General features: G+C 73.4%; 46 protein-coding genes and 2 pseudogenes. 31 read left to right on the forward strand and 17 right to left on the reverse strand.

The genetic code is table 11. The features are described 5' to 3' along the window. Positions 1 to 249 precede the first annotated feature (249 nt). From JQN83_RS16460 to JQN83_RS16485, 6 genes are all read left to right on the forward strand, one after another. A complete protein-coding gene (locus JQN83_RS16460) occupies positions 250 to 1,293 on the forward strand; it encodes an ABC transporter ATP-binding protein (RefSeq protein WP_208568137.1) in 1,044 nt (347 codons plus the stop codon). A 55-nt stretch (positions 1,294 to 1,348) separates the two neighbouring features. Beyond that, positions 1,349 to 2,440 carry an ABC transporter ATP-binding protein gene (locus JQN83_RS16465; RefSeq protein WP_208568035.1) on the forward strand — a complete coding sequence of 364 codons (1,092 nt, stop codon included), beginning with the start codon at positions 1,349 to 1,351 and terminating at the stop codon, positions 2,438 to 2,440. Beyond that, positions 2,437 to 3,441: an ABC transporter permease gene (locus JQN83_RS16470; protein WP_208568036.1), complete on the forward strand. Its 1,005-nt coding sequence runs from the start codon at positions 2,437 to 2,439 to the stop codon at positions 3,439 to 3,441. Before JQN83_RS16465 ends, JQN83_RS16470 begins: the two co-directional genes overlap by 4 nt. A gap of 12 nt (positions 3,442 to 3,453) precedes the next feature. Continuing rightward, positions 3,454 to 4,440: an ABC transporter permease gene (locus JQN83_RS16475; RefSeq protein ID WP_208568037.1), complete on the forward strand. Its 987-nt coding sequence runs from the start codon at positions 3,454 to 3,456 to the stop codon at positions 4,438 to 4,440. A 150-nt stretch (positions 4,441 to 4,590) separates the two neighbouring features. Then, positions 4,591 to 6,333, forward strand: coding sequence for an ABC transporter substrate-binding protein (locus tag JQN83_RS16480; RefSeq protein ID WP_208568038.1), 1,743 nt, complete (start codon positions 4,591 to 4,593; stop codon positions 6,331 to 6,333). Positions 6,334 to 7,045: 712 nt separating this feature from the next. Beyond that, positions 7,046 to 7,810 (forward strand): class I SAM-dependent methyltransferase, encoded by a 765-nt coding sequence (locus JQN83_RS16485; RefSeq protein WP_208568039.1) that lies wholly within the window; start codon positions 7,046 to 7,048, stop codon positions 7,808 to 7,810. 81 nt (positions 7,811 to 7,891) lie between these two features. Here the strand turns inward: JQN83_RS16485 and JQN83_RS16490 are convergent, their stop codons facing one another. After that, a complete protein-coding gene (locus JQN83_RS16490) occupies positions 7,892 to 10,036 on the reverse strand; it encodes a S9 family peptidase (protein WP_208568040.1) in 2,145 nt (714 codons plus the stop codon). Between the two features lie 86 nt (positions 10,037 to 10,122). On the opposite strand from JQN83_RS16490, the gene mshB reads away from it, so the two are divergent. The 3 genes from mshB to JQN83_RS16505 all read left to right on the forward strand — a co-directional run bounded on the left by mshB (position 10,123) and on the right by JQN83_RS16505 (position 12,137). Beyond that, positions 10,123 to 11,130 carry an N-acetyl-1-D-myo-inositol-2-amino-2-deoxy-alpha-D-glucopyranoside deacetylase gene (mshB, locus tag JQN83_RS16495; protein ID WP_208568041.1) on the forward strand — a complete coding sequence of 336 codons (1,008 nt, stop codon included), beginning with the start codon at positions 10,123 to 10,125 and terminating at the stop codon, positions 11,128 to 11,130. 17 nt (positions 11,131 to 11,147) lie between these two features. Beyond that, a complete protein-coding gene (locus tag JQN83_RS16500; protein ID WP_208568138.1) occupies positions 11,148 to 11,591 on the forward strand; it encodes a hypothetical protein in 444 nt (147 codons plus the stop codon). A gap of 81 nt (positions 11,592 to 11,672) precedes the next feature. Then, entirely contained in the window at positions 11,673 to 12,137 is a 465-nt protein-coding gene (locus JQN83_RS16505; RefSeq protein WP_208568042.1) for a hypothetical protein, read from the forward strand. Positions 12,138 to 12,156: 19 nt separating this feature from the next. Here the strand turns inward: JQN83_RS16505 and JQN83_RS16510 are convergent, their stop codons facing one another. After that, positions 12,157 to 13,140 carry a GNAT family N-acetyltransferase gene (locus tag JQN83_RS16510; protein ID WP_208568043.1) on the reverse strand — a complete coding sequence of 328 codons (984 nt, stop codon included), beginning with the start codon at positions 13,138 to 13,140 and terminating at the stop codon, positions 12,157 to 12,159. Positions 13,141 to 13,218: 78 nt separating this feature from the next. Between JQN83_RS16510 and fdxA the strand changes: the two genes are divergently transcribed. The 5 genes from fdxA to JQN83_RS16535 all read left to right on the forward strand — a co-directional run bounded on the left by fdxA (position 13,219) and on the right by JQN83_RS16535 (position 17,153). Beyond that, positions 13,219 to 13,545, forward strand: a complete 327-nt coding sequence (gene fdxA, locus JQN83_RS16515) for a ferredoxin (protein WP_007072862.1) — start codon at positions 13,219 to 13,221, stop codon at positions 13,543 to 13,545. A 158-nt stretch (positions 13,546 to 13,703) separates the two neighbouring features. Further along, positions 13,704 to 14,801 carry a succinyldiaminopimelate transaminase gene (dapC, locus tag JQN83_RS16520; RefSeq protein WP_372444054.1) on the forward strand — a complete coding sequence of 366 codons (1,098 nt, stop codon included), beginning with the start codon at positions 13,704 to 13,706 and terminating at the stop codon, positions 14,799 to 14,801. 11 nt (positions 14,802 to 14,812) lie between these two features. Beyond that, complete coding sequence (locus JQN83_RS16525) at positions 14,813 to 15,826, forward strand: prephenate dehydrogenase (protein WP_208568045.1); 1,014 nt, start codon at positions 14,813 to 14,815, stop codon at positions 15,824 to 15,826. A gap of 47 nt (positions 15,827 to 15,873) precedes the next feature. After that, positions 15,874 to 16,512 carry an SIMPL domain-containing protein gene (locus JQN83_RS16530; protein ID WP_208568046.1) on the forward strand — a complete coding sequence of 213 codons (639 nt, stop codon included), beginning with the start codon at positions 15,874 to 15,876 and terminating at the stop codon, positions 16,510 to 16,512. Continuing rightward, a complete protein-coding gene (locus JQN83_RS16535; protein ID WP_208568047.1) occupies positions 16,512 to 17,153 on the forward strand; it encodes a nucleoside/nucleotide kinase family protein in 642 nt (213 codons plus the stop codon). The genes JQN83_RS16530 and JQN83_RS16535 overlap by 1 nt, the downstream gene beginning before the upstream one ends. Here the strand turns inward: JQN83_RS16535 and JQN83_RS16540 are convergent. Together JQN83_RS16540 and JQN83_RS16545 are read right to left on the reverse strand one after the other, a co-directional pair. Then, entirely contained in the window at positions 17,136 to 19,703 is a 2,568-nt protein-coding gene (locus JQN83_RS16540) for a hypothetical protein (RefSeq protein WP_208568048.1), read from the reverse strand. The genes JQN83_RS16535 and JQN83_RS16540 overlap by 18 nt on opposite strands. 92 nt (positions 19,704 to 19,795) lie before the next feature. After that, a complete protein-coding gene (locus JQN83_RS16545) occupies positions 19,796 to 20,353 on the reverse strand; it encodes a sugar O-acetyltransferase (RefSeq protein ID WP_307799348.1) in 558 nt (185 codons plus the stop codon). Positions 20,354 to 20,554: 201 nt separating this feature from the next. Between JQN83_RS16545 and JQN83_RS16550 the strand changes: the two genes are divergently transcribed. Then, positions 20,555 to 23,854, forward strand: coding sequence for a S8 family serine peptidase (locus JQN83_RS16550; RefSeq protein WP_208568140.1), 3,300 nt, complete (start codon positions 20,555 to 20,557; stop codon positions 23,852 to 23,854). A gap of 179 nt (positions 23,855 to 24,033) precedes the next feature. On the opposite strand, the gene dapD is transcribed toward JQN83_RS16550, so the two are convergent. After that, complete coding sequence (gene dapD / locus JQN83_RS16555; RefSeq protein ID WP_208568049.1) at positions 24,034 to 24,990, reverse strand: 2,3,4,5-tetrahydropyridine-2,6-dicarboxylate N-succinyltransferase; 957 nt, start codon at positions 24,988 to 24,990, stop codon at positions 24,034 to 24,036. Positions 24,991 to 25,071: 81 nt separating this feature from the next. On the opposite strand from dapD, the gene dapE reads away from it, so the two are divergent. Then, on the forward strand, positions 25,072 to 26,145 hold the full coding sequence (gene dapE / locus JQN83_RS16560; protein WP_208568050.1) for a succinyl-diaminopimelate desuccinylase: 1,074 nt from the start codon (positions 25,072 to 25,074) through the stop codon (positions 26,143 to 26,145). A gap of 340 nt (positions 26,146 to 26,485) precedes the next feature. On the opposite strand, the gene JQN83_RS16565 is transcribed toward dapE, so the two are convergent. Beyond that, positions 26,486 to 26,653 carry a hypothetical protein gene (locus JQN83_RS16565; RefSeq protein ID WP_208568156.1) on the reverse strand — a complete coding sequence of 56 codons (168 nt, stop codon included), beginning with the start codon at positions 26,651 to 26,653 and terminating at the stop codon, positions 26,486 to 26,488. A 155-nt stretch (positions 26,654 to 26,808) separates the two neighbouring features. On the opposite strand from JQN83_RS16565, the pseudogene JQN83_RS16570 reads away from it, so the two are divergent. From JQN83_RS16570 to JQN83_RS16600, 7 genes and pseudogenes are all read left to right on the forward strand, one after another. Further along, positions 26,809 to 27,630, forward strand: a pseudogene (locus tag JQN83_RS16570) (LOG family protein); the annotation flags it as partial. 385 nt (positions 27,631 to 28,015) lie between these two features. After that, entirely contained in the window at positions 28,016 to 28,561 is a 546-nt protein-coding gene (locus JQN83_RS16575; RefSeq protein WP_208568051.1) for an LOG family protein, read from the forward strand. Between the two features lie 326 nt (positions 28,562 to 28,887). Beyond that, a complete protein-coding gene (locus JQN83_RS16580) occupies positions 28,888 to 32,541 on the forward strand; it encodes an ATP-dependent helicase (RefSeq protein WP_244252618.1) in 3,654 nt (1,217 codons plus the stop codon). A 64-nt stretch (positions 32,542 to 32,605) separates the two neighbouring features. Next, a complete protein-coding gene (locus JQN83_RS16585; RefSeq protein ID WP_208568052.1) occupies positions 32,606 to 36,205 on the forward strand; it encodes an ATP-dependent helicase in 3,600 nt (1,199 codons plus the stop codon). A gap of 200 nt (positions 36,206 to 36,405) precedes the next feature. Beyond that, entirely contained in the window at positions 36,406 to 36,609 is a 204-nt protein-coding gene (gene cspE / locus JQN83_RS16590) for a transcription antiterminator/RNA stability regulator CspE (protein ID WP_007464836.1), read from the forward strand. Positions 36,610 to 36,829: 220 nt separating this feature from the next. Further along, positions 36,830 to 38,152: a DEAD/DEAH box helicase gene (locus JQN83_RS16595; RefSeq protein WP_208568053.1), complete on the forward strand. Its 1,323-nt coding sequence runs from the start codon at positions 36,830 to 36,832 to the stop codon at positions 38,150 to 38,152. A gap of 363 nt (positions 38,153 to 38,515) precedes the next feature. Continuing rightward, complete coding sequence (locus JQN83_RS16600) at positions 38,516 to 38,716, forward strand: hypothetical protein (RefSeq protein ID WP_208568054.1); 201 nt, start codon at positions 38,516 to 38,518, stop codon at positions 38,714 to 38,716. A gap of 234 nt (positions 38,717 to 38,950) precedes the next feature. On the opposite strand, the pseudogene JQN83_RS34450 reads toward JQN83_RS16600, so the two are convergent. From JQN83_RS34450 to JQN83_RS16620, 4 genes and pseudogenes are all read right to left on the reverse strand, one after another. Beyond that, positions 38,951 to 39,331, reverse strand: a pseudogene (locus JQN83_RS34450) (RrF2 family transcriptional regulator); the annotation flags it as partial. Between the two features lie 271 nt (positions 39,332 to 39,602). Next, on the reverse strand, positions 39,603 to 40,487 hold the full coding sequence (locus tag JQN83_RS16610) for an ABC transporter permease (RefSeq protein ID WP_208568055.1): 885 nt from the start codon (positions 40,485 to 40,487) through the stop codon (positions 39,603 to 39,605). Next, positions 40,477 to 41,256 (reverse strand): ABC transporter ATP-binding protein, encoded by a 780-nt coding sequence (locus tag JQN83_RS16615; protein WP_208568056.1) that lies wholly within the window; start codon positions 41,254 to 41,256, stop codon positions 40,477 to 40,479. The genes JQN83_RS16610 and JQN83_RS16615 overlap by 11 nt, the downstream gene beginning before the upstream one ends. Beyond that, entirely contained in the window at positions 41,253 to 42,311 is a 1,059-nt protein-coding gene (locus JQN83_RS16620) for an ABC transporter substrate-binding protein (RefSeq protein ID WP_208568057.1), read from the reverse strand. The genes JQN83_RS16615 and JQN83_RS16620 overlap by 4 nt, the downstream gene beginning before the upstream one ends. Positions 42,312 to 42,499: 188 nt before the next feature. Between JQN83_RS16620 and JQN83_RS16625 the strand changes: the two genes are divergently transcribed. Genes JQN83_RS16625 through nudC form a run of 4 tightly spaced genes read left to right on the forward strand, consistent with a single transcriptional unit; the run spans position 42,500 to position 47,275 of the window. Next, a complete protein-coding gene (locus JQN83_RS16625) occupies positions 42,500 to 43,585 on the forward strand; it encodes an LLM class flavin-dependent oxidoreductase (protein ID WP_208568058.1) in 1,086 nt (361 codons plus the stop codon). Positions 43,586 to 43,639: 54 nt separating this feature from the next. Beyond that, a complete protein-coding gene (locus JQN83_RS16630; RefSeq protein WP_208568059.1) occupies positions 43,640 to 44,950 on the forward strand; it encodes a M16 family metallopeptidase in 1,311 nt (436 codons plus the stop codon). Between the two features lie 55 nt (positions 44,951 to 45,005). Next, the gene (locus tag JQN83_RS16635; RefSeq protein WP_208568060.1) at positions 45,006 to 46,331 is read left to right on the forward strand and encodes a M16 family metallopeptidase; all 1,326 of its coding nucleotides are present in this window, start codon (positions 45,006 to 45,008) and stop codon (positions 46,329 to 46,331) included. Beyond that, entirely contained in the window at positions 46,328 to 47,275 is a 948-nt protein-coding gene (gene nudC / locus JQN83_RS16640) for an NAD(+) diphosphatase (protein WP_208568061.1), read from the forward strand. Before JQN83_RS16635 ends, nudC begins: the two co-directional genes overlap by 4 nt. A 49-nt stretch (positions 47,276 to 47,324) precedes the next feature. On the opposite strand, the gene JQN83_RS16645 is transcribed toward nudC, so the two are convergent. The 3 genes from JQN83_RS16645 to JQN83_RS16655 form a co-directional block, all read right to left on the reverse strand. Continuing rightward, the gene (locus JQN83_RS16645; protein ID WP_208568062.1) at positions 47,325 to 47,594 is read right to left on the reverse strand and encodes a hypothetical protein; all 270 of its coding nucleotides are present in this window, start codon (positions 47,592 to 47,594) and stop codon (positions 47,325 to 47,327) included. A 240-nt stretch (positions 47,595 to 47,834) separates the two neighbouring features. Continuing rightward, the gene (locus JQN83_RS16650) at positions 47,835 to 48,053 is read right to left on the reverse strand and encodes a DUF397 domain-containing protein (protein WP_208568064.1); all 219 of its coding nucleotides are present in this window, start codon (positions 48,051 to 48,053) and stop codon (positions 47,835 to 47,837) included. Between the two features lie 75 nt (positions 48,054 to 48,128). Continuing rightward, the gene (locus tag JQN83_RS16655) at positions 48,129 to 49,103 is read right to left on the reverse strand and encodes a helix-turn-helix domain-containing protein (protein ID WP_208568065.1); all 975 of its coding nucleotides are present in this window, start codon (positions 49,101 to 49,103) and stop codon (positions 48,129 to 48,131) included. A gap of 234 nt (positions 49,104 to 49,337) precedes the next feature. On the opposite strand from JQN83_RS16655, the gene JQN83_RS16660 reads away from it, so the two are divergent. Then, positions 49,338 to 50,678, forward strand: coding sequence for an MFS transporter (locus tag JQN83_RS16660; protein WP_208568066.1), 1,341 nt, complete (start codon positions 49,338 to 49,340; stop codon positions 50,676 to 50,678). 65 nt (positions 50,679 to 50,743) lie between these two features. On the opposite strand, the gene JQN83_RS16665 is transcribed toward JQN83_RS16660, so the two are convergent. Then, positions 50,744 to 50,986, reverse strand: coding sequence for a mycoredoxin (locus tag JQN83_RS16665; RefSeq protein ID WP_208568067.1), 243 nt, complete (start codon positions 50,984 to 50,986; stop codon positions 50,744 to 50,746). Positions 50,987 to 51,076: 90 nt separating this feature from the next. Between JQN83_RS16665 and JQN83_RS16670 the strand changes: the two genes are divergently transcribed. The 3 genes from JQN83_RS16670 (at position 51,077) to JQN83_RS16680 (ending at position 54,133) form a co-directional block, all read left to right on the forward strand. Continuing rightward, positions 51,077 to 53,254 carry an ATP-dependent DNA helicase UvrD2 gene (locus JQN83_RS16670; protein WP_208568068.1) on the forward strand — a complete coding sequence of 726 codons (2,178 nt, stop codon included), beginning with the start codon at positions 51,077 to 51,079 and terminating at the stop codon, positions 53,252 to 53,254. 124 nt (positions 53,255 to 53,378) lie between these two features. Further along, entirely contained in the window at positions 53,379 to 53,636 is a 258-nt protein-coding gene (locus tag JQN83_RS16675; protein ID WP_208568069.1) for a hypothetical protein, read from the forward strand. A gap of 131 nt (positions 53,637 to 53,767) precedes the next feature. Next, the gene (locus JQN83_RS16680) at positions 53,768 to 54,133 is read left to right on the forward strand and encodes a WhiB family transcriptional regulator (protein WP_208568070.1); all 366 of its coding nucleotides are present in this window, start codon (positions 53,768 to 53,770) and stop codon (positions 54,131 to 54,133) included. Positions 54,134 to 54,461: 328 nt separating this feature from the next. On the opposite strand, the gene JQN83_RS16685 is transcribed toward JQN83_RS16680, so the two are convergent. The 3 genes from JQN83_RS16685 to JQN83_RS16695 all read right to left on the reverse strand — a co-directional run bounded on the left by JQN83_RS16685 (position 54,462) and on the right by JQN83_RS16695 (position 57,453). Further along, positions 54,462 to 55,793: an ABC1 kinase family protein gene (locus JQN83_RS16685; RefSeq protein WP_208568071.1), complete on the reverse strand. Its 1,332-nt coding sequence runs from the start codon at positions 55,791 to 55,793 to the stop codon at positions 54,462 to 54,464. 108 nt (positions 55,794 to 55,901) lie between these two features. Continuing rightward, complete coding sequence (locus JQN83_RS16690; RefSeq protein ID WP_208568072.1) at positions 55,902 to 56,981, reverse strand: ThiF family adenylyltransferase; 1,080 nt, start codon at positions 56,979 to 56,981, stop codon at positions 55,902 to 55,904. Between the two features lie 304 nt (positions 56,982 to 57,285). Next, complete coding sequence (locus JQN83_RS16695; protein ID WP_007464795.1) at positions 57,286 to 57,453, reverse strand: DUF5679 domain-containing protein; 168 nt, start codon at positions 57,451 to 57,453, stop codon at positions 57,286 to 57,288. Between the last annotated feature and the right edge of the window lie 218 nt (positions 57,454 to 57,671).

Consider the following 57,671-nt stretch of genomic DNA (forward strand, 5'->3'; position numbering starts at 1 on the left):
GCGACGATGACGGCCGCGCTACTCCGGGCGGGGCGGGGGCGGCCGAGGGTGCGCGGCGGGGTCATCGGGTCGTTACGCTGTGGTCCGCTGTCAGCTCACGGTCCGTAGCTTATTTTCAGCGTCGGCTCTTTGTTGTAGGTTCCCTACAACCCGAGGGAGGCGGTCGTGGACAGTCCGCAAGCAGCGCCGCCCGGCCCGCCGGACGCCCACCCGGACGCGCCGGGGACACCCGACGACCGCCGTCCGGCCGTGCCGCAGCCACGCGTCGACGACGAGCCGTACCTGCGGGTGGACGACCTACGGGTGCGGTTCGACACCGCCGACGGTGTGGTGCGCGCGGTCGACGGGGTGTCCTTCACCGTCCGGCGCGGCCGGACGCTCGGCATCGTCGGCGAGTCGGGCTCCGGCAAGAGCGTCACCTCGCTGGCCGTCCTCGGCCTGCACGACCCCCGGCGCAGCACCGTCACCGGCAGGATCACCGTCGGCGGCCGGCAGCTCGTCGGCCTCCCCGAGGACCGGATACGCCGGCTGCGCGGCCGGGACGTGGCGATGATCTTCCAGGACCCGCTCTCCGCGCTGCACCCCTACTACACCGTGGGGCGGCAGATCGCCGAGGCGTACCGGGTGCACCACCCCCGGGCGGGGCGGCGGGCGGCACGGACCCGTGCCGTGGACATGCTCGACCGGGTGGGCATCCCTCAGCCGGCCCGCCGCTACGACCAGTACCCGCACGAGTTCTCCGGCGGCATGCGGCAGCGGGCGATGATCGCGATGGCGCTGGTCAACGACCCGGCGCTGATCATCGCCGACGAGCCGACCACCGCCCTGGACGTGACGGTGCAGGCGCAGATCCTCGACCTGCTCGCCGACCTCCAGGCCGAGTTCCACACCGCGATCGTCCTGATCACCCACGACCTGGGAGTGGTCGCCCAGGTCACCGACGACGTGCTGGTCATGTACGCCGGTCGGGTGGTCGAGCAGGGCAGCGCGACACAGGTGCTCCGCCGGGCGCAGCACCCGTACACCTGGGGATTGCTCTCCAGCGTGCCGTCGCTGCACGGCGACCCGGACGCGGACCTGGTGCCCATCCCCGGCAACCCGCCCTCCCTGATCCACCTGCCCCCCGGCTGCGCGTTCCACCCGCGCTGCCGGTACGCCGGCGACCGCTCCCGCGCCGAGGTGCCGCGCCTCGTCCCGACCGGCGCGGACGGCCACCTGGTCGCCTGCCACCTGCCCCCCGACGAGCGCACCCGCCTGGCGGCCGGGGCGTTGAGCGAGAGGCGGCTGCCATGAGCGCGAGGAACGTGGCGCAGCGGAGTCCCGCAGTCGCGGGCGAGAGGCGGCTGCCATGAACGCGGCCGAGCCGTTGTTGCGGGTGCGGGGGCTGACCAAGCACTTCCCGGTACGCAGCGGCCTGCGGTCCCGGGGGCTGCTGCGGGCCGTCGACGGGCTCGACTTCGACGTGCGACCCGGCGAGACGTTGGGCCTGGTGGGGGAGTCCGGCTGCGGCAAGAGCACCACCGGCCGGCTGCTGGTCCGGCTGCTGGAGCCGACCGCCGGGACGATCGAGTTCGCCGGCCGGGACATCACCCACGCCCGTCGGCGTGAGCTGCGCCCGCTGCGGCAGGACCTCCAGATCATTTTCCAGGACCCGTACGCCTCGCTGAACCCCCGGCACACCGTCGGGCGGATCGTGGCGATGCCGTTGCAGGTCAACGGGATCGACCCACCCGGCGGGGTGAAGGCGCGGGTCCGGGAACTGCTGGAACTGGTCGGGCTCAATCCGGAGCACTACAACCGGTACCCGCACGAGTTCTCCGGTGGGCAGCGGCAACGGATCGGGATCGCCCGCGCGCTGGCCCTGCGACCCAGGCTGATCGTCGCCGACGAGCCGGTCTCCGCCCTCGACGTCTCGATCCAGGCACAGGTGGTGAACCTGCTGCGGGACCTGCAACGCGACCTCGGCCTGGCGTTCGTGTTCATCGCGCACGACCTGGCCGTGGTGCGGCACTTCTGCCAACGGGTCGCGGTGATGTACCTGGGCCGGATCGTGGAGATCGGCGACCGGGACGACATCTACCAGCGACCCCGGCACCCGTACACCCGGGCGTTGCTGTCGGCGATCCCGGACGTGGGCGCGCTCGGGCCGGCCGGGCGGATCAGGTTGACCGGGGAGGTGCCGACGCCGCTGGACCCGCCGTCGGGGTGCCGGTTCCGTACCCGGTGTCCCCGGGCGCAGGAGGTGTGCGCCCGTGAGGAGCCGACGCTGGTGACCCGCGACGACGCCCGGCAGGCGGCCGCCTGCCACTTCCCGGAGGCCGGACCGCCGACCCCCTCCCACCCGGACGCGGCCGGGCCGGGCGGTGCCGTCGTGGACGCGACGCCTGCGGGCGACGGTGCGGGCCGGCTGGACGGGAACGCCGGGGAGGTGGCGCGATGAGTGTGTCCCCGGTCGATCCGGCGGCGCTGGCCGAGACCGGGACGGGGCCGGGTGGCGACCGGTCCGGGGCCGGGTTCGTCGGACGCTCGCCCGGCCAGCTCGCCTGGGCCCGGCTGCGGCGCGACCGGACCGGGCTGGTCAGCGGTGCGATGCTGGTCTTCTTCGTGCTGGTGGCGCTCGCCGTCCCGCTGATCGAGTGGGCGTACGGGGTCGGCCCCCGGGAGCAGTTCCAGTCCCGGTTGGACGGGTTCGGGATGCCGCTCGGTTATGCCGGCGGGGTGACCGGGGAGCACTGGTTCGGGCTGGAGCCGGGGCTGGGCCGGGACATCTTCATCCGGCTGGTGCACGGGCTGCGTACCTCACTGTTCATCGCCGTGGCGGCGGCGGTGACCACGGCGGTGATCGGTGTCGTGCTGGGCACCGTCGCCGGCTACCTGGGCGGCTGGGTGGACGCGGTGGTCAACTGGGTCACCGACCTGACCCTGGCGATGCCGTTCCTGATCATCGCGTTGGCGTTGACGCCGACCCTCGCGCTGCGCTTCTACGGCCAGCGGGACGAGGTGCCGGCCGCGTTCCAGATCGGGGTGCTGATCGCCGTCTTCGCGTTGTTCGGCTGGACGAGCACCGCCCGGCTGGTGCGCGGGCAGGTGATCGCGCTGCGCGAGCGGGAGTTCGTGGAGGCGGCGCGGGCCAGCGGCGCGGGGCTGGGACACATGCTGTTCCGGCAACTGCTGCCCAACCTCTGGGCGCCGATCCTGGTGTCCTTCTCGCTGGCGGTGCCGGCGTACGTCACCGGCGAGGCGGCGTTGTCGTTCATCGGGGTCGGGCTGACCGACGCGACCCCGAGCTTCGGCCGGATGATCTACCGCAGCCTGGACTACCTCCAGACCGACCCGGCGTACGTCTTCTTCCCCGGCGTCACGATCTTCGCGCTCGTGTTCGCCTTCAACCTCTTCGGTGACGCGCTGCGCGACGCGCTCGACCCGAAGTCGTCCCGGTAGGAGTGTGCGGCGGTGGCGCGGTTCCTGGTCAAGCGGCTCTTCTCGGCGACGTTGACGCTCTTCGCGGTGAGCGTGCTCAGCTTCCTGATGTTCTTCGCCCTGCCCCGGGACCCGGTCACCGGCATGTGCCCGAAGAACTGCAACCCGGAACGGTTGGAACGGGTCCGTCAGGAGTTGGGCCTGCGCGACCCGCTGATCAGCCAGTACGCCGGCTACATGAAGGGCATCGTCACCGGCCGGGACCTCGGCAGCGCGCAGGGCGGCCGGTGCGACGCCCCCTGCCTGGGCTGGTCGTACGTGTCCAACGAGGCCGTCAGCGACACCATCGCCCGGGTGCTGCCGGTGACGTTGAGCATCGTCGTCCCGGCGGCGGTCCTGTGGCTGCTGCTCGGGGTGGGCCTGGGTGTGGTGTCGGCGCTACGCCGGGGCACCTGGCTGGACCGGGCGGCGATCGGCTTCTCACTGGCCGGGGCGTCGTTGCAGCTGTACTTCGTGGGGGCGGTGCTGCTGCTGGTCTTCGTCTACACGCTGCGGTGGCTGCCGGTGCCCAGCTACACGCCGCTGCTGGACGACCCGGTCAGGTGGGCCAGTGGCCTGGTGCTGGCCTGGCTGGCGCTGGCGTTCCTCTTCTCCGCCATCTACGCCCGGCTGTCCCGGGCGCAGATGCTGGAGACGCTGTCCGAGGACTTCGTCCGCACCGCGCGGGCCAAGGGCCTGTCCCAACCCACGGTGTACGGCCGGCACGCGCTGCGCGCGGCGATCACCCCGGTGGTGACCATCGCCGGCCTGGACGTCGGCGGCGCGCTCGGCGGCACGGTGATCACCGAGACCACCTTCGGCCTCAACGGCATGGGGCGCACGGCGGTCGACGCGGTGCGCGCCGGTGACCTGCCCACCATCATGGCGACCGTGCTGATCGCGGCGGTCTTCGTGGTGCTGGCGAACGTGCTGGTGGACCTGCTGTACGCGGCGATCGACCCCCGGGTACGGCTGCGCTGAGCCGGCGGGCGGCCTGTCGGGTGCAGCGCACCCGGCCCGCCGGGCGACAAGAGTTGTCGACATCTGTTAGACAGTCCGAAGTTTTTCTTCTTGACGATCCTCGGGACGTCGGCGTTCACGCCCGACGGTGACGGGGTGGAGGAGGTAGGAATGCGACCACGCGCAGCAGCCGCCGCAGGCGGCGCGATCGCCCTGGTGGTGGCGTTGGGGGCCTGCTCGGAGAACACGGGCGAAGGCACCACCGTGGACACCGACCGGCAGCAGACCGGGGTTATCGCCACCGACCCGAAGGACTCGCAGGGCCCCGCCGCCGAGGTGGCCGGCGCGGCGAAGGGCGGCACCTTCACCGTCATCCGGGAGACGCCCATCTCCCACCTGGACCCGCAGCGGACGTACTCCTTCGCCGGGCTGATGGCCAACCCGCTCTTCGCCCGCTACCTGACCACCTGGAAGGACGACGGCAAGGGTGGCCTGGTCCTGGTCGGTGACCTGGCGCAGACCCCCGGCAACAACGTCAACAGCGACTGCCGGGTCTGGGAGTTCACCGTCAAGGACGGGGTCAAGTTCGAGGACGGCAGCCCGATCACGTCCAAGGAGATCGCGTACGGCATCGCCCGCTCCTTCGACCCCGACCTGACGGGCGGCCCCACCTACCTGCAGGAGTGGCTGGCCGACAGCCCGCAGTACGACACGAAGTGGGACTTCGCGAAGAACAAGACGTCGCTGCCGCCGGGCCTGACCACCCCGGACGCCAAGACGGTGCGGTTCGAGTTCGCCAAGCCCCGCTGCGACCTGCCGTTCGCGGTCTCGCTGCCGACGACCGCGCCACTGCGGCCGGACCGGGACACCGGGGTCAACCTGGACCAGAAGCCGTTCTCCTCCGGACCGTACAAGATCGCCAAGAACCAGGCCGGGGTGCAACTCACCCTGGACCGCAACCCGCACTGGGACGCCGCCACCGACCCGGTCCGCCACCAGTACCCGGACCAGTTCGTCTGGACCTTCGGGCCGACCCCCGACGCGGCCGTCAACCGGGTGTTCGCCGACAACGGCACCGACCAGAGCGCGCTGGCCTGGAACTACGTGCCCGCCTCGCTGGTCGCCCGGGTCGCCCAGGACCAGGCCCTCAAGGCGCGGAGCATCCTGTCCCCGACGCCGAGCGCCAACCAGTTGGTGATCAACAACCAGCGGGTGACCGACCTCGCGGTCCGGCGGGCGCTCAACTACGCCATCGACCGGGACGGCCTGGTCAAGGCCCTCGGTGGGCAGACCGTCGCCCAGCCGATGACTACCCTGATGCCGCCGTCCACCATCGGCTACCAGGCGTACGACGCCTACCCGGCCGGCGCCAACGGCGACGTCGACAAGGCCAAGGAGTTGCTCGGCGGGAAAACCCCGGAGCTGGTCCTCGGTGTCGCCGACAGCGCCACCGAACAGCAGATCGGCACCCAGCTCAAGGGCAACCTGGAACGCGCCGGCTTCAAGATCACTGTGCGGAACATCCCGGACGACGCGAAGCTCGACGAGATCAAGAAGAAGAACAACCCGTGGGACCTCTACATCGGCAACTGGGCCGCCGACTGGCCCAGCGGCGCGTCGATCCTGCCGGTGCTCTACGACGGCCGCACCATCAAGGCCGAGGGCAACAGCAACCAGGCGTACTTCAACGACCCGGCGGTCAACGCCGAGATCGACCGCATCCAGGCGATGCCCCCGGCCGACCAGGGCCCCGAGTGGGGCAAGCTCGACCAGCGGATCATGACGGAGTACGCCCCGGTGGTGCCGCTCTTCGTCGACGTGGCCTACACGGTCCACGGGTCCAAGGCGGGTGGGGTCTTCATCTCCAGCGTCTTCGGCTACCCCTCCTTCGTCAACGCCCACGTCAAGCAGTGACGTCACACTGAGCCGGGCGGGCGCCCTCCCGACCCTGGTCGGGGGTCGCCTCGCCCGGCTCAAGATCGTGCTGGAACCAGGATGTAGTGGCCTCGGAATCGCACGATCCCCCTACATCCTGGTTCCAGCACGATCTTGCGGGTTCCCCGGTTCCCCGGGGCGCCTTCGCTGACGTCGGCATGGTCGCCCGTACCGGCGCATCCACCGTGGCCGTCGGTGACGTAGGATGCCCTGTCGCCGAGCAGCACCGTGCCGGAGGCCACGAACGTCTCCCTCGGTAGTCGGCCCGCGCCGACAGCAGTACGAGCCCTGGTGCTGTTACCCACGATCACCCCCCAACCCCACCCCCACCCACCCGACCCCGGTGATCAAGAGGTATGCGTCAGATTTCGGCCGTGGGATGACGCAAACCTCTTGATCAACGGGGTCGGGGGCCGCCGACGAGGCGGACAGCATCGCCGCCGGCACGGGGCGCTGATCCGGCAAGCGGTGCGGGGGAATTCGTGTCGGCTTTACCTCTCCGTGTTGAGGCGGTCGCCCTTGATGCGGTCGCCGGCCGGACTGGCCGGGCGATTTCAGGGAGGGCTGAGAAGAACGTCGGGAAAGCCGTCACCGTCACCGTCGACGGGGTCGGCGCCGCCACCCGTGCCGACCGTCGGGCAGAGGCGCAAATCGATTGACCGTCGGTTGGTCGGTCGGGAGAGTGCAGGGCATGGACCCGACGTCGCGTGCCAACCGGACCGCCTGGGAACTGGCCCATCAGGAGCGGGTCTGGGCCAACGACCAGATGGCGGCCGAGGCGGCGGCCGGCGTCACGCTCATCGCCAGTGAACGCGCGCTGCTCCGGGACATCCTGGCGACCCGGCCCCTGGTGGCGCACCCGCAGAGCGGCAACGGTCAGGACGACATCGCTCTGGTCGACGCGGGCGCCCGGATGGTGGTCGGTGTCGACTACAGCGAAAGCGCGATCCAGGGAGCGCGGGGGCGTGCCGACGCCCTCGGTGCCGCCTGTCGCTACCTGCTCGGGACGGTCCCCGGCGTGCCGCTGCGTGACGGCAGCGTCGACCTCGTCTATACCGGCAAGGGCGCGTTGATCTGGATGCCCGACATCGACGCCTGGGCCGCGGAGATGGCCCGGCTGCTGCGCCCCGGCGGCCACCTGTTCGTCCACGACGGTCACCCGGCCACCGACCTGTGGACCTGGGACCTGGACGAGCCGCGTATCCGATCCGACCGCAGCTACTTCGGCCGCTCGTTCGTGTGCGCCGACGACAGTTTCCCGGCCCACGGGGCGGTGATGTGGCAGTGGACGCTCGGCCGGATCGTCACCGCCGTCGTCACCGCCGGCCTGGAGGTCCGGCAGCTCGACGAGTACGCGGAGCCGTTCTGGCGGATGGGCGACGTCGACGCGGCGGCCTTCCGGGGCCGCCTGCCGAACGCGTTCGCCCTACTGGCCCGCCGCCCCGCCGCCGGCTGACCCGTCCCGCCGCCCGCTGACCCGCCCGGCCGGCGGCCCAGGCGACCCCGGCGCGATCCGGCGGGACGGTCCGGCGCCGGCTCAGCCCAGGTGGGTACGGAGGAAGTCGAGTTCCAGGCGGAGCAGGCGTTCGGACAGCCCACCGGCCGCCATGTGGGTGGCCCCGGTCAGCGGCAGCACCGCGTGCGGCCGGCCGGTCGACAGCAGTGCCGCCGACAGCCGCAGGGTGTGCGCGGCGACCACGTTGTCGTCGACCATCCCGTGCACCAGCAGCAGCGGGCGGGCCGGCTCGCCGGGATGCAGCGGCTCCGCCGCCAGCTCCACCAGCGAGTGGTGCCCGTACACGTCGATGCCGTCGTCGGGCAGGCCGAGGTAACGCTCGCTGTACGCGGTGTCGTACAGCGTCCAGTCGGTGACCGGGGCGCCGGCGATGCCGCACCGGAACAGCTCCGGGTGGCGTAGCACGGCCAACCCGGCCAGCCAGCCGCCGAACGACCAGCCCCGGATCGCCACCCGGTCGAGGTCCAGGTCGGGGTGCTTGCCGGCGAGCGCGGTCAACGCGTCCACCTGGTCGGTCAGGATCACGTCGGCCACCCGCCGGTGGATGGCCTTCTCGAACGACGGTGCCACGCCCGGCGTACCCCGGTTGTCGATGGTGACCACGGCGAACCCGCAGTCCGCCCACCACTGCCGTTCCAGCCACGCCGACCGGGCGGCCACCACCTCCTGGTGGCCGGGGCCGCCGTAGATGTCCAGCAGCACCGGCAGCCGGGTGCCCTTGACGTGCTCGGTCGGGTAGAGCACCGCCGACGGTAACCGGCGGTCGGTCACCCGGACCAGCATCGGCCGGGGCGCCGACGACGGGGTCGCCGCCAGCGACCGTAGCCGGGTCACCTCCCGGTCGCCGCGCCACACCGACCAGCTCGTCCCGGCCTCGTCCAGCGAGGCGGTGCCGACCACCAGGGTGTCCCCGCCGACCGCCGCCGTGTGCCAGCCGGGGGTGCTGCTCATCCGGCGGGCGTCCACCCCACCACCGATCACGGTACGCACCCGGTAGAGGTGCCGTTGGCTCGGTTCGCCCTCGCTCGCCTCCACCAGCAGGTCGGCCGGCCCGGGACCGGTGGGCAGCCGGCCCACCACCCGTCGCACGTACAGCGAGGGCGGGGTGAGCAGGGTGCCGTCGGCGAACAGGCAGCGGGCGTCGTACCCGTCGTGGGCCAGCTCGCCGCCGACCAGCACCCGGCCGTCCGGCAGGTGCGCCGGGGTGCCCGGGATCGGCTCCACCCAGCGCGGGTCGGCCAGCTCCGCGTGCACCTGCGTCTCGCCGGTACGCGGGTCCACCGCCAGTACCAGGCCGTGCTGCTGCGACCGGCGCAGCACCGTGATCAGCGGGTTGCCGTCGGCCCAGTCGACCGACGCCAGGTACGGGTAGGTCTCCCGGTCCCAGTGCACGTCGACCCAGCCGTCGTCCAGGTCGAGCAGGTGCAGGCTGACCTCCGCGTTCGGCCCACCCGCCCGGGGGTACGCGACGGTGGTCGGCGGGGTCGCCGGGTCCGCCGGGTCGTGCAGGTGCCAGCGCGGCAGCCGGGACTCGTCGACCCGGGCGGCGAGCACCATCCGCCCGTCCGGGGCCCACCAGTAACCCCGGAACCGGCCGAACTCCTCCGCCGCGACATGCTCGGCGAGCCCCCAGCTCACCCCACCGTCCTCGCCGGCCAGCAGGGAGTCGGTGCCGTCCGGGGCGACCACCCGCAGCTCGCCCCGGCGTACCCCGTCGGCGGTGTCGGTCACGTAGGCCACCCGCTGACCGGTCGGGTCGGGACGCGGGTCGATCACCGGGCCGACGGTGCTCACCTCGATCACGTCGCCGTGCACCAGATCGGCCCGGAACAGCCGGCCGGCCAGCGCGAACACCGCCACCCGGCCCGCCCCGTCCAGGGCGTACGAGCCGATGCCGGCGGTGCTGAGCCGGCGTCGTTCGCGCAACGCCCGCTCGCCGGGGGCCAGCGCCACCGGGTCGGCGTCGTCGCCGAGCAGCACGGCCGGGTCGGCGACCAGGCGTTCCTCGGCGGAGGCGGTCTCCAGCGCCCAGAGCGCGTCGGCCGGGTCCTCCGGGCCGCCCGAGCGGAGGAAGACCACCCGGGAACCGTCACCGGTCACGGACACGGCACGCGGCGCCCCGTGGCTGAACCGACGGGTACGGGCGGCCAGCTCGGGAAAGTCCACAACCCGGATCGTAGAGCGGTGCCGGGCGTGATGTGGCCGACCTGGGTGGACGCGTACGCCCCGGCGCGGACGGACCGCCGGTTAGAGTGACCGTCGTGACGACGCTGCCCGACCGACGCCTGCTGCTGGTCCACGCGCATCCCGACGACGAGTCCATCGGCACCGGGTCGACGATGGCGCACTACGCCGCCGACGGTGCCCACGTCACGCTGGTGACCTGCACTCTCGGCGAGGAAGGCGAGATCCACCGGCCGGAGCTGGCGCAGCTCGCCGCCGCCGAGGCAGACCAGCTCGGCGGCTTCCGGATCGGGGAGCTGGCCGCCGCCTGCGCCGCGCTCGGCGTCACCGACCACCGCTTCCTCGGCGGCGCGGGCCGCTACCGGGACTCGGGCATGATGGGGCTGGCCACCAACGAGCACCCCCGGGCGTTCTGGGCGGCCGACCTCGACGTGGCCGCCGGTCAGCTCCTGGACGTCATCCGGGAGGTCCGCCCGCAGGTCATGGTCACCTACGACCCGAACGGCTTCTACGGTCACCCGGACCACATCCAGGCGCACCGGGTGACGATGCGGGCACACGAGCTGGCCGCCGCGGAGGGCATCGCCCCGGCCAAGGTCTACTGGACGGCGCTGCCCCGCAGCGTCCTGGAGGCCGGCATGAGCCACTTCACCGAGTCCTCGGACAACCCGTTCGCGGGCATCGACAGCGTCGACGAACTGCCCTTCGGCACCCCGGACGACCAGATCGCCGCCCGGATCGACGCCACCGACCAGCACGCCGCCAAAGAGGCGGCGATGCGGGCGCACGGCACCCAGATCCCCGCCAACTCCTGGTTGTACGCGATCGCCGGCAACTTCGGCGCCGAGTTCATGGGCGTGGAGTTCTTCACCCTGGCGGTGGGGGAACCCGGCCCGGCCGGTGGACCGAACGGCTGGGAGAGTGACCTCTTCGCCGGGATCGACACGACCTCGTCGGGCTCGTCCGCCGGCCGGCCCGACCCGGCTGCCGGTCAGCCGGTGGCGGCGGCACGCCGGCCGGAGCAGGCGTCCCCGGTGGGGGGCGGGCCGGCCTCGGCGATGGCCGGACCCCGGTGACGCTGCCCGCCACGCCGATGCCGGTCGTCGAGGAGGAGACCGCCGCCGTCCCGCCGCCACCCGGCCCGACGGTACGCCTGTTCGACGTCGTGCTGCGGTTGGTCGGCGGGTTGGTCGCCGTGGTCGGCGGGGTGCTCACCGCCCTGATCGGCCTGCTGCTGTCCACCGTCCGGGTCGGCGGGCAGCTGATCGGGGTGTCGGTGGTGGTCACCATCCTGGGGGCGATCGCGGTGAGCTGGTTCGCGTACGCCACGGTCGGCCGCAAGTGGGCGGTGGCGTTGCCGGCCCTGCCGTGGTTCGTGCTGATGGCGGTGGCAGCGGTCCGTACCGCCGAGGGTGACCTGCTGGTCGCCGGGGACAACTGGGTCGGGCTGGCGATGATCACCACCGGGGCGATGACGTTCGCGGTGATGGCGTTCCGGCAGATCCTCAGCCCGCAGCCGCGCCGCCACGACGGGTGATGACGGCACACAGCCGACGGTGGTAGATATTCCTGCCAGGAGCCCCGTCGACGCGGCGGGCGGTGTGGCAGGAGGCGTGTGATGAGAGATCGGTGGCGGGCTGTCGGCGTACTCGCGGCGGCATTGTTCGCGGTCAACGTGGTGGCCCGGGTGATCATCAAGCTCGGCTTCGACGGGAACGACACTGCCGCCGACCGGGTCTCGCTGGGCATGTTCATCGTGGTCGGACTGGTGCTGGCCGGGGTGGTCTTCGCCTGGGGCCGGGTCGTGCCGGCGGCGCGTTGGGGGGCCGACGTGGCCGCCGCGGTGGCGGTGGCGCTGCTGCTGACCGTGCTCGTCGGCCCGCTGCTGGTCGGCAACGATCCGTTCGGTGGGGGAGCGGGGCTCTTCTTCGCCCAGATCTGGCTCTATCTCGCCGCCGCGGCGGCCGGCGTGGCGATCGGCTACCTGGTGCTCATCGCCCTCGGCCGCGACCACCGCTCACGCCAGCTCCAGCGGTACGCCGAGCGTAACGTGGGCAAGCCCCGCCGGGTGGTCCGCCGCTGACCCACCCGCCCGGGGTGGGTCAGGTGGGAGGGGCGACGCGGGTGAGGTAGGTGTGGTGGGTGGTGAAGCCGAGCTTGCGGTAGAGCGAGACCGCCTCGATGTTGCGCTGTTCCACCTGGAGGAAGGCGTGGGTCGCGCCCTCGGCCGTGCCCCAGTCGGCCAGCGCCCGGATCACCCGGGCGGCCAGCCCCTGCCGGCGTGCCTGCGGGGCCACCTCGATCAGGCTGAGCCCCAGCCAGCGGCCCTGCCCGGTGACGGTGCCCCGGCCCGTCGCCAGCAGCGCGCCGTCGGCGTACACCTGGGCGAAGCGGACCTGGGCCACGGCGGTCAGGATGTGCCGGGCGGAGTCCGGCAGGCCGCCCTTGCGGCCGGCGGCGACCGCGAGCCACTCCTCGGACGGCACGCCGGTGAGGGCGATCGCCGCACCGCCGGCCGGGCCTTGCGGGGTGGGAGCGGGGGGCGGCTCCGCCGGCCGCAGCGTGGCCAGCGGGACGGTCTGCACCAGGGTCAGCGGCCGGGCGGTCCAGCCCCGGGCGTCCAGTTCGGCGCCGACCGGCACGGCCAGTGGCAACGGCGTGTTGACCATGGCGGGTTGGCCGTGTTCGGCGTACCAGCGTTCGATCGCGTCGATCGCCGCCGGCAGCGGGCGGTCCGGGTCGCCGACCGGCAGCGCCGAATTGGCCCGGCCGGTCCAGCCGTCGGCGGAGCGCAGCAGCCAGTCGCCGAGCCGGGCGCGTACCGGTGCCGGCCACGCCTCGTCGGCGGCGAGTTCCAGTTCGACCACGGCCGAGGCGGTGGGCCGGCGGGTGGGGGGCACCCGCTTGGCCCGGTGCACCTCGGCCACCGGCACCCGGAGCCGGCCCTGGGCGGTGGCGATGGTGAGATGAGTCTCGCTCAGCTCGACCAGCTCGCCGAGGGCGTCCGAAAAGAGGGGCCGGCCCTCGCGAATCCCCACAATGCGGCGAACCACGATCCGGTGTCCCACATCCTGCTGTCGGAGCACGATCGACCTCCTCCCCGGCGAGATACTAGGCTCTTAGCGTCGCGGGTGATCGCGACGAGTCTGCGGAGGAGAAGACCGGTGACCTACATCATCGCCGAGCCGTGCGTGGATGTGCTCGACAAGGCATGCATCGAGGAATGCCCGGTCGACTGCATTTACGAGGGCAACCGGATGCTCTACATCCACCCTGACGAATGCGTCGACTGTGGTGCCTGTGAGCCGGTCTGCCCGGTGGAGGCCATCTTCTACGAGGACGACGTCCCGGAGCAGTGGAAGGACTACACCGGGGCCAACTACGAGTTCTTCGAGGACCTGGGCTCGCCGGGCGGTGCGTCGAAGATCGGCAAGGTGGAGAAGGACGCGACGTTCGTCGCCGGCCAGCCGCCGCGCGGCGAGGGCCACTGAACCGGCCGGCAGCCGGGACACCGGGCTCGCCGGCTGCGGTGCCGGGCTCGCCGGCCGGGTCGGCAGCGGTGCCGGCCGGCCCCGGGTCGGTGGTGCCGGCCGGTGGCGCGTCGGGGTCGTCGGCCGGGTCCGCGTCGGGCCCGGCCCGGCCCGGTCCGGTGTCGGCGCGGTTGCCCGAGTTCACCTGGGACACGCTGGACGCCGCGGCCGCCCTGGCCGCGGCGCACCCGGACGGCCTGATCAACCTCTCCATGGGCACGCCGGTCGACCCGGTGCCCCCGGTGATCCGGCAGGCGCTGGCGGACGCCGCCGACGCGCCGGGCTACCCGCTGACGGCGGGCACCCCGGCGCTACGCGACGCCATCGCCGGCTGGGTGGCGCGCGCCTGCGGTGCGGCTGCCGACGGGCTCGGGGTGCTGCCGACGATCGGGTCCAAGGAACTGGTCGCCTGGCTGCCCACCCTGCTCGGGATCGGCCCCGGCGACGTGGTCGTGGTGCCGTCGGTCGCCTATCCGACATATGAGGACGGGGCCCGGCTGGCCGGCGCGACCACCGTCCGCGCCGACTCGCTGACCGCCGTCGGCCCCACCTCCCGGGTACGCCTGGTCTGGGTCAACTCGCCCGGCAACCCGACCGGTCGGGTGCTGCCCGCCGCCCACCTGCGCAAGGTGGTCGACTGGGCCCGGGAGCGTGGTGCCGTGGTGGCCAGCGACGAGTGCTACCTGCCGCTGGGCTGGACGGCCGACGCCGCGCCGGTGTCGGTGCTCGCGCCGGAGGTCTGCGGCGGGTCGTACGACTCGGTGCTGGCGGTGCACTCGCTGTCCAAGCGGTCCAACCTGGCCGGCTACCGGGCCGGGTTCGTCGCCGGTGACCCGGCGCTCGTCGCCGAGCTGCTGAAGATCCGCAAGCACGCCGGCATGATCGTCCCGGCTCCGGTGCAGGCCGCGATGGTCGCCGCGCTGGCCGACCAGGCGCACGCCGACGAGCAGCGGGAACGCTACCGGGCCCGGCGGGAGACACTGCTCGCCGCGTTCACCGGGGCGGGCTTCCGGGTGGACCACTCCGAGGCGGGCCTCTACCTCTGGGTCACCCGCGACGAGGACTGCTGGGACACCGTCGACCGGCTGGCCCGACGGGGCATCCTGGTCGCCGCCGGGGCCTTCTACGGCCCGGCCGGGCAGCGGCACGTCCGGGTGGCGTTGACCGGGTCGGACGCGCACGTCGCGGCGGTCGCCCAGCGGCTCGCCCAGCCGTAGGGGCGGCTGCGGTGGGTGACGAGGTGGGCCGGCCCCGGGTCGCCGTGGTCGGCACCGGCCTGATCGGCGGTTCGATCCTGCTGCGGCTGCACGAGGCGGGTACGCCGGTGGCCGGCTGGGACCCGGACCCGGCGACCCGGGCCGAGGGCCGCCGCCGGGGCCTCACCTTCCCCGACGAACTGGCCGACGCGGTCCGGGACCGGGACGTGGTGTTCCTCGGTGGTCCCCTGCCGAGTCTGCCGCAGACCCTGCTCACCGTGGCCGGGCTGACCGACGACCGGTGTGTCGTCACCGACGTGGGCAGCACCAAATCGGCCGTCGCCGGGTTCGCCGGGGCGCACGGGCTGACCGGCCGGTTCGTCCCCGGCCACCCGATGGCCGGCACCGAACGGGCCGGGCTGACGGCCGCGCTCGCGGGTCTCTTCGTCGACGCGGCCTGGGTGCTCTGCCCGAGCGTCGACGGGTTGGTGCCGTTCCGGACGCTGGTCGGGCTCATCGTCGACGTCTTCGCCGCGCACGTCGTACCGATGTCGCCGGGGGTGCACGACTCCGTGGTGGCGCTCTCCTCCCACGTACCGCACCTGCTGGCCGGCAGCCTGGCCGGGGCAGCCGCCGACTCGGCGGTGCGGGACGCGGTGGTCCGGCTCGCGGCGGGCAGCTTCCGCGACGGCACCCGGGTCGCGACGACCCCGGCCCGGCGTACCGCCGACATGCTGCTGGCCAACCGGGAGCAGGTGCTGCGGCAGTTGGCCGAGGTGCGGGCGGCGCTCGACGGGCTGACCGAGGCGGTCCGCGCCGACGACCTGCCCGCGCTGGTGGCGCACTACGAGCGGGCCCGGACGGTACGGCTGCCGCCGGGCGACGTGCGACCCGTCCACCGGCGGTTCGCCCTCGCCGGGGACCCGGCGCAGGAGTTGGCGTTCGTCCGGTCGGTGGGTGAGTCCGGCGGGCACCTCACCGGTTGCACGGTGGCGGGGGAGTCGGTGACATACACCGGTCTGCGGCCCGCCGAGGCCCCGGCCTGACCGCGCGGAAACCGGCGGCGGTCCGGTTGCGCCGTTAGGGTGGGTGCGTGGCGGACGGACCGGTGGTGGCGGTACGCGGTGAGGCGTACCGGGAGGTGGCACCCGAGCTGGCCCGGTTCGAGGTGACGGCGACGGCCCGGGAACGGGACCGTCAGGTCGCCCTGACCCGGCTCGCCGAGCGGGCCGCCGCCGTCCGGGTGCTGCTCGACGAGCACGAGCCGGCGGTGGACCGCCGGGAGGCCGGGGAGCTGCGGGTGCGACCCGAGACGAACCGGTCCGGTGAGCGGGTCGTCGGCTACCTGGGCAGCGTCTCCACCACGGTCACCGTCACCGACTTCGGCTCCCTGGCCGAGCTGATGCTGCGGCTGGCCGAGCTGGACCACGTCGAGGTGGCCGGCCCCTGGTGGTCGCTGCGGCCGGACAGCCCGGCCCACCGGGAGGCCCGGCACGAGGCGATCGCCGACGCGTTGCGCCGGGCCCGGGAGTACGCCGAGGCGCTCGGTGCCCGGGTGACCGCCCTGCTGGAGCTGGCCGACACCGACGAGGGGTTCGCCGGGGGTGGGGCGATGTACGCCCGCCAGGACCGGATGGCCGGCTCACCGGAGCTGGAACTCGACCCCCGCCCGCAGTCGGTGCACGCGGTGGTGCGGGCCCGGTTCACCATCAGCGAGCCGGTCCTGACCTGATGCCCGAGGCGCGTCCGTTCTCCCTCGACGACCTGGTGGCCCGGGCCCGGTCGCTGGCCGACGCCGGCCCCCGGCAGTTGCTGGGCGTCGCCGGTGCGCCCGGGGCGGGCAAGTCCACGCTGGCCGAGCGGATCGTCGCGGCGGTCGGCCCGACCGCCCGGCTGGTGCCGATGGACGGTTTCCACCTCGCCCAGGCGGAGCTGGTCCGGCTGGGCCGGGCCGACCGCAAGGGCGCGGTCGACACCTTCGACGCCAACGGGTACGTGTCGTTGCTGCGCCGGTTGCACCGGTTGGAGCCGACCGCCGTGTACGCGCCGCTGTTCCGCCGTGATCTGGAGGAGCCGGTGGCCGGGGCGGTGGAGGTGCCGCCCTCGGTCCGGCTGGTGGTGACCGAGGGCAACTATCTGCTGCTCGACGATCCCCCCTGGGACGAGGTGCGGTCGTTGCTGCACGAGGCGTGGTTCCTCGACCTGGACGCCGAGCTGCGGTTGCGTCGGTTGGTGGCGCGGCACGTGGCGTACGGGCGGTCGCCGGAGGCGGCGCACACCTGGGCGTATGGCAGCGACGAGGCGAACGCCGCCCTGGTGGCGGGCACCGCCGACCGGGCCGACCTGGTGATCCGGTCAACCGACCCGGGGTGACGGGACGGTACGCCGCAGCAGCCGGGCGACCAGGGTCCGTTCCCGGTGGAACTCCAACGCCTCCGGGTAGCCGCCGTGGTTGCGGATCGGCGGGTCGGCGACCTCGCCTCCGCTGGGGTGCAGGGCCTCCGGGTCGGTCACCGGCACGTCGCGTTCCCCGGCGCTGATCCGCCAGCCGAGCGGGTCGGTGTCGCGCCAGAAGTTGGTCCACGCGACGTGGCCGGCGGGCCAGGTCAGGCTGTCGGCGAGGACCCGGAGCCGGGCCGGTCCGAAGTAGGCGGGGAAGATCCGTCCGTAGAGCCGGGTGAGCTGGCAGCCGTACGACAGGAACCAGATCCGCCGCCGCCATCGGGCCGGCAGTTGGAGCAGTGTCGCCGCGCAGATCACCGTGCCCTGGCTGTGTCCGGAGAGGATCACCCCGTCCATCCGGCGTGGGTCCTTTTCGCTCAGCGCCAGGATTCCGGCGACCCGGGTCTGCAACTCGGGTACGGCCCGTTCCGCATAGCTGGGCGGGGCGAGCGGGTGCGCGGCGCGCGGCCAGAAGGTGCCGATGTCCCAGAGCACCCCGACGCTGCGCCGGACGGTGTCGTTGCGGTAGACGAGCAGACCCAGGCCGGCGACCACCATGGGGAGCCAGCCCAGCATGGTGTCGCCGAGGTCTGCGGCGGCTCGTACCAGGCCGGACCAGCCCGACGCGCCGGCCGGTGTGGGGCGGGTACGGGTGAGCGCGGCCACGCAGGACAGGGCCACCAGCACCGCCGCGACGGTGGCGTAGCAGCCGATCAGCCGTACCGCGTGTTCGCCGACGAGTCGGTGCAGCGCGCGGAACGTGCTGACGTCCCGGCAGCGGCGCAGGTCGTGCGCGGAGAGGTCCCGCCGGCGGGCGGTGAGCCGGGTGTACTCGGCGCGGCGCAGCCGGCGGAAGAGCATCCCGGCGTGGATCAGCGTGCCGAGCAGGGCGGCGGTGGCGACGGTGAAGGCCAGGCCGGCCCAGATCACCGGCAGCGGCGGCACGATCGGCGACAACCCGCTGGGTGAGGCGGGACCGTCGAGCCGGTCGGTGACCCAGTAGAGCAGGCCGGCGCAGTAGGCGATGGCCATCATCCAGCCGAAGCCGGCGATCACGGCGGCCCCCCGACCGCCCCAGGCCATGTCGGTGTGCGCGCCGAGCGGTTGCTGGTCGGCGTCGCTGCCGGTGCGGGGCAGCAGCAGACCGGTGGCGGCGACCGCGACGGCCGGTGCGGCGAGCATCCAGATCCGCAGTCCGTCGGGGGCGGTGGGGAGGCCGGACAGCCAACCGTCGCGCCAGGCCATCCCGAGGGGCAGCAGCACGGCGACCGTGCCGGGGACGAGCAGGGCGCGTCGTCCGGACCGGGCGACGGTGCCGATGGCCATCAGCAGCAGTACCTGGTAGGTGGCGAGCCAGGCGACGAGCCCGTCGTAGCCGGGCAGGGAGTGGTCGGTGAGGCAGCCGGCGAGGCCCGGGTCACTGGCGCATCCGGCCGGTGGGCGCCACTGCGCCAGCGGGCTGCCGGCGGGGCCGTCCGGCAGCAGCAGGAGGGTGAAGGTGCCGACCAGCGCGACGCCGGTGAGCACGCCGACGGCGATGCTCCACGCGCCGAGCGGGGTGGCCCCGCTGCGCCGGGTCAGCCAGGGTCGGCCCACCGCCACGACCGCGATCGCCACGACCGCGACCAGGGCGGCGACGGTCGGGGCGGCGACCACGGCCCGGACGCCCCGGGCCGGGTCCATCACCAGCACCGCGCCGACGGGTACCGCGGCGGCGAGCGCCGCGCCGACGCACAGGTGCAGGACGGCGGCGCGGCGCAGCTGACCCTCCCCGCCCCAGAAGGTGGGGTCCTGCAACGGGTTGGCCAGGGCGGGCGGGGTGGGGTGTTCGCCGTGGTCCGCCAGCGGGGAGCGGGGTTCGGCGGGCATCTCGGCCTCGTACTGGTAGGTGCGCCAGGCGACGACGCCGAGCACCAGCAGCATGGCCAGCGGGACCAGCAGGCCGACGGCGAGCGCGTGGGCGTCCGCGCGCCACCAGCCCCGACCGAGGAACTCCCACGAGCCGGGCAGTCGCCGCAGGCACTCGTGGTCGACGCACTGCCAGGCGATCAGGTCGACTCCGATGCCGGCGGCGGCGAGCACCAGGGTGCCGGTGAGGCTGAGGCAGAACAGCCGGATCAGCCAGGCGGTGATGCCGGAGCGGCTGCCCCAGCGTTCGGTGTCCGGGTCGGGTGGGATGCCGGGGCGGGCGTACAGGGCGACGTTGGCCAGGGTGAACGGCAGCAGCAGCGTCCACAGGGCCCGTTCGACGTCGCGTGCGGTCCGCGCCCCCGAGGTCAACTGCCCCCAGCTGTACGCCTCGACGACGACCGGGTCGTCCGGGGCGGAGTCGCTGGCGCGGTAGAAGCCCGTGACGTTACCGCCGGAGACGAGTCGGGGCGGCTGGCCGACACCGGTCGGGTCGGTGGGCAGACCGAGGATCTGGTCGGGCGGGGTGTTCGACACGCCGTGCACCCGGAGTTCGAGTACGCGCTCGGCCATCGGTGCTCCCTGGTGACGTCGTCACTACCCAGAGTGCATCGGATTTTCTGATTCGCCCACCGATCTGTCCGGTGTTTTCGCAGCTCAGCCTGCTATTTCAGGGTTCGGATCACCCGTGCTGGGTTACCCACGGCGACCACGTTGGCCGGTAGGTCGCGGGTGACCACCGCGCCGGCCCCGACCACCGTGTTCGCCCCGATGGTCACTCCGGCGAGGACGATCACTCCGCCGCCGAGCCAGACGTTGTCGCCGATGGTGATCGGCTGGGCGGACTCCCACTTGGCCCGGCGGGGCTCCGCCTCGACCGGGTGGGTGGCGGTGAGCAGCTGCACGTTGGGTCCGATCTGGACGTCCGCGCCGATGGTGATCCGGGCCACGTCGAGCAGGACCGCGTTGAAGTTGACGAAGCTGCGGGCCCCGAGGTGGGTCTGCCAGCCGTAGTCGCAGTGCAGCGGCGGACGTACCCAGGCGTCCTCGCCGACGCTGCCGAGCAGGTCGCGCAGGGCGGCGAGCCGGCCCTGCGGGTCGTCGGCGGCGCTGCGGTTGAAGCGTTCGGTGAGCCGCGCCGCGCGGTCCAGGTCGGCGATGATCTCGGGCTCGTTCGCGATGTACGGCTCGCCGGCGAGCATGCGTTCCCTCATGGACGTCACCAGGTCATGGTCACCGGTCGGTCGTCCCCGGGGCGGGAAGTGGGTCGGTCCTGTCGCAGCAATGTGTCCGGACGGTCATCATTCGGCCTTCTATTTGCATACCGAGTATGTAATTCTAGGCGTCGATGTGACTCCGGTCATGAAACGCTCCAGAAGGAGGATCCGTTGCACGGAAGCAGAAGAACCGCGGCCGGCGGGTTGGTGCTCGCCCTGGCTCTCGGTCTGCCGGCGACGGGCGCGAACGCCGCCCCGGCCGCCCCGCCCGCGCCCCGGCCCACCACGCCGGCCGCCGGCTCCACCACGGTCACCCTGATCACCGGGGACCAGGTCACCGTCACCCGCACCGGTGGCGCCGCCGTGCGCCCCGGCGACGGCCGCAAGCACCAGCAGTTCCTGGTCCGCCGCGAACACGGCCACCTCAACGTGGTGCCCCGCGACGCGCTGCCGCTGCTGCGCTCGGGCCAGGTCGACCGACGGCTGTTCGACGTCACCGCGCTGATCGCCGCCCGCTACGACGACGCCCACCGGGACAATCTGCCACTGCTGGTGTCGTACCGCTCGGAGCAGTCCCGGCGTGGCGCGACCGCGCTGCCCGGCACCCGGGTGACCCGCGAGCTCCCGGCGATCCAGGGCGCGGCCCTGACCGCCGGCAAGTCCTCAGCCGGCGCGGTCTGGTCCACGCTCACCGGTGCCGGCAGTGCCCGACTCGGCGCGGCAGGGGGCGTCGAGCGGATCTGGTTGGACGGTCGTCGCGCACTCTCCCTCGACCACAGCGTGCCCCAGATCGGTGCGCCGACCGCCTGGGCGGCCGGTTACACCGGCAAGGGGGTGACCGTCGCGGTGCTGGACACCGGCGTCGACGCCACCCACCCGGACCTGGCCGGCAAGGTGAGCGAGGCACGCAACTTCAGCGACACGCCGGACCAGAAGGACACCGTCGGGCACGGCACCCACGTCGCGTCCACCATCGCCGGCAGCGGTGCCGCCTCCGGTGGGAAGTACAAGGGCGTCGCGCCGGACGCGAAGCTCCTCGACGGCAAGGTCTGCGAGGAGTTCGGCTGCGCCGAGTCGTCGATCCTGGCCGGCATGCAGTGGGCCACTGTCGACAAGAAGGCCGCCGTGGTCAACCTCAGCCTCGGCGGCACGGACACCCCGGAGGTCGACCCGCTGGAGGAAGCCGTCCAGACGCTGACCGCCCAGACCGGCAGCCTCTTCGTCATCGCCGCCGGCAACGACGGCCGGGACGGCTCGGTCGGCTCACCGGGCACCGCGGACGCCGCGCTCACCGTCGGCGCGGTCGACCGGGACGACGAACTGGCCGACTTCTCCAGCCGGGGTCCCCGGGTCGGTGACGACGCGCTCAAGCCCGACATCACCGCACCCGGCGTCGACATCGTGGCCGCCCGCTCCGTCGACGGCCAGATCGGTGACCCGGTGGGGACGCAGTACGTCGCACTCTCCGGCACCTCGATGGCCACCCCGCACGTCGCCGGCTCGGTGGCGTTGCTGGCCCAGCAGCACCCCGGCTGGAAGGCCGGGCAGCTCAAGGCGACCCTGATGGCCGCCGCCAAGCCGCACCCCACGCAGACCGCATACGAGCAGGGCGCCGGTCGGGTGGACCTGACCCGGGCGATCACCGAGCAGGTCACCACCGACCCGGTCAGCGTCTCGTTCGGCCGGGCCCTCTGGCCGCACGGCGACGACGCCCCGATCACCCGGACCGTCGCCTGGCACAACGCCGGGACGGCCCCGGTCACCCTCGACCTGACCCTTGAGGTGCAGGGACCGGGCGGGAAGGCCGCGCCGGCCGGCATGTTCACCCTCGGCGTCAACCGGATCACCGTCCCGGCCGGCGGTCGGGCCGAGACCACCGTCACCGCCGACACCCGACTCGGTGTCGACGGCTACTGGACCGGTCGGGTGGTGGCCCGGTCGGGGTCCACCGTCGCGGTGACCCCGCTGGCCGTGCACCGGGAGGTGGAGAGCTACACCGTCACGCTCACCCACCTCGACCGCAGCGGAAAGCCCGGCGGCGACTACTCGACCACCCTGGCCGACCTCACCAGGTACGACCTGGTGGACGTCACCGACTTCGACGGCGTCGCCGAGGTCCGGGTCCCCAAGGGCAGGTACGGGCTGAGCAGCGTCTTCTTCGAGCCGGGGCCGGACGAGCAGTCGGACGGGCTGGCCCTGCTCGCCCAGCCGGAGCTGGTGGTCGACGGCGACACGGCGGTCACCATCGATCTGCGCAAGGCCAAGCCGGTGCGGATGACCGTCCCGCAGGCCGACGCGAAGGTCGCCCTGGTCGACGTCAGCGCCAACTTCCTCACCCCCGACGGCGGCAGCTTCGGCTCCGGCATCGTCTCCTTCGACACCTTCGACGGACTGTCCACCGGGCAGCTCGGCAAGGCGGTGTCGGCCGACGAGTTCGTCGCCACCGTCAACAGCCAGTGGGCCGACCTCGAAGCCGAGCACAGCCCCTACCTGTACGCGCTGGCCGAGACCATCCCGGGCAGGCTGCCCAGCGGTTTCGTCCGCGACTACCGCAAGCGTGACCTGGCCACGGTGGTGCACAGGTTCCGTGACCCGTACCCGAAGATGGAAGCCGAGCGGCTGGTCTTCCCGGACAACGGCTACAACACCGGCGGCTGGGCCGTCGGGCTCGCCACCGACGTGCCCGGTCAGCGGGTCGAGCACTACAGCACCAAGGGTGTGCGCTGGGACTCCGAACTGGACTTCGGTACCCGGACCGAGGATGGCTGGCTGGACCTCCAGGCGATCCTCCTGAGCCGGTCCGCCGCCTACCAGGCTGGCCGCCGGGTCACCGAGACCTGGGGGGCCGCGCCGCTCGGGCCGTCCCTGCCCACCCCACGCTGGCCGGAGGAGAGCGTCACCCGGGTCGGGGACACCATCCTGGTGAGCGTGGCACTGCACAGTGACGCGGCCGGGCACATCGGGGTGTCGCTCAACGACACCGCCCGTACCGTCCTGTGGCGCAACGGCAAGCTGGTGGAGGAGCTCGACACCTCGGGGTACGGCGAGTTCACCGTGCCGAAGGGGGACGCCGAGTACAAGCTGACCGTCGGGGCCAAGCGGAACCTCACCGACCTCAGCACCGAGGTGGAGGCGAGCTGGACCTTCCGCTCGGGGCACGTGGCGGGTGACACGCCGAAGCGGCTGCAGCTGTCGGAGATCCGGTTCACCCCGCGGCTGAACGCCGACAACACCGCCCCGGCCGGGCAGGTCTTCGCCGTGCCGGTCCAGGTGCGGCGGCAGGAGGGCGCCGGCACCGCCAAGCTGGCGAAGCTCAGCGTCGACGTGTCGTACGACGGCGGGAAGACCTGGCGGCGGGCGACCGTGGTGAAGGTGCCGGGCCAGGGCACGGTGGCGCTGGTCAAGCATCCGGCCGGTGCCGGGTACGCGTCCCTGCGGGCGACCGCCCGGGACACCGACGGCAACACCGCGAGCACCCGGATCATCCAGGCGTACCGCCTGAAGTGACCCGACGTCCGGGCCCGCGACGGTGACGTCGCGGGCCCGGACCCGTGCGCGCACCCACGGCGGCCCGCACGCCGCCGGGCGGCTCAGTCGTCGGCGTGCCGGGCCGCTCGGTTGTTGGGGTTTCGGGCGGCCCGGTCGTCGGCGTGCCGGGCGGCCCGGTCGTCGGCGTTTCGGGCGGTTCAGTCGTTGGCGTGCAGGGCGGCGTTCAGCTCGATGCCCCGACCCGTGCGCGGCTTCGCCTCCAACGCGCCGGTCACCGAGTTACGCCAGAACAGCAGCCCGTCGACGCCGGACAGCTCACGGGCCTTGACCACCCGGCCGTCCGGCAGGGTGATCTTGGAGGCGGCGGTGATGTAGCAGCCGGCCTCGACCACACAGTCGTCGCCGAGCGAGATGCCGACCCCGGCGTTCGCGCCGACCAGGCTCCGCTCACCGATGCGGACCCGGTCGGTGCCGCCACCGGAGAGGGTCCCCATGATCGACGCGCCGCCGCCGATGTCGGAGCCGTCACCGACCACCACACCCTGCACGATCCGGCCCTCGACCATCGAGGTGCCCAGCGTGCCGGCGTTGAAGTTGACGAAGCCCTCCTGCATCACGGTGGTGCCGGCGGCCAGGTGCGCGCCGAGCCGGACCCGGTCCGCGTCGGCGATCCGCACCCCGGCGGGCACCACGTAGTCGGTCATCCGGGGGAACTTGTCCACCCCGTACACGGCCAGGTGGCGGCCGGCGGCCCGCTCGATCACCCGCAGCTCGTCGACCCGCTCCGGCGGGCACGGCCCGGCCGAGGTCCAGGCCACGTTGGCCAGTTTGCCGAAGATGCCGTCGAGGTTCAGCTCGTTGGGCCGCACCAGGCGGTGGGAGAGCAGGTGCAGCCGCAGGTACGCGTCGGCGGCGTCCTTGATCGGCTCGTCCAGCGCGCCGATCACGGTGACCACCTGCACCGTACGCAGACCCGGCAGGGCCCGCTCGCCGATCGCGCCGGGCGGCAGGTCGAGCACGTCGGCCTGGTCCTCGCCGGGGACCAGCGGCAGCTCACCCAGGCCCAGCTTGCCGGTCGGGTACCAGGTGTCGAGCACCTGCTCGGCGGCGGTCACGGTGGCCACGCCGATTCCCCAGGCGGATTGGGACGTCACTGTTCTACCCTCTCGTTCGCGGCTGCGGGGCCGATGGGCTCACCCCTCGCGCCCACCGTTCAGGACGGTACCGTGCGAACCATGGAGAACCCGCTTACCCCCGAGGTCCTGGCCGATCCGGTGGCGCTGACCCGTGCCCTGGTCGACATCGAGTCCGTCTCCCTCGACGAGAAGGCGATCGCCGACTGCGTCGAGGAGGTGCTGCGCCGGGTGCCGCACCTGAGCACCTTCCGGCACGGCAACACGGTGATGGCGCGCACGGACCTCGGCCGGGACTCCCGGGTGGTGCTCGCCGGGCACCTGGACACGGTGCCCCTCAACGACAACTTCCCGTCGACCATGCGCGGCGACCTGATGTACGGCTGCGGCACCTCCGACATGAAGTCCGGGGTGGCCTTCGCGCTGCACCTGGCGGTGACCCTGCCCGACCCCCGCTACGACGTGACGTACCTGTTCTACGAGGCCGAGGAGATCGAGTCCCGGTACAACGGGCTCACCCTGGTCGGCGGGGCGCACCCGGAGTGGCTCCAGGCCGACTTCGCGGTGCTGCTGGAGCCGACGTACGGCATCGTCGAGGTCGGCTGTCAGGGCACCATGCGGGCGGTCGTCACCCTGCACGGCGAGCGGGCCCACGCGGCCCGGTCCTGGCGTGGGGTGAACGCCATCCACGGGGCGGGCGAGGTGCTGCGCCGACTCTCGACGTACGAGGCGCGGCGGGTCACCATCGACGGCTGCGACTTCCGTGAGGGCCTGAACGCGGTGCGGATCGGTGGCGGGGTGGCCGGCAACGTCGTCCCCGACCGCTGCGAGATCGAGATCAACTACCGGTTCGCCCCGGACCGCGACCCGGCGGCAGCCGAGGCGCACCTGCGCGAAGTGCTCGCCGGCTACGAGTTGACGGTCACCGACGCGGCGGCCGGCGCACTCCCCGGCCTCAAGGCCCCGGTGGCCCAGGAGTTCCTGGCTGCGGTGGGTTCGGCCCCGAGGGGCAAGCTGGGCTGGACGGACGTCGCCCGGTTCGCGGCGATGGGCATCCCGGCACTGAACTTCGGCCCGGGCGACCCCAACCTGGCCCACCACAAGGACGAGCACGTCGAACTGACCAAGATCCGCGACGGCGCCGCCACCCTCCACCGCTGGCTGACCCCCGCCTAACCCACCCCACCCCACCCCACCCACCCCGCGCCCCGCCCGCGCCCCGGCTCGGCCCGGTGATCAAGAGGTTTGCGTCACGGGGAGCGCTCTCCCGGCCCACAAACTTCTTGATCACCAGCCGCAAACCTCTTGATCACCAATGCGGGGGAGGGGTGCGGGTGGGGTGTGGGCGTTGGAAGGGGTGGGGGATGCATGGTGAGGCCCCGGGGTCGGGGACCGCCGGGGCCGTGGTGGGGCTGGGTGGGTGAGGCTCGGGGTGAGGCTGATTGGATGGGGCTGGTGGGGTGTGAGGCTGATTGGGTGGGGCGCGGGGTGGGGCTGGTGGGTCGGGTGGTGGGTGTCAGACGGTGGTGAGGCGGGGATTGTCGGGTTCGGTGGGCTCGACGGGCTGGGCGGCGGGTTCCACCGGCACCTCCAGCTGTCGGGCGCGGCGGCGCTCGGCCACCACCTCGTTGATCCGTCGCTGCATCTGCCGACGGATACGCATCCGCTCGTTGTTGCTGATCACGCTTGCTCCTCCCCCGAAGGCGCGCGCCGGGCCATACCCGGTATGTGAATAGTAAGACGTACGGGCGACAGAATTAGTTGCCCATGATCGCGAACTTTTTCTCCGACCTGTCGGCCGGCACCGCCCTGACGTGCGCCTCCACTACGGTGGCTGTCATGAGTCAGACCAACGGGCGGCGGCCGGGCCGCGATCCGGAGCGGCACCGGGGAGCGGTCACGCTGCGCCGTGGCGCGATCCCCACCAGCACCGCTGACCAGCGGTTGTTGGACTCCCGGGGGCGCAGCGACTGGAAAACCAAGGACGCCTGGCGGGCGCTGCGGATCCTCGCCGAGTTCGTCGAGGGCTTCGACACGCTGGCCGACCTGCCGCCCGCGGTGAGTGTCTTCGGCTCCGCGCGTAGTAAACCCGACAGTCCGGAGTGCCGGCTGGCCGAGGAGTTGGGGGCCGGCCTCGCCCGGGCCGGTTACGCGGTGATCACCGGCGGTGGCCCAGGAGTGATGGAGGCGGCCAACCGGGGTGCCAGCGAAGCCGGCGGCCTCTCCGTCGGGCTGGGCATCGAACTTCCCTTCGAGCAGGGGCTCAACGACTGGGTCGACCTGGCCATCGACTTCCGCTACTTTTTCGCCCGCAAGACCATGTTCGTCAAGTACGCCCAGGCGTTCGTCGTGCTACCCGGCGGCTTCGGCACCATGGACGAGCTGTTCGAGGCGCTCACCCTGGTGCAGACCGGCAAGGTGACCCGCTTCCCGGTGGTGCTGATGGGCACCGACTACTGGCGGGGGCTGCTCGACTGGCTGCGGGACAGCATGGCCGCCGAGGGCAAGATCGGCCCGGTGGACCTGGAGCTGATCTGTCTCACCGACGACGTCGACGCGGCGGTACGGCACATCGTCGAGGCCGAGGCGGCCCTCGCCGTCGACCAGGAGGCGGTACGCGAGGAGGCGGTCGCCCGGACCGCCGCCGACCAACAGGCCGCCCGCCGGGCCGCCGCCGTCGCAGACGCCACCGACACGAAGCCCGACACCCCTGCGTCGGGCAGTCCCGCGTCGGGCAGTCTCTCGCCCGGCAGTCCCGCGTCGGGCAGCCTCTCGTCCGGCAGTCCGACGTCGAGCAGCCACCCGTCGAGCAGTCCCGCGTCGGGTAGTCACCCGTCAAGCAGTCCCGCGTCGGGCAGCCACCCGTTGGGCAGCCACGCGTCCGGCAGTCCGACGTCGAGCAGCGGCGATTCCGGTAGCCCGCCGCCAGGCAGCCCCGCGTCCGGTCAGGCCGGGCCGGGTGAGCCGGGGTCCGGTGAGTCAGGGTCCGGTGGGTCGGGGTCCGGGGCGGGCCGGGGTGTCGTCGACGGTCGGGAGGGCTGAGCCGGTGGCGGCGATCTGTGTCTTCTGTGCGTCCTCCCGTACCCTCGACCAGCGCTGGTTGGATCTGGCGGCCGAGACCGGCGCGGAGCTGGCCCGGCGCGGGCACACGCTGGTCAGTGGCGGCGGCTGCGTCGGCATGATGGGCGCCCTCGTCGACGGGGCGCGGGCGGCCGGTGGGCGTACCGTCGGGGTGATCCCGCAGGCGCTGGTGGACCTGGAGGTCGCCGACCTGGCCTCGGACGAACTGCTCGTCACCGACGGCATGGCCAGCCGCAAGACCGTCATGATCGAGAAGTCGGACGCGTTCCTCACCCTGCCCGGCGGACTGGGCACCCTGGACGAGCTGTTCGAGGTCTGGACCACCGCCACCCTGGCCATGCACACCAAGCCGATGGTGCTGGTCGACACCGACGGCTTCTACCGTCCGCTGCTCGACTGGCTGGGCACCATCACCGACCAGACCTTCCTCAAGCCGGCCGGCCTGGACCTGCTCACTGTCGCCCCCACCGTCTCCACCGCGCTGGACGCCCTGGAGTCCCGACTGCCCTGATCCCCACCCGTCGTCGGGGCCGGGCGGTGCGGGTCCGGGCGGGGTGGCCGGCACCGACTTCCGACCGCCGGCCACCGGTCGGGCCCGGGCGGGGTGGTGCGGTGGGTGGTGTCGTACCCGCGTGGTGGGATGTGGGGGTGCAGGGGTACCGGCTGGTGCGCCGACCTGCCGGATCGGGCCCGGAAGGCGGCCGGTCCGCCGCGAGCGTCCGGGGGGACGGTCGGCACGGCGGGGCGACCGTGGGCCCGGATCGGGCCGGGTCAGGCGTCGAGGGGGAGCCGCGGCCCGGGGGGTCGGCGGGCGATGCCGCGTACCCCCGGGGGGAGCTGCGGCCCCGGGCAACGGCGAGTGGGGCCACCCACCTGCCGGCGCGTCGGCCCGATCCGCTCCAGGCGGAGGTCGTGGCGCATACCGCCGGGCCGATGCTGGTCCTCGGCGGGCCGGGCACCGGCAAGACCGGCACCCTGGTCGAGGCGGTCGCCGCCCGGGTCGCCGAGGGGGTCGACCCGGAGCGCCTGCTGGTGCTCACCTTCAGCCGTCGGCAGGCCACCGGGCTGCGGCACCGGATCGAGGCCCGGATCGCCGCCGACGGCCACCGGGTGCTGCGCGAGCCGCTGGTGCGCACCTTCCCGGCGTACGCCTTCGGCCTGCTGCGCCGGGCCGCCGCCGAACGCGGCGAGCCGTCCCCCCGGCTGCTCACCGGCCCCGAGCAGGATCTGATCATCCGGGAGCTGCTGGACGTCGTCGGCACTGAACCCGACGACGACCCGGTCGGTTGGCCGGACGACCTGCTCCCCGCCCTGCGTACCCGGGCGTTCGCCGGCCAGCTGCGTGACCTGCTGATGCGGGCCGCCGAACGCGGCGTCGGGCCGGTCGAGCTGGCCCGGCTGGGGGAGAAGCTGGGCCGCACCGACTGGCCGGCCGCCGCCCGGTTCCTCCGGGAGTACGTCGCCGTCCTCGCGCTGCGCGACGTCAGCAACCGGGGCTCCGTGGCGTACGACCCGGCCGAGCTGGTGCGGGCGGCCACCGGCATGCTCCTCGACGATCCGGAGCTGCTGGAGGCCGAGCGTCGCCGGCTGGCTCACGTCTACGTCGACGAACTGGCCGACACCGACCCGGCCCAGCAGGACCTGCTGGCCGTCCTGGCCGGTGGTGGCCGTTCCCTGGTGGCCTTCGCCGATCCGGACTCCTCCACGTACGCCTTCCGGGGTGCCGACCCGGCCGTGGTGACCGCCTTCCCGCACCGGTTCCGGACGGCCTCCGGGGCCCCGGCGGCGCAGGTCACCCTGACCACCTCCTACCGGGCGGGTGCGGTGCTGCTCGGGGCCACCGGTCGCCTGGCCCGGCGGTTGCGCGGGCCGGCCGGGCACCGGCGGCTGCGACCGCTGCCCGACGCGCCACCCGGCAGCGTGCAGGTGCGTACCTTCCGTTCGGCCACCAGCGAGGCCGCCTGGCTGGCCCACGCGCTGCGCTCCGCCCACCTGCTCGACGGGGTGCCCTGGTCGGCGATGGCGGTGCTGGTCCGCTCGACCCACCTGCACCTGCCGGCGCTGCGGCGGGCACTGCACGCCGCCGGGGTGCCCACCGTCGTGCACGGCGAGGACCTGCCGCTGCACCTGCAACCCGCGGTCGCCCCGCTGCTGCTCCTGCTGCGCTGCGCGCTCGAACCGGCCCGGCTGGACGAGGAGTCCGCGGTCGCCCTGCTGCACTCGCCGCTGGGCGGGGCCGACCCGCTGGCCGAGCGGCGGCTGCGGCAGGGGCTGCGGGCGCTCGCCCTGGCCCGGGGCGACCGGCGGCCCTCCGGCGAGCTGATCGTCGAGGCGCTGGCCGACCCGGCGGAGCTGGCCGGCATCGAACGCCGCTGGGTCGAGCCGGCCCGGACGGTGGCGGAGCTGCTCGCCACCGCGCGGACGGCGGCGGCGGTGCCCGGGGCCACCGCCGAGGACGTGCTCTGGGCGGTGTGGGACGCCAGCGGGCTCGCCGAACGCTGGGCGGGGGCGATCAACCGGGGCCGGGAGGCCACCGGGGAGCACGAGACCGCCCAGCGTTGGCGGGCCGAGGCCGCCGACCGGGACCTCGACGCGGTGCTGGTGCTCTTCGACGCGGCGGCCCGGTTCGTCGACCGGCTGCCCGGCGCGCGTACCGAGGTCTTCCTCGACCACGTCCTCGGCCAGGACCTGCCGGCGGACACCCTGGCGGCCAGCGCCGACCGGGGTGAGGCGGTCCGCCTGCTCACCGCGCACGCCGCCAAGGGACTGGAGTGGGATCTGGTCGCGGTGGCCGGCGTGCAGGAGGGCGTCTGGCCCGACCTGCGGCTGCGCGGCAGCCTGCTCGGCTCCGAACGGCTGGTCGACGTGCTGGTCGGCCGGGCGGACGGCACCGGCACCCGGGCCGGCCTGGTCGGGCAGACCTCCGCCCTGCTCGACGAGGAACGCCGGCTGTTCCACGTGGCGGTGACCCGGGCCCGGCGTCGGCTGCTGGTCACCGCCGTCGCCTCGGCGGCCGTCGGTGGCGACGACCACGAGGAGCAGCCCAGCCGCTTCCTGCACGAACTCGGCGTCACCGGCCAGTACGGAGACGGCCCGGCGGGAGACGGCCCCACCGGAAACGGCCCGACCCCGATCTCCCCCGACGGCGGCCCCACCCCGCCCGGCCCCGCCACCCCGCCCGCCGCCGTCGGTGGCGGCCAGAGATCTTGGCGGGAAACGGCCCCCGGAGGGGTGCTCTCCCCTCAAGATCTGCTGGCTGCCCACAGCGGCGCGACCGGTGGGGGCGACGTGGGAGACGCGGCGGCCCAGCGTGAACCGGGTCGGCCGGCCGACGGTGGGCCGGGTCGGTCATCCGGCGGGGAGCCCGGGGAGGCGGGCGAGGACCTGCCCGGAAGCCCGGGCGAGAACCTGCCCGGCGGGCCGGGTGAGGACCCGGCCGGGGAACCGGGGGAGGGACCGGCCCGGGAGCTGCCCGTGGGGCGGCCACCCCGGGCGCTCACCCTCTCCGCGCTGGTGGCGGAGCTGCGTACCGCAGTCGTCGATCCGGCGGCGTCGGTGGCCCGGCGGCGCGCGGCGGCGGCCGAACTGGCCCGGTTGGCCGCCGCCGGCATCCCCGGCGCGCACCCGGACGACTGGTGGGGGCTGCGCAGCCTCTCCGACGACCGGCCGCTGGCCGACGAGGGCGAACCGGTCCGGGTCACCCCGTCGGGGATGGAGAGCGCGCTGCGGTGCAGCCTGCGCTGGCTGCTCGAACGGCACGGCGGCAGCGGGCCGGCCAGCGCCGCCCAGGGCGTCGGCAACCTGGTGCACGCCGCCGCGATGCTGGCCGAGGACGCCAGCGCCGACCGCACGGCCCTGCTGGAGTACGTGGCCGCCCGGTTCGACGCGATCGAGTTGGCGGCCCGGTGGATGGTCGGCCCGGAACGGGAACGCGCCGAGGCCATGGTGGACAAGCTGCTGCGCTGGCTGGCCGGCAACCCGCGCCGGCTGCTCGCCATCGAACACGAGTTCGCGGTCCGCCTCGACGACCCGACGCGTCCGATCGAGCTGACCGGCCGGGTCGACCGGCTGGAGGTCGACGCGGACGGCCGGCTCGTGGTGATCGACCTCAAGACCGGCAAGTCGACGATGGTCACCGAGCGGGAGGTGGCCGAGCATCCGCAGCTCGGGGCGTACCAGGCGGCGGTGGAGGCGGGTGGGTTCGCCGAGTTCGGCGACGAGGCCGGGGGCGCGGCGCTGGTGCAGCTCGGCACCGGTGCGAAGGACGCCCGCGAGCAGACCCAGGCCGCCGCCGGGCAGGGCCCCGAGGCCGGCTGGGCCACCGCCCTGGTCCGGCGCACCGCCGATACGATGGCCGCCTCGACCTTCGCCGCCGTCGCCAACGCGAAGTGCCGGGTCTGCCCGGTGCGGACCAGCTGCCCCGTCTCCGGTCAGGGCCGGCAGGTCGTCGAGCCGCCGGCCACCGGCGAGCACCGGGCGGGCGGGGAGTGAACGTGTCGGCCGCGCCACCGACGACCGGGCGGCCGGGGCCGTGGTGTGCGACGAGGGGAGAGCGGTGACCCAGCCGACCCTGTTCAGCGCCGCCGCCCCCGCGCCGCGCGCCGCCGACGCCGGGCCGCGCTACACGCCGGTGGAGCTGGCCCGGCTGCTCCGGCTGCCCGCCCCCACCGCCGAACAGGCCGCGATCATCGCGGCACCGGTCGCGCCGCTGCTGGTGGTGGCGGGTGCCGGTTCGGGCAAGACCGAGACGATGGCCGCCCGGGTGGTCTGGCTGGTCGCCAACTCCTACGTCCGCCCGGAGCAGATCCTCGGGCTGACCTTCACCCGCAAGGCGGCCGGTGAGTTGGCGCACCGGGTGCGGACCCGGCTCGACCAGTTGGTGCGGCGGCTCGGGCGGCGGGCCCGCAACCCGCTCGACGATCCGCTGGCCGGCGAGCCCACCGTCTCCACCTACCACTCGTACGCCGGGCGGATCGTCACCGAGCACGGGCTGCGGGCCGGCTACGAGCCGACCACCCGGCTGCTCACCGAGGCGTCCCGGTGGCAGCTCGTCGACCTGCTGGTGCGCAACTACGACGGCGACATGTCCGAGGTCGACCGGATGCCGAGCACCATCACCGACGCCGTGCTCGCGCTGGCCGGCGAGTTGGACGAGCACCTGGTCGACCCGGACACCCTGGCCGCCTGGACGGGCCGGTTCTTCGCCGAGGTGCAGTCCCACCCGGGCCGGGTCTACGCCGACGTCCGCAAGGCCCTCCAGCTGCAACGCACCCGGCTGAAGCTGCTGCCGCTGGTGCGGGCGTACGCCCGGCGCAAGGACGACTTCGAGGCGATGGACTTCGCCGACCAGCTCGCCCGTGCCGCCCGGGTGGCCCGGGACCACCCGGCGGTCGGCGCGGTCGAGCGGGACCGTTTCCGGGTGGTGCTGCTCGACGAGTACCAGGACACCAGCCACGCCCAGGTGGTGCTGCTCAACCACCTCTTCGGCGGCGGTCACCCGGTCACCGCCGTCGGCGACCCCTGCCAGTCGATCTACGGGTGGCGAGGGGCCAGCGCCGGCACGCTGGACCGGTTCCCCACCGACTTCGCCCGCGCCGACGGTGCCCCCGCCGAGGCGATGAGCCTCACCACCAGCTGGCGTAACCGGCCGGAGATCCTCGGCGTGGCCAACGCGCTGTCGGTGCCGCTGCGGGCCGCCGGCGCCCGGGTGCCGGAGCTGCACGCCGCGCTGAGCGTCCGCGACCCGATCCCGCACCGCAGCCCGCGCGGCCGGGCCGCTGGCACCGTGCACTGCGCGCTGCTGCCCACGTACGTCGACGAGGCGGACTGGATCGCCGACAGTGTGCTCGCCGCCTGGCGGGGGGCGGCCCGGATGCCCGGTGCGCTGCCCGAGCACATCCCGGTGCCGCAGCGCCCCGCCACCGCCGTGCTGGTCCGGCTGCGCAGCCAGATCCCGGCGATCGAGGCCGCCCTGCGGGCCCGAGGGCTGCCGGTCGAGGTGGTCGGCCTGGGCGGGCTGCTGGACACCCCGGAGGTACGGGACGTGGTCTGCACCCTGCGGGTGCTCGCCGACCCGACCGACGGTGCGGCGCTGCTGCGGCTGCTCACCGGGGCGCGCTGGCGGATCGGGCCGCGTGACCTGGTCGCCCTGCACCGGCGGGCGCGGGTCATCGCCCGGGCCCGCCGGGAGTTGACCGGCGACGACGGGCCGGAGATCGTCGTGGACACCCTCGACGAGGCGACCCTGGTGGAGGCGCTGGCCGACCTGGGGCCGGCGCAGACGTACTCGGCGGAGGGCTACGCGCGGCTGCGGTCGTACGGGATGGAGCTGGCCCTGCTGCGCTACCGGCTGGACCAGACGCTGCCGGAGCTGATCGCGGACGTGGAACGCACCATCGGGCTGGACGTCGAGGTGGCGGTCCGGGCCGGCCGGGACGGCACCGGCGACGCCGGACTGGCCCGGGGGCACCTGGACGCGCTCGGTGACGTGGCGGCCCGGTTCAGCGGCGAGACCCCGGCGGCGACGCTCGCCGGTTTCCTGGCCTACCTGGCCGCCGCCGAGGACGAGGAACGTGGGCTGTCCCCGGGCGAGGTGGAGGTGGTGGAGGGCGCGGTGCAGGTGCTCACCGCACACGCCGCCAAGGGCCTGGAGTGGGACGTCGTGGCGGTCGCCGGGCTGACCCGGGGCAGCTGGCCCGGGCAGGTCCGCAACTCCGACCACTGGCTGGGTGGGCTCGGGGTGCTGCCCTTCCCGTTGCGCGGCGACGCCGACGGGTTGCCCACGCTCGACCTGACCGAGGTGATAGACCAGCGCGGGGTGGCCCGGGCGGTGTCCGACTTCACCGACGCCTGGCGGGCCCACGACGAGCGTGAGGAACGCCGGCTGGCGTATGTGGCGGTGACCCGGCCCCGGCGGCTGCTGCTCTGCTCCGGCTACTGGTGGGGGGAGGGGACCAAACGGTTCCGGGGCCCGTCGGTGCTGCTCCGCGAGGTGTACGACGCCTGCCTGGCCGGTGGGGACGGCCTGCTGGTCGACGAGTGGACGCCCGAGCCGGCCGGTGACGCGGTCAACCCGACCACCGAGGTGGTGCTGCGGGCGGAGTGGCCGGCCGACCCGCTGGGCCCCCGCCGGCCGGCGTTGACCGAGGCGGCTGCCCTGGTCCGTCGGTTCCTCGCCGACCCCGACGCGGCCCGCCGCGATCCCGCGCCCGCCGTGGCGCCCGGCGACCCGCAGGCGGTGTCCCCGCAGGTGACGGCCCCGCAGGCGGTGTCCCCGCAGGTGACGGCCCCGCAGGCGGTGTCTCCGCAGGTGACGGCCCCGCAGGCGGTGTCTCCGCAGGTGACGGCCCCCCAGGTGGTGGTCCCGCCTCCCACGGGCACGCCGGCGGCGGGCAGGGGGGCGGCTGGTCCGGTGGTGGCGGGTCCGGAGCCCGATCCGGAGGTGGCGCGGTGGCGGCGGGAGGCGGATCTGCTCCTGGCCGAGCGGGCGGAGCTGCTGCGGCAGGCCGAGGCGGTGGAGGTGGTGCTACCCGGGCACCTGTCGGTCACCCAGTTGGTGGCGCTGCGCCGGGACCCGGCGCAGCTGGCCCGTACGCTGCGCCGGCCTATGCCGGCCCCGCCCAGCCCGTACGCCCGGCGGGGTACCGCCTTCCACGCGTGGCTGGAGGCCCGCTTCGGGGCCGACCGGCTGCTCGACGTGGACGAGTTGCCGGGTGCGGCCGACGCGGACGCCGCCCCCGACGCGGCGCTGGCCGAACTCCAGGAGCGCTTCCTGGCCAGCGAGTGGGCCGACCGGGTGCCGGTGGAGGTGGAGGTGCCGTTCGCCACGGTGCTGGCCGGCGTGGTGGTGCGGGGCCGGATGGACGCCGTGTTCACCCGCCCCGGCGGCCGGTACGACGTGGTCGACTGGAAGACCGGCCGGCAGCCGACCGGCGTTGAGGCCGAGGTGGTCGCGGTGCAGCTGGCCGTGTACCGGCTGGCCTGGGCGGAGCTGGCCGGGGTGCCGGTGGACCGGGTGGGGGCGGCCTTCCACTACGTCCGGGAGGGGGTGACGGTGCGGCCGGCGGACCTGCTGGACGCCGACGGGCTGACCACGATCATCGCCGGGTTGCCGGAAAATCCGGTGGGGGGTGGCGCTCCCGAAGATCCGTGGTAGGTTGTTCTTGTTGCAGTTTTGGTTTCCAGAGACTCTGTGTGCGCCTGGCGGATTGTGGCCCCAGGCGCTCTTTGTTGTGTCCGGAGCTCTCCGGGCGGGGCGACCAAAAACAACAGGCGATTCGCGCATCCCGCGCGGGGCGCTCCTCTTCGGGCCCGCAACAGGTGCGGGTTCGACGTTCCGTCAAGGAGACGAAACAGATGGCAATTGGCACCGTCAAGTGGTTCAACGCTGACAAGGGCTTCGGCTTCATCACCCCGGACGGCGGCGGCGCCGACGTCTTCGCCCACTTCTCGGCGATCCAGTCCTCCGGCTACCGGAGCCTGGACGAGAACCAGCGGGTCGAGTTCGAGGTGACCCAGGGCCAGAAGGGCCCGCAGGCGGAGAACATCCGCCCGCTCTGATCTTCGGATCGTCCGTAACACCCACCGGGTCCTCCGGACCCGGTGACGGACCGGTCCGCCGCGCCGCCCCCCGCTCCGGCGGGACGCGGCGTGCTGCGGCGGACCGGCCCGTACCCCATCGGTTCGTGCTTGTGAGTCTTCGACGGACTGCTCCGTCGGAGACCGCGCCGAGTCTCGGCGCCCTCCCTCGACACGTGCCGCGTCGAGGAAGGCATTCCGCATGACCATGACCATTCCCACCTTCGCCGCTACCGGCCTCGCGCCGGCGCTGCTCGCCGAGCTGACCAAGCAGGGCATCACCGAGCCGTTCCCGATCCAGACGGCCACCCTGCCGGACTCGCTGGCCGGCCGGGACGTGCTCGGCCGGGGCCGCACCGGCTCGGGCAAGACCCTCGCCTTCGGGCTCCCGCTGCTGCACCGCACCGCCGGTCACCGGGCCCGCCCGGGTCGCCCGCTCGCCCTGGTGCTGGTCCCCACCCGTGAGCTGGCCGCCCAGGTCACCACGGCACTCACCCCGTACGCCCGGGCGCTGGGGTTGCGCTGCGCCACCGTGGTCGGCGGGCTCTCCCTCCAGCGGCAGGCGGACGCGCTGCGCGCCGGCGCCGAGGTGCTGGTGGCCACCCCCGGCCGGCTGCACGACCTGATCAACCGGGGCGACGCCCGCCTCGACCAGGTCGCCATCACCGTGCTGGACGAGGCCGACCAGATGGCCGACATGGGCTTCCTGCCGCAGGTGACCAAGCTGCTGGAGCAGGTCGCCCCGAACGGGCAGCGGATGCTCTTCTCCGCCACCCTGGACGGCGGGGTGGACCGCCTCGTCCGCCGGTTCCTCAGCAACCCGGTGTCGCACTCGGTGGACCCGGGCACCGCCACGGTGACCGCGATGACCCACCACGTGCTGCACGTCGACGCGGTCGACAAGCCCACCGCGCTCACCCAGATCGCCGCCCGCGAGGGCCGCACCATCCTGTTCATGGCGACGAAGCACCGGGCCGACCGGATGGCCCGCCAGCTGCTAGCCAAGGGCGTCCGCGCCGCGGCGCTGCACGGGGGGAAGTCCCAGCCGCAGCGCACCCGGATCCTGGAGCAGTTCCGCACCGGCCAGGTGACCGCGCTGGTCGCCACCGACGTGGCGGCCCGGGGCATCCACGTCGACGGGCTGGACATGGTGGTCAACGTGGACCCGCCGACCGAGGCGAAGGACTACCTGCACCGGGGTGGTCGTACCGCCCGCGCCGGTGAGGCCGGTCAGGTGGTCACCCTGGTCCTGCCGGAGCAGCGTCGGGACGTCTCCCGGCTGATGAGCGTGGCCGGCATCAAGCCGCAGTCCACCCAGGTACGCCTCGGCGACGGAGCGCTGGCCCGGGTGACGGGGGCCCGTGAGCCGTCCGGTGTGCCGGTGACGATCGTCGCCCCGACGCCCACCCCGGCCGCCCGGCCGCGTGCCGCTGTCGGTGGCGGCACCGGTGGCGGTGGCGAGGGTGGTCGGTCGCACCGGGCGTCGGGCCGGTCCCGTCGACCGCGTCGCCCCCGTACCGCCTGACCGACCGGTCCCGCCCGACCCGGGCCGTCCGCCGGGCTTGGTCACGTTCGACTCAGCCGGGCCGTCCGTCGGGCCTTGTCACGTTCGACTCAGCCGGGCCGTTGTTGCGGTGTCATCGTGTCGACGATGCCGCACATCGGCCCGGCTGAGTCGATCGTGCTTTCGGGCCGGGTGAGGGTCGGGTGCCGCCGACCGATGGACGGTGCGGGGTCGGGCGGAGACCCTCGGTGATCATGGTGGCGGGTGGGTCGGTTTGCCGGCTCTATTGCGTCCGATCGGTGACTGTTCCACCGTGCCCGGCTGGTCGAAGCTTGCTCGCGGGGGAAGAACCGGCCGGCACGGTCGGGCACGGGAGGGGTGACCATGGGGGGCGACGTCGAGTCGGGAGCGGGACGCGAGCTGATGGTGGTGTTAGCCGTGGCCGGTGCCGGGCTCCTGCTCGCCATGGTCGCGGCGTTCGCGCCCTGGCACCCGAGGCCGGGGCGGACCGCCCCGGCCGGGCTGGTCGAGTTGCACAGCCCTGACGAGGGGCGCCCGCCGACGGTCGAGCTGACCGCCGGCTGAGTCGACCCCGCGGGGGCCGTGGGGCCCGCGGGGCCGGGTGCCCGTCCGACCGTCGGATCCTGGGGGGTCGACGGTCGGACGGACACCCCGGACCAGCGGTTCGCAGGCGGTCAGCGGGTCGGCTGCCGTGAGCGATCGAACGGCGCGGCCGGTCGGGTGTGGTCAGCGGCCGAACGGCGCCGCGTCCGGACCCTGCCCGCAGGCGGGCCGGCCGGCATCACCGGTCGAACCGGGTCAGCGGCTGGGCGTCGGCAGTGGGGCCGGGGCATGCTCCTGGCGGACCAGCAGGTCGGTCAGGGTGGTCTGGTCGACCACCACGGCGATCGCGCCGTCCACGGCGAGCCAGACGTCGCGCAGGCCGGTCGCCACCCCGTGGTAGCCGGCGTCCTCGGCGGGCAGCCCGCGGACGGTGGTCAGTGATCCACCGACGGCACGCAGCACGTCCCCGACGCTGATCTGCGAGGCGGGTCGGGTCAGCGCGTAGCCGCCCTCGGTGCCCCGGTGACTGTGCAGCAGACCCGCGCGGCGCAGGTCGAGCAGGATGCCCTGAAGGAAGCTCAGCGGAATACCCTGCGCCTGCGCCAGGCACGCCGCCTTGACGAGTTCACCGCCACCGCCACCGCCACGGCTCCCACCGCCGCCACCGGGGCTGCCACGGTCGCGGCCACCCCCGGACCGGTCGCCGCTGTCAGCCCGGTCGCCGCCCCCGGGCCGGCCGTCCCCGAACCGGTCGCCGCTGTCAGGCCGGCCGCTGCCGCCCTCGGGCCCGCCGCCGCCCTCGGGTCGGCCGGGTCCATCCGTGGAGTTGGTGGTCTCGCCGTCGCCGGACGCGGCGACGGCGAGCATGGCCCGGAGCGCATAGTCACTGCGCGCGGAGATGTACACGTCACTGACCAGCCTGGTCCAGTACGCCCCAGCGGCGGCGGATCGCCCGGTCGGCTGCCCCGAACGCGGCGTCGACCACCAGCCCGACGACCAGGATGACGATCATCGTGGCGAGCAGCCAGGGCGCGTCGGACAACTCCCGTGAGTAGGTGAGCTGGGCACCCAGGGACGTCTGTGAGATGCCGACCACCAGCAGCTCACCGGCCATCAGGCTGCGCCAGGAGAAGGCCCAGCCCTGTTTGAGCCCGGCGACGATGGCGGGCAGCGCGGCCGGCGCGATGACGTACCGGTAGAGGTTCAGCCCCCGGGCGCCGAGGTTGCGGCCGGCCCGGACCAGCAGCGGCGGCACGTAGTCGACGCCGCTGATCACCCCGTTGGCGATGGACGGCGCGGCACCGAGCACCACCACGAAGAAGATCGCCTTCTCGCTCAGCTCGAACAGCAGGATGGCCAGCGGGAACCAGGCGATCGACGGCATCGTCTGCAACGCGGTGATCATCGAGCCGATCGCCGCCCGGAGCATCTTGGACCGGGCCACCGCCAGGCCGACCAGCAGGCCGACCGCGACCGAGAAGACATAGCCGAGCGCGGCCCGTTGCAGGGTGGTGGCGAGCCCGTCCCAGAGTTGCCGCCCGCTGGCCTGCCGGGCCAGTTCCTCGGCGACGGTGACCGGGCCGGGCAGCGAGTACGGCGGCTTCCAGCCGCTCCAGACCACCACCTGCCACAACCCGATGGCGATGGCGAGCGCGGCGAGCTTGGGCCAGGTGGACGCCCAGAGCCGGGCCCCCCGGGAGACCTCCTTGTCGCGACCGGCGATCTCCAGCGCGTCCAGCCCGGAGATCTCCGCGTCGGTGCGGGCCGAGCCGGTCAGGGTGTCACTTGCCATGGCGGCCCACCTCGGTACGGAGTCGGTCGGTGACCTCGGAGGCGATCGCGGCCACCTCGGGGGAGTCGATACGCCGGGGGCGGGACACGTTCACCTCCGTGGACCAGATGATCCGGCCGGGCCTGCTGCTGAGCAGGATGATCCGGTCGGCGAGCCGGGCCGCCTCCCGGACGTTGTGTGTCACGAACAGCACGGTGAGCTGCCGCTCGGCCCAGATCCGTTCCAGCTCGTCGTGCAGGATGTCCCGGGTCATCGCGTCGAGCGCGCCGAATGGCTCGTCCATCAGCAGGACCGGGGTGTCCAGGGCGAGGGTGCGGGCCAGGGCGACCCGCTGCCGCATGCCGCCGGACAGCTCGTGCGGCCGTTTGCGGCCGAAGTCGGACAGGTGGACGGTGCTCAGCAGCTCGGCCACCCGCTCCCGACGCTCGGCCCGGGGCAGCCCGCGCAGCTTCAACGGCACCTCGACGTTGGCCTCGACGGTCAGCCACGGGAAGAGCGCCGGCTCCTGGAACATCAGGCCGGGGTGGGCGTCGTCGGCCACCGTGATGGTGCCGCCCTGCGCGCGGTCCAGCCCGGCGACGAGGTTGAGCAGGGTGCTCTTGCCGCAGCCGGACGCGCCGACGAGGCAGACGAACTCGCCGGGCCGGACGTCGAGGCTGACCCCGTCCAGGGCGAGGACGGCGTTCGTCCCGCGCCCGTACACCTTGGTCACGCCGGAGAGCGCGACCGCGGCGGTCGCGCTCTGCGGCGGTGTCGTGGTCGACGTCACGGCTGGGTGACCTCGGCCTGGCCCTGCGTCTTGAGCACCTCGTTGAGGTACTTCAGGTCGTAGAGGCCGTTCAGGTCGACCGGCTGGGTCAGCTCGACGGCGACGGCGTGGTCCAGCCCGGTCTTGAGCGAGGACGCGATCGGGTCGTTGGTGAACAGCAGGGTGGGCCACGCCTGCTTGATCAGCTTGAGGTCCAGCGGCTTGCCGGTGATCTTGCCGATGTGGTCGGAGATGGCCTGCTGGGCCTCGTCCGGCTTGGTGTTGACGAAGTCGTTCGCCGCGACCTGCCCCTCGACCAGCTTCTTCACCGCGTCGGGGTGGGCCTTGAGGAACTTGGTGGAGACGATCAGGTTGGTGATGACGAACTTCTTGTCCGGCCAGAGGTCCCGCTCGTCGACGAGGACCTTGCCGCCCGCGTTGACCAGCCGGGAGACGAACGGCTCGGGCACCCACGCGCCGTCGATCGAGCCGCTGGAGAAGGTCTCCACCGTCTGGGCGTTCTCCTGCGGGACGATCTTGACGTCGCCGCCGCCCTCCTTGGTGGTCTTGAGGCCCTTCTCCTTGAGCCAGTAGCGGATGGCGACGTCCTGGGTGTTGCCGAGCTGCGGGGTGGCGATCTTCTTGCCGCGCAGCTGGTCGACCGAGGTGATCCCGGGCTTGACCACCAGGGCGACCCCGCCGGAGGCGGCGCCGGAGATGACCCGGACGGCCTCGCCCTTGGACTTGGAGAACGCGTTCACCGTCGGGTTCGGGCCGATGTACGTGGCGTCGAGCGCGCCGGAGAAGATCGCCTCGATGGCGGCCGGGCCGGCGTTGAACGTCTTGGTCTCCAGCTTGACGTCGCCCAGCTTCTCCGCGAAGAGGCCCTTCTCGACGCCGACCACGGCCGGGGCGTGCGTGATGTTGGGGAAGTAGCCCAGCCGCAGCGTGACGGGGCCGGAGTCGCCGCCGGCGCTGTCGTCGTCGCCGCACGCGGCGGTGGTGCCCATCGTGGCCACGCCGACGGCGGCGAGGGTGGCGAGGGAGATCAGCCGACGGAAGGGGAGCCGTCTCATCATCTGTCCAATCCGCAGTATTCCTATTTAGTTGGTAGGAAGAGTGGGCCAGGGGTCCATCGACGTCAAGCACCGTCCACATCATGGGATGTCGGGTCTCAGATATTCCTGGTTTTCCTACCTTCTTGATAGGTTTAGCTGCCCCCGGCGAGGCAGACCGGGCGGGACACGGCGAGAGGGCGGCCGACATGACCTTCCACTGGTTCCTCCCCACCTCCGGCGACGGCGACCAGGTCGGTGCGGCCACCGTCACCGCCGGTGCGGCCCGGCACGCGCGGGCCGCCACCATCGGATATCTGACCGAGGTGGCCCGGGCCGCCGAGGCGGGCGGGTTCAGCGCACTGCTCACCCCCGTCGGCTCCGGCTGCCCCGACCCGTGGATCGTCTGCGCGGCGGTCACCCAGCACACCGAACGGATCGGGCTGCTGGTCGCCGTCCGCGCCGGCTTCGCCCTGCCGACCCTGGTCGCCCAGCAGGCCGAGGCGTTCCAGGCGGTCTCCGGGGGTCGGCTCGCGCTGAACGTCGTCACCGGCGGCGACCCCACCGAGCAGCGGGCGTACGGCGACTTCCTCGACCACGACGCGCGCTACGCCCGTACCGGGGAATTCATCGAGGTGCTCCGCCGCTCCTGGCGCGGCGGCCCGTTCGACTTCGCCGGTGAGCACTACCGGATCGACGGCGGTGGGCTCGCCAGCCCGCTGGCCGACCCGCCCCCGGTCTACCTCGGCGGCGCGTCCCCGGCCGCCGAGGCGGTCGCCGCCCGGCAGGCCGACACGTACCTGATGTGGGGCGAGCCACCGGCGGCGATCGCCACCCGGGTGGCCCGGGTCCGCGCCCGCGCCGCCGAGCAGGGCCGCACCCTGCGTACGGGGCTGCGGCTGCACGTCATCGCGCGGCACACCGCCGCCGAGGCGTGGGCCGAGGCCGACCGGCTGCGGGCCGGGATGAGCCCGGAGCGGATCGCCGCCGCCCAGGCCCGGTTCGGCCGGATGGACTCCGTCGGCCAGGCCCGGATGACCGCGCTGCACGGCGGCGGCAGCGGACGCCTCGCCGTCGCGACGAACCTGTGGGCCGGCATCGGCCTGGTCCGCGAGGGTGCGGGCACCGCCCTGGTCGGCAGCTACGCCGAGGTCGCCGCCCGGCTCGACGAGTACGCCCACAGCGGCGTCGACGAGTTCATCCTCTCCGGCTGGCCGCACCGGGAGGAGGCGGAACGGGTCGGCGCGGAGGTGCTGCCCCGGGTCACCGCCCTGCCCGTCGCGGTGTCGTACTGAGACGCGGGTCGCGGACGGCCGTGCCGCCGCTGGCGACACGCTAGGGTCGATCACGTGCCGACCCGGAGAGCGAGAATTCCAGCGACGAAATACCCGGTCGAGCGGTTCACCCTCGACAACGGCCTACGGGTGGTGCTCACCCCGGACCGCAGCGCCCCGGTGATCGGCGTGGCGGTCGTCTACGACGTCGGCATCCGCTCCGAGCCGCAGGGGCGTACCGGCTTCGCCCACCTCTTCGAGCACCTGATGTTCCAGGGCTCGGAGAACCTGGAGAAGCTTGCCCACTTCCGGCACGTGCAGGGTGCCGGCGGCACCTTCAACGGCTCCACCCACCTGGACTACACCGACTACTACGAGACGCTTCCCGGCAACGCCCTGGAACGGGCGCTGTTCCTGGAGGCCGACCGGATGCGCGGCCCCCGGCTGACCGAGGAGAACCTGCGCAACCAGGTCGACGTGGTCAAGGAGGAGATCCGGGTCAACGTGCTCAACCGGCCGTACGGCGGGTTCCCCTGGCTGACCCTGCCGCCGGTCATGTTCGACACCTTCCCCAACGCGCACGACGGTTACGGCTCCTTCGACGACCTGGAGTCCGCCACCGTCGCCGACGCCGCCGACTTCTTCCGCCGCTACTACGCCAGCGGCAACGCCGTCCTGGCGGTCAGCGGGGACATCGACGTCGCGGAGGCGACCACGCTCGTCGAACGGCACTTCGGTGACGTGCCGGCCCGACCCGCCCCGGAGCGTCCGGACTTCACCGAGCCGGACCTGACCGTCGAGCGGCGTACCTCGTACACCGATCAGCTGGCCCCGTTGCCGGCGGTGGCCTCGGCGTGGCGGGTGCCCGACCCGGTCGTCGACTTCGCCGGCTACCTGCCCTACGTGGTGCTCGCCGAGGTGCTCACCGACGGGGACGCGTCCCGGTTGGTGGAGCGGATGGTGCAGCGCGACCGCAGCGTCACCGGCCTCGGCGGCTACCTCGGCTTCATGGGTGACCCGTTCGACGTCCGCGACCCCACGGCACTGCTGCTCCAGGCGCACCTGCCGCCCGGCGGCGACGTGGACAAGGCGTTGCGCACGATCGACGAGGAACTGGACCGGCTGGCCACCGACGGGCTGACCGACGGCGAGCTGGCCCGCACCCAGGCGCGGATGGCCACCCACCTGCTGCGGGACACCGACGCGGTGCTCGGCCGGGCGCTGCGGATGGCGGTGCTGGAACAGCAGCGCGGCGAGCCGGGCCTGCTCAACGACCTGCCCCGGCTGGTCGGCGAGGTCACCGAGGACCAGGTCCGCGCCGCCGCCGCCACCCTGCGCCCGGAGCGCCGCGCCTCCATCGAGGTCATCCCAGGAGGTGCCCGGTGAGCGCGAGGAGTGAGCCGGGTTTGCGAGCCCCGCAGTCGCGAACGGAGACAACGCAGTGACCGTCAACTCCCGGGCGCTGCCGGCGCTCGGTCCGACCCGGCGGCTCAAGCTGCCCAAGCAGGCCGAGCGCAGGCTTCCCAACGGGCTCACCGTGCTCGCGGTACGCCGGCCCGCCGTCCCCCTGGTCGAGTTGCGGCTGTGGATGCCGTTCGGCCGGACCCACCTGGCCCGGGGGGCGATGCTCGCCGAGACCGTGCTGGCCGGCACCGGCACCCTCACCGCCACCCAGATCGCCGCCGAGTTGCAGAAGGTCGGCGGTGGGCTGTCCGCCGGGGCCGACCCGGACCGGCTGATGCTCTCCGGTGCGGGTCTGGTCACCGGGTTGGACCGGATGCTGGAGATCCTGGCGGACGTGCTGACCGACGCCAGCTACCCGGCCGACTGGGTGCAGACCGAGCGGGACCGACTGGTGGACCGGATCCAGGTGGCGCAGAGCCAGCCGGCCCACCTGGCCCGTACCGCGCTGCTGCGGCGGATCTACGGCCGGCACCCGTACGCGGTGCAGACCCCGGAACCGGACCAGGTCCGCGCGGTCCGTCCGGCGGCGCTGCGCCGGCTGCACGCCGAGCGGGTGCACCCGGCCGAGGCGGTGCTGGTGCTGGTCGGCGACGTGCAGCCGGAACGCGCGTTGGACGCGGCGGAGAAGGCCCTGGCCGGCTGGACCGGGGACAGCCGGGGTGCCGCCCTGCCGCCGGCACCCCCGCTGGAACCCGGCCCGCTGCTGCTGGTGGACCGGCCCGGTTCGGTGCAGTCGTCGCTGCGGATCGCGCTGCCGGCGGTGCCCCGCACCCACCCGGACCACGCCGCGCTGCAACTGGCCAATCTGATCTTCGGCGGTTACTTCTCGTCCCGTTGGACGGAGAACATCCGGGAGGACAAGGGGTACACCTACGGCCCGCACTCGTCGGTCGAGCACTCGGTGGCCGGGTCGGTGCTGGTCGCCGGGGCCGAGGTGGCCACCGAGGTGACCGGCCCGGCCCTGCTGGAGACGACGTACGAGCTGGGCCGGCTGGCCTCGGTGCCGCCCGGGGTGGACGAGTTGGAGCAGGCCCGCCAGTACGCCCTGGGCACCCTCCAGCTCGGCATCTCCACCCAGGCCGGGCTGGCCGCGTTGACCAGCGCGTACGCGGGCAGCGGGCTGCGCCTGGACTTCCTCGCCGAGCACGCCGCCCGGCTGGCGAAGGCCACCGTCGAGGACGTCGCCGAGGCGGGTGCCCGGTATCTTGCCCCGGCGCGGGCGGTCGTGGTGGTGCTCGGTGACGCCGAGCGGGTCGCCGGACCACTGTCCGCCCTCACCCCGGTGCGGACGGAGTCGGCGTGAGCGGGGAGGCCGCGCCCCCGCTGGCCCGGTCCACGTTGGACCGGGCGGCGCACCGGCGTACCGACCCGCAGTGGTTGGCGCAGGCGTGGCAGCGGGCCCGGGTGCTGGTGTTGGACTCGACCCGGGACGGGCGGGCGCTGGTGCACACCGAGGCGAACCCGCCGGTGCTGGTGCTGCGGGAAGCCACCGAGGTCGGCCCGCCGGGGGAGGCGTACCCGCTCTTCCTGGGGGTGGAGCCCGACGGGGTGCCGGTCTTCGCGGTGGACGCCCCGCTCCCCGACCTGCCGGGCACCCGGGCGGCCAACCTGCGGGAGATCGGCCACCTGCTCGACGACCGGGACGCAGGGATCTTCACCACGGCGCTCGCCCTGGTCAACTGGCACCTGGGGCACGGCTGGTCACCCCGGTCGGGGCACCGGACCGAGGTCGCCGAGGGCGGCTGGACACGGGTGGGCACGGACGGCCAGCGGATGTGGCCGCGGACCGACCCGGCGATGATCGTCCTGGTGCACGACGGGGTGGGTGGACCTGACGGTCGCTGCCTGCTCGGCAACAACGCCACCTGGCCGCGTACCCCGGGGCAGCGGCGGTTCTCCTGTCTCGCAGGCTACGTGGAGCCGGGGGAGTCGGCGGAGGCGGCCGTGCTGCGCGAGGTCCGCGAGGAGGTCGGCGTCGGGGTCGAGCGGATCACGTACGCGGGCAGCCAGGCCTGGCCGTTTCCCGGCTCGCTGATGCTGGGCTACCTGGCCGAGGCGGACCCCCGGGAGCCGGTGCGGGTCGACCCGACGGAGATCGCGTACGCCCGGTGGTTCACCCGGCGGGACATCGGCGCGGTGCTGGCCGGTCGGGCGGTGGACGCCGGGGAAGGCGACCGGGTGCTCCTGCCGCCGCCGTCGTCGATCGCCCTCTTCCTGATCCACCGCTGGCTCGACGGGCACTGCTGACCGGTCGGGTGCCGTGCCGACGCCGTGCGGGTCTGCCGACGGAGGTCGGTCAGCCGGGCGGGTGTTGCCTGCGGGAGCGTCGGCCCGGTTCGTCGAGCGGAAGCACCTTGACCCGCTGCCGGCCGGCGCGGACCGCGCCCACCGTGGACAGGGCGCGGGCCAGCAGCAGGGCAGCGTCCCGGTCCTCGGCGTGGACGGTCTGCCGGCGGAACTCCGGGGTGGTGGTTTCGTTGCGTAGGCAGCCCCCGCCGGCCCAGGCGGCGGCGAGGTCGATGTCGGCGGCGGTGCGGATGTCGGTACGAACGATCAGGAAACGCATGGCTGTCTCCGGACGGACCGCGGGTGGCCGGTACGTGGTGGAACTTCCACGTCACTGAATCGTCATGTTACGCCCGCGCGGGGTCCCAGCAAGTGAAACGCGGCGATCGACCGGGTCCCTGTCCGATCATCCGATGCCTGGTCAGACCGGTTGCCGTCGGGGGATGACGGGTTCGGGGACGCCGGACGACGGTGGGGCCGCCGGCAAACCTGCCGACGGCCCCACCCTGAGCGACCGGGATCAGTCCAGTGCGAACTGTCCGTTCTTGGTGCCAGCGAGGAAGCCGAGCCAGCCGGCCCTCGGGAACAGCAGCACCGGGCCGTTCGGGTCCTTGCTGTCCCGCAGCGCCACCTCGACCGTCGCGGTACGCAGGTGGGCGACCTCCACACAGTTGGAGGTCTGGCTGCGGGTGCTCTTGTGCCAGCGCGCGTCGGCGGGCACGGTCTGGATCTCGTTCATGGTTCTGCTCCTGCTTTCTGGAACTGCCTCGACGGAACGAGCGGCGGTCGCCCGGCCCCGGCGGATCGGTGTTGGTCACCGTTCCGTCAGGCGCCCCGGTTGCCGGCGGCGTTGGGCCGGCGCTGCTGTCGGTCCCGGAGCCACCACGGACGAGGCCGCCGTGTCGGTCAGCCGTCCCGTTGCCGCGAAGAGCCAGGTAAGGGTGTCCGATGCGGAGAGCGCCGCCGAGCAGAGCCACTCAAATGCCACTTTATAGCGATTTACCGTGGATACCTCGGTCGACATGACGTCGATGAAGCCTCCTTCGATCGCCAACGTCTCCGGATCCTGCGAATCGGCGAACCGGTAGAGCGAGAAGGCCGTCGGTGGCAGGTAGAACTCCCCGATCCGGGTGTCCCGCAGCAGCAGGTGCAGGGTCACGTTCGGCAGCATGGCCAGCTCGCAGAGGTGGGCGAGCTGCTCCCGCAGCACTTCCGGCGGGCAGGCCCGCCGGCCCAGCGCCGCCTCCTCCAACACCGCCGTGTACCGGGGTCCGTCCGCCCGGTCCAACAGGGACTGCCGGCCCAGCCGGGCCTTGACCTCGGTCTCCGGGTCGTCCCCGGGCGGCTCCGCCGACTCGGCGGCGGCGGCTTCGGCCGAGAGGATCCGCAGCCGGGCGTACCCCTCGGTCTGCAGGAGCCCCGGCACCAGGACCGGGTTGTACTCACGGATCTGGGCGCACCCCGCCTCCAGCTCCGCCCAGCCCAACTGCTGCTGCGTCATCACCGGGTACGACTTGCGCCAGGCGCGCATGTCGCCGGCCTCGTCGGTGATGGCGAGCAGTTCGTGGCGCAGGTCGGCGGTGGCGCCGTAGAGGTCGAGCAGGACGCTGACGTCCTCCGGGTCGGGCCTGCTGCGGCCGTTCTCTAGCCGGGAGAGTTTCGACGCCGACGCCCAGCCGATCCGGTCGATCACCTGGTCACCGGTGAGTCCCGCCGCCTCGCGCAGGCGGCGCAGGTCATTGCCGAGCCTGCGTCGGCGCAGGATCGGACTCGGTACGGCTGGAGGCACGGTGTCCTCGATTCCGTCGACCGTCGCGAGACGCGACGGTAACTGTATGAAATTCGCCCCCCACGGTCAGTATGGACGTCGCGACCGGCGTCGGAGGTCCCGACGAGGGCGTGTCTTGCGTCAAAAAGAGGACTGTGGAACGTGCCGGCCGAGCCCGGGGACGACGTCGTCCCAGCTGGCGGCAGTTCCCCCGTACGCGTCCACCGGACGCCACCCCCCGCCGGAGGGAACCCCATGCGCACCGTCCTGCGCCGCCCCGACTTCCGACTGCTCTTCGTCGCCCTGCTGGCCAGCATGGCGGCCGAGTCGCTGCTGCTGCTCGCCCTCGCCATCTGGGTCAAGGATCTGACCGGCTCCGACGGGCTGGCCGGCGCGACCATCTTCGCGATCATCGCGCCGATGATCCTGGCCCCACTGATCGGTTGGGTCGTCGACCGCTACCGTCGCCGACCGTTCTTCGTGGTCGCCAACCTGGGCACGGCGCTGGTGCTCAGCCCGCTCTTCCTGGTCCGCGACCGGGCCGACGTCTGGATCATCTACGTGGTGGCCGCCTGTTACGGGTTGTCCTACCTGACGTTGCACGCGACCCTGAGCGGGCTGCTCCGCCAGATCGTGCCGAGCGAACTGCTGGCCGACGCGAACGGGGCGTTGCAGACCGTCCGGCAGGGCCTGCGCCTGGGCGGTCCGCTGGCCGGGGCGGCCCTGTACGCGGCGGTCGGCGGCTGGCTGCTGACCAGCCTGGCGATGACCGGCTTCGTGGTCGCCGCCGCCGTGGTGGGGCTGCTGCGGGTGACCGAGCACGCGCCCGCCACCGCCACCCTGCGGTGGCCGGCGGAGTTGGGCGCCGGGCTGCGCCACCTCACCCACGAGGCGGCCCTGCGCCGGGCCCTGCTCGGGTACGGGTTGGGCTCACTCGTGATGGGCTTCACCGAATCACTGATCTTCGCGTACGTCGACCAGGGACTACGCCGGGACGCCGCCTTCGTCGGGGTGCTGATCACCGTGCAGGGGATCGGGGGCCTGGTGGGCGGCCTGCTCTCGCCGACGGTCGTGCGTCGGGTCGGCGAACTGGGGGCGCTCGCCGCCGGGGTGACCCTGTTCGGTCCGGCCGCACTGGCCCTGGCCTGGCCGGACCTGCGCCTCGGGGTGCTGGCCCTGCTGCTCGCCGGGCTGTCCCTGCCACTGACCATGGTCGGGCTGACCACGCTGGTCCAGCGGCGTACCCCGCCGGGACTGCTCGGTCGGGTCACCGCGGCCTCCGAGGCGCTGGTCAGTGGGCCGCAGGCGGTCTCCATCGGCACGGGGGCACTGCTGGTCGGCGTGTTCGACTACCGACTGCTCTTCGTCCTGGTCGGGGTGGTCACCACGGTCGCCGGCCTCTGGCTCTGGCAGGGTCGCCGGCTCACCCCGCCTCGGCTGCCCGCCCCGCCGACGCCGGTCCCGCCCGCCCCGGTCCCGTCCACACCGGTCCCGCCCACACCCCCGACGCCGGTCCCGCCCACACCGGCCGCCCACATCCCGGCACCCCGCCGGCCGCTGCCCGATCCCACCATCCACCGGCTCCCCGGTCGCTGACCCCGCAACCGCGGGGAGCGGCCGGCCCGGTGGGGTCGGCCGCTCCCCGCGGCGGGTCGACGGGGTCAGCCCGTGATCGTGGCCAGGTGCTGCATGACCTGGGTGATGGAGGGGTTGGTCAGGGCACTGCCGTCGGCGAAGCGCAGCGTCGGGACGGTCTGGTTGCCACCGTTGACCTTCATCACGAAGTCGGCGGCCTTCGGGTCCTGCTCGATGTCGACCACCTCGTACCCGATGCCTTCCCGGTCCAGCTGCGACTTCAGCCGGTGGCAGTAGCCGCACCACGGGGTGGAATACATGGTCAACATCGTCGGATCCTCCACGGTTCGCCGCGCCCCGGCCCGGTCAGGCCAGGCTGACCGGTACAACACCGGCCGGAGCTGAGATGATTCCTCGCTGTGGTGGTTCACTCAGCGGAGTCGGTCCTCGCCGGGCTGGATCCGGAGCAGCGGTCGGCGGTAACCGCCCCCGCCGGCCCGGTCTGCATCCTGGCCGGGGCCGGCACCGGCAAGACCCGCGCGGTCACCTCCCGGATCGCCCACCGGGTGCTGACCGGGGAGATCGTCGGACGACACGTGCTGGCGGTCACCTTCACCGCACGGGCCGCCGCCGAGATGCGGGCCCGACTCACCGGGCTCGGGGTGCCCGGGGTGCAGGCGCGGACGTTCCACGCGGCGGCGCTGCGTCAGGTGCGCTACTTCGCGCCCCGGCTGCTGTCCGGCCGGGCCATGCCGGAACTGCTGGACAGCAAGGTCCGGGTGGTCACCCTGGCGGCCGCCAAGGTCGGCCTGCGGGCCGACCGGGCCGCCGCCCGGGACCTATCCGGTGAGATCGAGTGGGCCAAGTCGTCGCTGGTCGAGCCGGGGGACTACGTGGTCGCCGCCGCCCGGGCGCTGCGCGAGACGCCGTACGAGCCGGCGACGGTGGCCGAGGTCTTCACCGCGTACGAACGGTTGAAGCGGTCCTCCGGGGTGATCGACTTCGAGGACATGCTGCGGGCCGCGGTGTGGGGCATCGAGGAGCACCCGGACGTCGCCGAGCAGGTACGCGGCCAGTACCGGCACTTCGTCGTCGACGAGTACCAGGACGTCAACCCGCTCCAGCAGCGGCTGCTCGACGCCTGGCTGGGCGGCCGGGACGACGTGACAGTGGTCGGGGACGCCAGCCAGACGATCTACTCGTTCACCGGGGCCACCTCGGCGTACCTGATCGACTTCCCGCGTCGGCACCGGGCGGCCACGGTGGTCCGGCTGGTGCGTGACTACCGGTCCACCCCGCAGGTCGTCGGGCTGGCCAACGCGGTGATCGGGCAGGCCCGGGGCACCGAGGCGCGGCTGCGGCTGGAGCTGCACGGCCAGCGCCCACCCGGTCCCGAACCGGAGCTGCGGATCTTCACCGACGAGCCGGCCGAGGCGACCGCGGTGGCGGCCCGCTGCCGGACCCTGGTCGACGGGGGCACCCCGGCGAAGGAGATCGCCGTGCTGTTTCGCACCAACGCCCAGTCGGAGGCGTACGAGAAGGCGTTGACCGAGGTCGGCGTCCCGTACGTGGTGCAGGGGGCGGAGCGGTTCTTCGAGCGTGCCGAGGTACGCCAGGCGATGGTGGCGTTGCGGGCCGCCACCCGGTCGATCCCGGGCGACACCCCGCTGCCGATCGCCGTCCGGGAGGCGTTGACCGCGGTCGGCTGGGCCCCCGACGCCGCCCCGCCCGGTGGCGCCGCCCGGGAGCGCTGGGAGGCCCTCGCCGCCCTGGTCCAGCTCGCCGAGGAGTACGCGGCCAGCCCCGAGGTGCTGCCGATCGGCGAGGCGGCGACGGTGGAACGTCAGGCGACCCTGGCGGACTTCAACGACGAGTTGGCCCGGCGGGCCGCCCAGCAGCACGTGCCGACGGTGGACGGGGTGACCCTGGCCTCCCTGCACTCGGCCAAGGGGCTGGAGTGGGACGCGGTCTTCCTGGTCGGCCTCTCCGAGGGCACCCTGCCCACCTCGTACGCGCGTACCCCGGAGCAGGTCGAGGAGGAGCGGCGGCTGCTCTACGTCGGGATCACCCGGGCCCGGCAGTGGCTCTGGCTGTCGTACGCCTCGGCCCGCTCGCCCGGTGGTCGGGCCCGCCGGCCGTCGCGGTTCCTGCCCCAGCTGGACCGGACCGGTGGGGGCGAGCGGGCCGGTGCGGGCCGGTCGGGCGGGGTGGCCGGGGCGAAACGGGCGGTGGAACGTCGGCGGACCCAGGTGGTGTCCTGCCGGATCTGCGGCGCGACCCTGCTCGCCGGGGCGGACCGCAAACTGGGCCGCTGCCCGACCTGCCCGTCGGACATTGACGAGAATCTTTACGAGCGGTTGGGTGACTGGCGGGCCCGGGTGGCCGGGGCGCAGCGGGTCCCGGCGTACGTGGTCTTCACCGACGCCACCCTGGTCGCGCTGGCCGAACGGCGACCGGGCCGGGTCGAGGAGCTGATCGCCATCGCCGGCATCGGCCCCCGCAAACTCGGCCTGTACGGCGAGGCGGTGCTGGCGTTGGTGGCGGGCGCGACGGTCGACGAGATCGGCCCGGAGAAAACTCTCGAAATCTCGTCGTAAATTCGTTTGCCCTCGCCCCGTGGCGAGGAATAGCCTCAGGACGCACCTCGGGAGCAGCGCCATTACGGCTGCTCACGGGGGCTGAGTCCGAATCGGCACGAGGAACGTGAGGGAGGTGGCAACCGTGGAGATCATCACTTATGAGCGTCCGGCGGCGATGCCAGCTGCCTTCGCTCCGCTGTCGGCTGTCCGGGTGGCCCTTGCCTCTCCGCGACCGTCGAACCCGCAGGTGCACCAGGTCTCGGTTCAGGCCGAGCTGAACCTGACTGTTGCACCCACTGCGGGAGCCGAGGGGACCAGTGGCTTCACGGGTCTGGGCATTGATGTCGCTAAGCAGCGCATGGATGTCCGCGGCGTTCCACCTCGAGGTAGACCGGTCTGACACTCAGACCACCGGCTCACCTCGAGGCCGCGGAACCCGCTCACCGGGATCCGCGGCCTCAGTTTTTTGCCCGTCGAAGTACGTCGGAATTGCGATCCACGAGATCGAAGTGAGAGAGAGGTGACCGGGAGATGAGTCTGGCGTTGGCCCCCCTCGACGTGAGCGTCGAGCTGGAGGCGAACCTGCCCTGCCGGAAGTTCGACCCCGACCTGTGGTTCTCCGACTCGCCCACCGACCTGGAGCTGGCCAAGTCGCTCTGCGGGGACTGCCCGCTGCGCGTCGAGTGCCTGGCCGGTGCGGTCGAGCGGGCCGAGCCCTGGGGCGTCTGGGGCGGCGAGATCTTCGAGCGTGGCGCGGTCGTCCCGCGTAAGCGGCCCCGGGGCCGTCCACGCAAGGAGGACCTCGCCCGTGACGCGGCCCTTCAGGTCGAGGCCGAGGCGCGGATGGCGGCCAGTGGTGTGGCCACCTCGCGCAGTGCGGTCCGGCTGGCAGCCTGACCTACCCGATCCGTTCCACCCACCCGCCGATGACCATCGGCCGCGAGAAAGTTGACCACGATGCTGCACCTGCCGAACGGAACCGAGATGCAACTACTCCACGAAGCGTTGTCCCGGGCTCGAATGCGCCAGCCTCAGGCCGGTCGTACCACCACGAGCACTGAGGCGCACCGTTCTGCCCGTACCGTCGCGATGAGCAGCCGGAGCCAGTCGGCTCGCGACCTGGGCGTTCTCTAGGACCACCTGCGATACGCGGGGGCGGTGACCGGGTTCCGGTCACCGCCCCCGCGTCGTCCGTCGGCCGGGCCGGCCCGCCGCCGCGCGTCGGTCAGGCCACCGGGGCGAAACCGGGCAGCCAGCGCTCCAGGATGCCCCGGTAGGGCGCCTTCGCCTCCAACTGGCAGAGCACCCCGATCGAGCCCAGCGTCACCCGGTGGATGAGCAGGTACGACGGCGGCAGGTTGAGCTGCCGGCTGAGCTGGAAGGCGGGCGACTTCGGGCTGGCCAGCCGGGTCGCCTCGGCGCGGAGCCAGGCCCGGGTGAACCGGAACTCCTCCTGCGCCACCGGGTCCAGCATGGGCCGGATGTAGTCCAGCAGCGCCTGCGCGTCGATCGGCTCGGTCGCCTTGACGAAGCCTTCCTCGCGTAACCCGGCGACGACCGCGTCGGCGTCGCCACGCAGCGACAACCCGAGCAACCGGCCGATCGGCTCCGGGGTGCCCTCGGGCATCCGGGCCACCGCGCCGAAGTCGATCACACCGAGCCGGCCGTCGGGCAGCAACCGGAAGTTGCCCGGGTGCGGGTCGGCGTGCAGCAGTCCGGCCCGGGGCGGGGCGGACAGGTGCAGGGTCGCCATCAGCCGACCGGCGGAGTTGCGCTGCTCGTCGGTGCCCTCCCGGATGATGTCGGCGAGCGGTGTCCCCTCGATCCACTCGGTGACCAGGACCCGGGGCGAGGCGGAGAGCACCGCCGGGATGAAGATCTCCGGGTCGTCGGCGTACGCGGCGGCGAAGGCGCGCTGGGACTCGGCCTCCAGCTCGTAGTCCAACTCCTCGGTGATCCGCTCCCGCAGTTCGGCCAGGAGCGGCTTGACGTCCAGGCCGGGTTGGATGGCCCGGAACATCCCGCCCAGCCGGGAGAGCTGCTTGAGGTCGGCGAGCAGCGCGTCCCCCGCACCCGGGTACTGGATCTTGACGGCGGCGGACCGGGACACCCCGGTCTCCGGGTCCCGCCACACCGCCCGGTGCACCTGGCCGATGCTGGCCGCCGCGGCCGGGGTGTCGTCGAACTCCACGAACCGGTCCCGCCAGTCCGGCCCGAGCTGCTCCGCGAGCACCTTGTGCACGCTCGCCACCGGCAGCGGTGGGGCGGCCTCCTGGAGCTTGGTCAACGCCTGCCGGTAGGGCGCGGCGATCTCGTCAGGCAACGCCGCCTCGAACACCGACAACGCCTGGCCGAACTTCATCGCCCCGCCTTTGAGCTGCCCGAGGACGCTGAACAGCTGCTCGGCGGTGCGTTGCTGGATCTCGGCGGAGATGACGTCGGAGGCGATGCCGGTGACGCGTTTACCCATCCCGAGGACGGTCCGACCGGCGAAGCCGAGCGGCAGAGCGGCGAGCTTGGCGGTCCGGGACACGGCGCGGCGCGGGATGTCGGTCACCTGGCCATTGTTACCGACTTCCCGGCCCCGCTGCTGCTCCAAGCTGGGCTGGGTCGGCGCATACCCCATTCCGCGGGCCCGGTGGGACTCCCACCGCGCTCCCACCCGTCACTCCGGGCGGCCGGGACCGGAGCAGGAACAGCCGGGGTGCGGGGCCCAGGCCCGACGTCGGAACCGGCCGGCCGACCCGATCTCCACCGCGCAGCCCACCGTCTCCGGGGTGCCCCCGTCGACCTGGGCCAGGGCCTCGGCGACCGCATAGCCGACGGCGCTGAGCAGGGTGGCCGTGCCGCAGGACCGGTCGGCCGGGCCGGTGGCGAGCTGCGCGGCCAGGCCCGGCCAGCCCGGGTCGCGATCGGTGCGGTGCAGATCCAGGCAGTGCAGGCAGGGGCCCACCGGTGGCCGGACCAGGGGACCGACCACCGGCACCCCCTCCCGGAGGGTGAGCAGCAGGTGCGGTTGGCGACGGCGGGCGTACCCGGTGGCGAGCAGGTCCGTCGGGCGGTCCGTGCCGAGGTGCACCACCAGGGCGACCGGGCGTCGGCCGGCCGGGTGGGTCCGGGTGCCCGGGGCGGTGCGGGCGACGGCGTCCCGGACCGCCTCGGTGAGCGGTCGCCCCACGTCGGTCGCGGCCAACCCGGACCCGACCAGGTCGACCGGGTCCACCGGGCCGGTCAGCTCGGCCGCCACGTGCCCGACACCGGCCTGGGCCAGGGCCACGGCGACCGGTGCGCCGAGTCGGCCGGCCCCGGCCACCACCACCCGGGCGGCGCGTCGTCGGCGGAGCACCTGGGCGGGGGTGCCGGGCAGGGCGGGCGCGGCCAGGGCGAGTGCTGCGGCCTCCGCGGCGAGCCGGAGCCGGTCCGGGCCGGTCAGCTCCCGGGGGAGCAGGGTGTGCGCCGGTACGACCAGCCCGGCCGCGTGCAGCGTGTCGATCAACCCGCGCGCCTGGCCGGGGTCGACCTGGGCGTGCACCGCGTCCGCGAGGACGCCGCGGACGCTCCGGGTGCCGTCAAGCAGGTCGAGTAGCCGGGTGACCCGCGAATCGGTCACTTCCAGCAGCACGGCCCGACCCGGGTTCAACCCCAGTTGCAGGGTGTGCCGGTCGCGCCAGAGCCGGGTCAGACCCGGCACCAGTACGGGGCGGAGCAGTGCAGCGTCGCTGGGTGCGGGAGGAGAGGGGGTCATGATGACGAATCGTGACCGAATCCCTGCGGTGAGTCGATCGTTGTCCACAGGTGCGCAGCGCCAGATCCAGCGTTGTCCACAGGAGTCGGCGGGTTATCCACAGCTCACCGCGCGTCATGTCGGGCAGCTGACAGATCGCCCGGCAGGTGAGCGGGCGGCTGCTGTGGGCCGGCCGGCCGGTGGGCGCTGCCCTCCGATCGGCGGGCGTCGTCGCGGATCGGTCGGCCGGTCGTCTCCGTGGGCTGGCTGGACGTGCCGGAGGGGCGGCCGACCGGCCGCCCCTCCCGCGTCGTACCCGGACGGGTCAGACCTTGGCCTTGCCCAGGATGCGGTTCACTGTTGTGCCGCACACCGGACACTTGCCCTTGGCCATGTTCATCCCGGTCTTCGAGACCTCGACGTGCCCCTCGAAGTCCCGCTTCTCCTTGCACTTCACGCAGTAACCGTTGTAGGTCTGGGCCTGGTCGGCCACGGTAGCCTCCTCGTCTCGTCCGCCGGACACGTCGGTCCGGCGGTTCTCCCGGCGGCGGGCCACGCGGGGCGCGGCGCCGGGTCCTTCTCCGCGGCCACCCACGTGACCGCCGGTTGGCGGACCCTACCCAGCTCTGGGCGGTTCCATGTCAGCTGTGCATCGACACTGTGAGCAAGTCGACGTCGAGAGTGTGCATCCCGAAATAGGCGGGATAAGTG

This window comes from Micromonospora antibiotica (assembly GCF_017599305.1).
Lineage (GTDB): Bacteria > Actinomycetota > Actinomycetes > Mycobacteriales > Micromonosporaceae > Micromonospora > Micromonospora antibiotica.

Coding starts and splice junctions, on each gene's coding strand:
- JQN83_RS16465 (WP_208568035.1), top strand. CDS start 1,349: ATGAACGCGGCCGAGCCGTTGTTGCGGGTGCGGGGGCTGACCAAGCAC.
- JQN83_RS16470 (WP_208568036.1), top strand. CDS start 2,437: ATGAGTGTGTCCCCGGTCGATCCGGCGGCGCTGGCCGAGACCGGGACG.
- JQN83_RS16480 (WP_208568038.1), top strand. CDS start 4,591: ATGCGACCACGCGCAGCAGCCGCCGCAGGCGGCGCGATCGCCCTGGTG.
- JQN83_RS16485 (WP_208568039.1), top strand. CDS start 7,046: ATGGACCCGACGTCGCGTGCCAACCGGACCGCCTGGGAACTGGCCCAT.
- JQN83_RS16500 (WP_208568138.1), top strand. CDS start 11,148: ATGCCGGTCGTCGAGGAGGAGACCGCCGCCGTCCCGCCGCCACCCGGC.
- JQN83_RS16505 (WP_208568042.1), top strand. CDS start 11,673: ATGAGAGATCGGTGGCGGGCTGTCGGCGTACTCGCGGCGGCATTGTTC.
- JQN83_RS16535 (WP_208568047.1), top strand. CDS start 16,512: ATGCCCGAGGCGCGTCCGTTCTCCCTCGACGACCTGGTGGCCCGGGCC.
- JQN83_RS16540 (WP_208568048.1), bottom strand. CDS start 19,703: ATGGCCGAGCGCGTACTCGAACTCCGGGTGCACGGCGTGTCGAACACC.
- dapE (WP_208568050.1), top strand. CDS start 25,072: ATGGAGAACCCGCTTACCCCCGAGGTCCTGGCCGATCCGGTGGCGCTG.
- cspE (WP_007464836.1), top strand. CDS start 36,406: ATGGCAATTGGCACCGTCAAGTGGTTCAACGCTGACAAGGGCTTCGGC.
- JQN83_RS16595 (WP_208568053.1), top strand. CDS start 36,830: ATGACCATGACCATTCCCACCTTCGCCGCTACCGGCCTCGCGCCGGCG.
- JQN83_RS16600 (WP_208568054.1), top strand. CDS start 38,516: ATGGGGGGCGACGTCGAGTCGGGAGCGGGACGCGAGCTGATGGTGGTG.
- JQN83_RS16610 (WP_208568055.1), bottom strand. CDS start 40,487: ATGGCAAGTGACACCCTGACCGGCTCGGCCCGCACCGACGCGGAGATC.
- JQN83_RS16620 (WP_208568057.1), bottom strand. CDS start 42,311: ATGAGACGGCTCCCCTTCCGTCGGCTGATCTCCCTCGCCACCCTCGCC.
- JQN83_RS16625 (WP_208568058.1), top strand. CDS start 42,500: ATGACCTTCCACTGGTTCCTCCCCACCTCCGGCGACGGCGACCAGGTC.
- JQN83_RS16645 (WP_208568062.1), bottom strand. CDS start 47,594: ATGCGTTTCCTGATCGTTCGTACCGACATCCGCACCGCCGCCGACATC.
- JQN83_RS16650 (WP_208568064.1), bottom strand. CDS start 48,053: ATGAACGAGATCCAGACCGTGCCCGCCGACGCGCGCTGGCACAAGAGC.
- JQN83_RS16660 (WP_208568066.1), top strand. CDS start 49,338: ATGCGCACCGTCCTGCGCCGCCCCGACTTCCGACTGCTCTTCGTCGCC.
- JQN83_RS16665 (WP_208568067.1), bottom strand. CDS start 50,986: ATGTTGACCATGTATTCCACCCCGTGGTGCGGCTACTGCCACCGGCTG.
- JQN83_RS16680 (WP_208568070.1), top strand. CDS start 53,768: ATGAGTCTGGCGTTGGCCCCCCTCGACGTGAGCGTCGAGCTGGAGGCG.
- JQN83_RS16690 (WP_208568072.1), bottom strand. CDS start 56,981: ATGACCCCCTCTCCTCCCGCACCCAGCGACGCTGCACTGCTCCGCCCC.